The following is a 56,522-nucleotide window of genomic DNA, read 5'->3' on the forward strand; positions in this document are numbered from 1 at the left end:
CAAAGAAAGTACCGGGCTGCGGAATACGGTCATTGCTAATGCCCAAGCTACCATTAAAACCGGCAAAATGTATCTAATTACTGATTCTGGTGAAGTAAAAGTTACAAGACATGGGATTGCAATCAATAAACTTGAAGAAAGAAGCACTCCCGCAGTAATAAAAGGAAACTTGCTACCAAACCAGCGCTGCATATTATCAGAAAGTGAACCCATCAAAGGTTCCATAACCACCGCCAAAGCATTTTCGAGAATTAGTAAACTAATTGCTAAAGACTTAGGAAAGCCAAACTCAACTAATAACTTAGGTAAATACAAATTGTAAATCACCCAAGTAATACTAATCGCCCCCTGTACCATACCTAAACAACAAACTTGTAGCCACAAAATATTTGTGTAATTATTATTTATTTGATTTTGACTTTGTGTCATTTTTATGGCACCGTCTAACTTTCATACGGGTACTTTAGGTTATGAAAACATAGTATATTCAGCGAATAAATTTATATCTTGCTGTCACAAAAATTTAATCAAGAAAAATTGAAGTTAGAGAATTTGAAGTTAGAGAATTTGAAGTTAGAGAATTTGAAGTTAGAAAAATCAAACTTAGAAAAATTAAATACGAATTAACGAAAACCCTCCTTGTTGTGGAGGGTCGGGGAGAATAGAAAAATTTGTAGTGTAATCTGTAGAGCTTCAGGTAGATTTTGCTTCGCAGCTAGGACTGGGAACTCAATGTTTAGATTTCAGGTTGAGTAAATCAAATCTTCCAAGGATAAAGTTACAAAACTGCTAAAAGACAAAGTATCAAATAATAAACCGAACCAGCAAATACAATACTATAGCGACCAACTGTAACAACATCACTGGAATACCATAATGGAGGAAGTTTTTAAACGAAATTCGACTTCCTTGTCTTTCAGAATAGTTCACCGCAATAACATTACTAATTCCACCAACTGCGGTACCATTACCTCCCAAAGTCACACCGAATAGCATTGCATAAAATAACAATAAAGCCTCAACAGATAATTGTCCTTGAAAATTAGATAAAAGAAAACTTGAATTTGCGAGCCCCACACTCACAATATATTCTTTGAGTAATGGTAACATTGCCACAACCAAAGGAAGGCTAGGAATTACAGTTGATATAATGCCACAACAAAATAATAAAATTAGTAAGCCAAATATAATATTTGTGCCAAAAATAGCGGCTATTATTCTAGATAAACCATTGACTACACCAGCTTTTTCTAATCCACCAACTACGACAAAAATACTCACAAAAAATATTAAAATACTCCAGTCAATATCTTGAAATATACTATTGACTAAATTCATCCGATTTTGGTGGGATGAAAGTACAACTAAAGCCGCTGTAAATAAAACATAAATTGTTGGTGAGACATCATAATTGAGTAATTGGGTAAAAATAAAAAATATTCCTATTCCCAAAATAATTAATCCACTGGAATTTAAAAAATTACGAGCATGGATTTGGGGTAATCTTTGCCGGTCAAAATCTTCAATTTTAGTTTTCCAAATCTTTTTCCATAAAAATGGCAACATTACTGTAATTGTTCCAACAGCAAATAAGCCTCCTAAACCAACTTGCCATAAATAATCTGTAAAATTGAGATTTATCCCATCAGCAACAATAAAAGTTGCCCGATCGCCAAAAATAGTTAATAATCCAGCACTGTTTGCAACTAGTACCAGCAAAACTAGTAATGGTGCTAAATTAACCATTAATTGACGGGCTAATTCTGGCATCAAAGGAGCTAAAATAATTACTGCGATCGCATTAGGCAAAAAAGCTGAAGTAAGAGAAGTAATCCCAACAATAGTTAGTAATAAACGTTTACCTTCTCCCTTGGCAAATAAAAATATTTTTGTAGCGAAATATTCAAATATTCCAGTTTGTTCCCAGGCTCTGACTAAGACCATAAACCCAAACAATAAAGCAAGGGTATCATCACTTCTGGCTATATAATCTATAGCTTCTCGAAGTGATATGACATTAGTAAAAATTAAAAATAGGGCTCCTAAAAAAGTAGCAATTGTAATATCAAACCATTCTGTTGTGAATACCACAACTATCGCTACAAGGGTAAGCACACTCACAACGGCTTGCCAATTTTCCACAAGCAACTCCTAGAGTTTATTAATATTGAATCGACGATTCTTCGCATGCTAGCGAAAAAAAATCGAGACAATACATTGTTATTATTTAAAATTATTAAATTACTTCTAATAATATCAAAATAATTATTCTTTATATGCTTGTATAGTAAGGGTTTAAGATATTTGATAGACTTAAATTAATTATAATCAGAAGTTGATTAAAGAGAGCAAAACCATATCTCAATTAAGATTATTAATCTGTTAATTAATACACAAAAAATTTATTTTATTTATTAGACTGGGTATTAGAAGGTTACTTTATAACTACATCACAATTTGGGAAAATTATAGATTATCCCTTAGAAATATTTTTGTTTCTTAAGTACCTGTCCTGCCAAACTATTAGTTAAACATCATAGATTGACTTTAAAATAAAGGTCTAAAAACCCAAGCTATGTAGAAGATAAAATGTTAGTAAATAAGGTCAGCTTTCCTTGTAAAGTGTGCTTTTTGGGCTTTTAAATTGAGTTTTTTTTTTCAGTATACTAAGTACCAAAGAGCCATCTTTTTAATTAATTTGTTTGGGAAATATTTACGACAGTAGCAATGATTATTCGACGATGAAAATATTAGAAGTTAAAAGATGAGTGTTCCTGTAATCGATAATTATCAATTATTTTTCGTACTTTTTCAGGATTAGGTATTCCATCTACTTGAATTTCAATTTCTGACTGACCAGCACTAGAAATTCCGATATTTCCAATATTAAATACTCTTTGAAAAGGAGTTTGCCAAACTTGGACATTCCTCACATCGGAATGAAATATCTCATTCGTATATCTAGAAAGTATTCCCTTACTAAAGATTGTTCGTTTGTCTGTGACTGTTAAAGTCGTTTGAGCAACATCTAACCACCAGAAAAGTAGAATTAGCAGACCTAAGCCAAATGCAGCAATCAGAATTATGGCGAGCAAAAAACCAAGAGGGTTATTTCGGAACATTGCTGGATGAGACTTGTATAGTTGTTTTTCCATGACCAGTAACACCAGAGACGTGCGATATGAAGCTGTATAGCGCTACGCGCAAGTAAAAAGTCATTAGCGGAGCGTGTCCGTAGGACATAAGTCAAAAGTCATTAGCATCTAGCGCAGCGTACCGGATCCGCAGGTAGCACAGCTATAGGTATTGCGTGTCCGTAGGACATAAGCCAAAAGTCAAAAGTCAAAACAGACCGCGCCAAAGGCGAGCAAAAGTCAAAAGCCTAATACGTATTGCTTTTAAGGTAAATATATGTCCTAACGTAACTTCGTAGTGCTATATGTTAAATATTTGGCGTTAAACTAGGGGTAACTCTTCAGCTTAGTTTAAATGTACCCCCATATATACTATTTGCTCAACCCCACATTCCCAATTACCCATCCCCAATTACCAATTCCCCGATTCCGTATCACCTAACCATTCAGAAACTCCCCAAAACCTGATACCGTCTAACAAAGGAAATCTTTAGTGTGGATGTGACGGCTTGAAAACTCGTTCTAATTACTGGCTATTAATACCCTATATCCGCCCCCAATGGCTAAATATTGTTAAGGGGTTTATTGGCATTATCGGTTATGTTATGGCGACTTTAACCTTAATGACTCTAGCGAAAAGATTAGCTACTTTGTTTGATTCGGGTAATGTGGTGGCGATCGCACAATTATTGGGTGTTGTAACTGCTGTATTTCTGGTACGAGGCGTTTTTCAAGCAGTACAAGATATCTACATGGCGAAAGCTGCTTTAAGGGTCGCTTTTAATCTGCGCAAGCAAGTTTACGCACATTTACAAAAGCTAAATCTAAGTTACTTTGAAACAGCAAAGGCTGGCGATTTATCTTACCGTCTCACTGAAGATGTCGATCGCGTTGGGGAAGTAATACATAAAGTTTTTCACGATCTAATCCCCAGTTCTTTGCAGTTGGTTACAATTCCAATTTACATGATTTGGTTGAATTGGCAACTGACTCTAGCAATTCTAATAGTTGCACCAGTGATGGGAGCTTTAATTGGTTGGTTTGGCGAACGTCTGCAAAAGTTATCCCGTCGCAGTCAAAACCGGATTTCAGATTTATCAGCTATTCTCACAGAAGTGTTTAGTGGTATTCGGCTAATCCAAGCATTTGCAGCGGAAAACTATGAAATTAATAGATTTAGCCGGGAAGCGGAACGCAGTTTTCAAGCTAAATATTCCACCGAACGTCTCAAAGCGATCCAAATTCCCATCGCTGGATTTCTCGAAGCTGTAAGTGTCTTGTTAATAGTATTTATCGGCGCGTGGTTAATTGCGAGTAATAATTTGACGGTACCGGATTTTATTAGTTATTTGACAGGTGGTGCATTGTTGATTGACCCCATCGGTCACGTGACCAATAATTTCAATGAGTTTAAGCAGGGAGAAGCTTCTGTAGATCGGGTTTTTGAGTTACTAGAAATTGAACCAACAGTAGTAGATAAACCAAATGCTGTACCCCTTCCCCCAGTTGATGGCAAAGTAGAATATCGTCACGTATCCTTTGCTTATAAACCAGGCGAACCAGTCATCAATAATATTACTTTACTGGCAAAATCAGGGGAAGCGATCGCATTGGTGGGTTCTTCTGGTGCGGGTAAAACCACCTTTGTTAACTTACTACCAAGGTTTTACGATCCCCAACAAGGTCAAATCTTAGTTGATGGGGTTGATATTCGCGATGTGTTATTACATAGTTTGCGGCGACAGATTGGAATAGTTCCCCAAGAAACCATTATGTTTTCTGGAACAATCGCTGAAAATATCGCCTTTGGACAAACTGAATTTGATATGAAAGCTGTGGAATCAGCAGCAAAAATCGCCAACGCTCATCGATTTATCAGTCAATTACCCGATGGTTATTATACAGTGGTTGGCGAACGTGGGGTTAATTTATCTGGCGGACAGAGACAAAGAATTGCGATCGCCCGTGCAGTTTTGCTTAACCCGAGAATTTTGATCTTGGATGAAGCGACATCTGCATTAGACTCAGAGTCGGAAGCGTTAGTACAAGAAGCACTAGAAAGACTAATGGAAGGAAGAACAGTCTTTATTATTGCTCACCGCTTGAGTACCGTCAGAAGATGCGATCGTATTTTGGTTTTCGAGAAAGGAAAGATTGTCGAATCCGGAACTCACGAAGAGTTATTAGCTTTGGAATGTCGTTACGCTAAATTTTATGCTCAACAATTTAAGAATTGATTTTGGGGATGGGTAATGAATGGGTAATGGGTAATTGGTAAGGGGTAATTGGTCACTCCTGACTTCTTACTCCTTACTTCTTCAATTGCTCCTAAAGCTTTAAGATTATTTATTTGTGCTTCCGTCAAACCTTTGGTATGAACAACATCCCTATAATGTCGCTTTTCTGATATGAAAAGATACAATTCTTGCTAGACAGTAGTTTTAGTCTGAAGCAATGAATCGTATCCATAGTGTTAATTAATATTCCAATCTTAGTTTAATGTTTGAGCATGACCTTCAATTTCTTGTTTTCGGAAATTGAAAATATAGATTAAACAAACATACACCGGTGTACTGCTTAGTGTTTCCTCGCTAAGCTTTCTTCGTTTTACGTTGAGAAACCACCATACCTGCAACAGTTACTAAACCTAACATGACAGAGGGTTCTGGTACTGAGGTGGGAGGTACACCAGCGAGTGTAACTTCGTAATTACCATTGTGGGATCTACCATCAAATTTTTCGGTTAACCCAGACTTACTAGCATTAAAACTGTAGAGATAATCAGTTACACCTCTATAACTTACTTTTACAATTTCACTTGCTTGTATTGGTGCATTAGTGCTGCGAAATCTATTTACCATATTCCGTTCATCTTCACCCAAACCAGCCAGTAAAAAATCGGTGGCATCAAAGTGACCTGCTAATCCAATGCGAATTAAACCAGTACTGTCATCTTGGTTAACATAGGAAATATTTGGATCGCTGAAGCGTTGGAATCCTCCTTGATCGGCAAACATGTTTAAGGCTTGCGAGTATTGGTCTCGAAACATGCTATCAAGTAAAATTCCAAACCCGTTTGCTTGCAAGGCATCATTAAACCAACGTTGAGCAAATATCATACCACTAGCATCTCTACTTACCCAATCATCAATTGTTATGCTGCTTAATTTAATATCTTGACCGCCAATTTTACCTTCTAAAGTAGTATTCTTTCTCCACTCATTCACATTAAATTCAGCTTTTTCGCTACTAGCTCTTAGCTCTACATTACCTGTAGGATCTGTTGCATTACCACCTAAAACTTTTTGAAGGTTTTCTGGAGTTTTGTCGGTAGTAAATGTATTGGTAGCATCAGAATCATATACATAATAATCATTCGCTGCGGAGCCACCGATAGTAGCGTTAGTTAAACTACCTGCAAGTGCTGGAGCAGTAAACATTCCACCCATACCAGCAGCAATTGATGTAGCGAGTAACATTTTTTTAACAGCACTTTTCATCTTCCGGTCTCCTCAGAATTTTGATTGTTCGATTTAAAATTTTCTAAACTTGAAATTTTTTCCACTTAAATTTTTCTAAGATTTGTTCTGAAAAAAAACTTTGATTCTTATGAATACAATTTTTTTTTTGGTCTTATCTGATGTTTGTTATCCAAACACAAGTTTAGAAAATAAGGAGACTATATTGGGTGAAGGATTAATGGTTAGTTAATAAATAAAAGTTAAAAAAATAACTAAAACATTCCTTAACAATTACGTTTTTTTACTTATACATAGAATAAGTAGAGATAAATGTTACTTACCATTATGTCAGCAAAGATATCCCACTTTGCAAAGCAGATTCAAATTCCATAGAATTACGTACGATATTAATATTTTTTGGTTTTTCTGGATTGCTAACTAGTGGTTGCAATGAAAGTTCGTACCATGCAACATCACGCCAAGCACCATTTTTGTACCCAACTCTGTGATAAGTTCCAATTGGTTTAAATCCCATTTTTTCATGGAGTCGAGCACTACCTGGATTGGGGAGAGTCATGCCAGCATAGGCGTTAAAATAACCCTGAAGGACTAAAATTTTAAATAACGAAGTATACAAAGCTTGTCCAATACCAGAACGACGTTCTGTATCGCGAATATAAACGCTGACCTCAACAGACCACTGATAAGCTGCTCGTTGTCTATGAAGTCCTGCATAAACGTAACCTAATACTTGACCGTTTTGTTCGCAAACTAGCCATGGTAACTGTTGTAAAACAGAGTTAATGCGAGATATCATTTCATCTTGGCTAGGTGGTTCAACTTCAAAAGATACCACTGATGATGAATCGTTACAGAAAGGGGCGTAAATATCTAAAATTTGCACAGCATCACTTCCTGTAGCAAGCCTAATAATTGAAGACACCGCAAAATAATCCTTTATCTGGTAGCCAATCTCATTAGTTCGGTTAGTTCTGATAAGTTACGGAGACGGGACATGTCGCGTCTCTACAAGTTATTCATAGTTAATTGTTCAGCAACTTAACTTCCATTACCCCATTTTTCCACTGCTTTTCGCAATACCCCATCAGGTAAGTTTTCCAAATTAAAAGATTCACCTTTATTGAATCGCTCCAAAGCTGCAAAAAATGCTTTGACCCCGGATGCAGGACCATCGGGATGATCCATAATTCCAGTACCTGCATTCAAGATGACATCTTGACCATAATCGCTTATGGCTTTGGGGACAATACCTGGATGAATACCTGCTGAAGGAACGGGAAAAACATTGCGATCGCACAAAATATCTCTAATTTTGGCTTCTTCTAACTTATCAAAAGGTAAACTACCGTAATGTGCAGGATACAAGACAGCATCAGCACCACCATAAGCCATCAGAGTTCCAAGTACTACTGAATATGCCATACCATAATTAGGGGCTGCACACATCGCTCCTGCAAAGGCTGGATGTGTAAAAATAGGAACATTTATCTCTGCATCAGCAGCTAAGGCTTGTAACACTGAAAAGCCATAGGAAAGAACATTAACTAAAAGTGCATTTGCACCTTCACGAACTAATAAACGTGCTTTATCTAGTAACTTGTCAGCACTACCGGTGACATTAACTGCATATAGCACAGTACGTTCGGTTTCCTGCTTCATAGCATCAATAATTGGGCGACAAGCCTTCAAGCGTTCTAATGTTGGTGCGACATCCAAATCGCCGAGAATTTCATCATCTTTGATAATATCTAACCCTGCAAAAGCAACTTCCTTGAAAATCGCTCCATGGTCTTGAGCAGAAAGTCCCAATGCAGGTTTAAAAATCGCCATAATTAGGGGACGGTCAAACACGCCAAGTTTTTCTCGAATACCAGTAATCCCAAATTGTGGTCTTAAACCATATTCTTGTGGAAGACGCACTGCAATAACTTTTGCTGCTCCAGCCATGGAATACTTACCAAAAATCATCGTCACTAGGCTGGAAATATCATTTTCTACATTTTTTTCCGGAAAGCGAATCGTAGCGATACTTTGACCTGTTACTTCATCAGTTTTAACAGAGATAACCTCTCCCAAATGGGATTTTAAAGTTGCTTCGCGATCGCTAAAACGGGCATTCCAAGTACCTGCAGTTTGCCCGACGGCGATAATCTTAGCTTGTTTTTGGGCACCTACACCCGCAGGGAAACGATAATCAACTTCTATTGTCATTGCTAATGGGAATTGGTAATTGGTAATTGGTAGTCGTGATTAGTTATAAGTTTATAAGTTACTAATCCCCAGTCGCCAATCCCCAATCCCCAATCCCCAGTCGCCAATCCCAAATCGCCGACCTAAAGACTTTCTAAAAAATTTAAAAGGTCAGCCATTTCCTGAGGATTAGGCTGAAACTTTGGCATCGGAGGGGTTTCACCACTAACGACTTGTTGAATTAACCCAAAACGAGACTTACGTCTTGATACCCCTTGTAAGCTAGGACCAACGCTTCCATTTGCCTCTAAGCCATGACAACCAGCACAATTAATTTGAAAGATAGCGTGTCCTTGAACTGGATCGCCATCCAATGACAAAACTGTTTTGATATACGGATCGGAAGCCCGAGCCAAATTAACTGCAAAAACGACCAATAGGACTGCTAGCACAAGGGCTAGAGCCGTCAAAAAAATGCGCTGTATTAGAGCTTCGGGTTTAGCGATCTGATTATTCAACGGATTTGTTGCTATGGTCGAGGTTTGCCAGAAAATATTAATTTCATACACATAGCTTAAAAGTTCTTGATTTTGTCTGCAAGCGCGTGGAGGAATTTTATAGGTTTCTTTAAGAGCTGAAAATCTATCAATGAAGCCCTTATAACCCAATTTGGTAGAATCAGAATCGTGAATTAATTTGTTTACTAATCGCAACAAAGGAGTTGTCTGGTGGTTGAACCTTTACTCTGTGGAATTGTTCTTGGTTTAGTTTTCGTCACCCTTGGCGGACTATTTTACAAAGCATATGATCAATACAAGCGTGGCAACCAACTAGGTTTGTAAGTCATATCAGGACTAACTGGGGCGCAATTGCTTGCGCCCTTAATACTTCAAATAAGTGTTTTCCCTTCATATTTATTAAAAAATTTACTCATTTAGAATCTGGATATGACCTGTTTTGGCAGCTATGATATCTGTCGAGGTGGTAATTGGTAATTGGTAATTGGTAATTGGTAATTGGTAATTGGTAATTGCTAATCCCTAATCCCCATTCCTATAGAAAGTTAATCCCGTACTACCATAGGTTTTTTCACGGCAAATACTCCAGCCAGAGATTACAGGTGATGTCCAACCCTTGGAACTGTGTTCCACTGCAATTTCACCTTCCGATTCTAAAATTTGGTTGAGAGATATTTTTTCCAAGACAGGTTGGTATAAACCACTTGCATAGGGTGGATCAAAATAAATTCTGCTGAACTGCTGTCCTTTAAGTTTTTCTAATTGCGATAGTAGATCGCCCTGTAAAATTTCAAATTTTTGCTCGTCGTTAGCAAATTGCTGCCAGTTTTCTTTTATTACGCTGCAAGCACGGCGAGATTTTTCGATACCTACTACCAAACTCGCCCCTCGACATAAAGCTTCTGCACCCATAGAACCGGTTCCGGTGCACAAGTCCAACCAACTACAATCAGTAATTGTACCCTGCCAAATATTGAAAACTGCTTCTCTTACACGTGCAACCGTCGGTCTTGTTTCTTTACCCGGTAGCGTTTTCAGCTGACGATTACCGTAAATTCTCAGACTCATACTTTATATTTTTCGGACTCGGGACAATTTGCATCACAAACTTTGCCTCACTTCAACCCAATTACAGAAAAGTAAAGTTATCACAGACATAAAACTGTAATTATTTAAAGTGGGCGCAAATATCCCAATATTTTAATCTAAGTTGTCGAAAATAAATGTATTAAACCATAACTTTTTCTCTAACCTGAGATACAAAATTTGACAGAATTTGCAATCCAATATTAGAAGATTTTTCCGGATGGAACTGTACAGCCATTAAATTGTCTTTAGCAATTGCAGCTGTTACAGTTTGATTTCCGTGAGTAATATTAGCTGCAGAAATTTTTGGATCTATGGGGTCAACGTAAAAAGAATGAACAAAATAAACCCATGGTCTGGAAGGTAAATGCTCCCATAAAGTTGATTTTTGTTGGGTTATTTCGAGCTGATTCCAACCCATATGAGGAATTGTAATTCCTGCTTCTGGATGGAAACGTTTTACTTTTCCGGGAATAATTCCTAATCCCCGTTCAACACCTTCTTCACTAGATTCAAAGAGAATTTGCAATCCTAAACAAATACCTAAGAATGGTTTACCTGATGCAATAACTGATTTTATTGGACCTTCTAAACCTCGATTTCGCAAGTTTCGCATTGCGGGGTCAAAAGCTCCAACACCTGGTAAAACAACGGCATCTGCTCTTTCTAAATCCTTAGAATAATCTGTAATTTTTGGAATAGCTCCTGCTTTTTCTAATCCTTTACAGACTGAGTGCAAATTACCCATCTCGTAATCTACGATTGCAATTACAGCCATTTGCCTGCTCCCGATAAATTTATTATGGAGGGTATTTCTATTGTAAATAAAATTTTTTATGAAGAGAAGAATACTATTAACTTCTTTTGATATTTGGCTCCCAGATCAAAAATCAAATTCTGCAAATGATTTGTTGATTGCTCTCGAAAAAATTTACCCAACAGATGATTATTTAACTTTTGTAAAACAGATACCAGTTGATATTTATTTGGCTAGCGATCGGGTAATTAAAAAAATCCGTCAAATCCAGCCAGGTGCAATAATCTGTTGCGGTATGGCAGAAAAAAGAATTCAATTGAGTGTGGAATCAAATGCTAGTAGTACAGCTATATTATCTACAGAAAAGCATCAAAGAGTTCTTTATACAACAGTTGATTTAGAACTTTTAGTCAAGGGTATAGAAAATGTTCAGATTAGCCATGACTGCGGTAAATTTGTCTGTGAAGGACTTTATTATTCAGTCTTAGATTATTTGCAACAAAATCAAATCAAAATTCCTTGCATATTTGTTCACGTTCCGATTTTGACTGAAGAAAATACTTCATCTATCCTTAATCATTTTCTATTAATTATTGATAGACTGGCACTTTCATAAACTTATATGCGTCTTGATGGTGCAAAAAACATCTGGATATATGTTGCCATTCTTACTACATTTTTCAATTGCTTTTCCAATCGCTCAAGTTACTCCTTCTCCAGCACCAGTAGAATTTGTTCGACCGCAGGAAGTTCGATCTTTGTCAGGTAATCTTGATAATGTCCCTGTATTTAATAGCAATAGTCCAGAATTAGTTCTTAAAGAAGGGATTTTGCTTTCTACTTTTCCCCAAAAAAATAAAAAATCGCCAGAAGCACATTTGAATTTTCCCTTCCGGGGTCGATTTGATATATTTGCACATCATGTTGCGAAAGCTCAAACCCCAGAAGATTTACGGACACTACATATAGGTGTAATTCTGCATAATCCCAGCAAAGAACCTGTCAAGGTATATGTATTACATGCAGCCAGTTATCTCAGTCAACCCGATGCGCCATTTGTTGACCTACCAGCCCAAGAGAATAATCTTTTTGGTAAAGTACATGCTGGTCCAGGTAGTCGCGCTACCCATGACGTTCTCCGCAGCAAGCGACAGTCTATCTTACCTCCACAAATAACTATCCCACCTGGTGAAAGTAAAATGTTACTAAATTCACCAATTCCGGTAAAAGAATTCGACCCACCCATCAACGGTAGATCGACTTTAATGCGATTACGGAGCAATGGAACGGTATATGCAGCTAGTTTGGCAATGTTTGCACCGAATGATGCAAATGGTCAAGAACGCGCTCCAACCCTAACAGAATGGAAAAATTTACTTAACAATGGCGAGTTAGCTGGACCGCGAGATAAAAAACCCACTCCTCCAGACCAAACTAATAAATCGATAATTTATGGTCGCGTTGCAGGAGTTGCTCGGGGTTCTTCATGGAGAACTTTACTGCGAGATAGTCCCAAAGCAACTTATTTAACAATTCCTGATCGCGATCGCGCCATTTCTTACGGTATTAGTACCCTGGATCGCGGTACCCTTGGTACTGAACAGATTCAAAGCGCACCCATGCTAGTCCGCTATCCCGACACAGCATATCGCGCCCACGGTAACTATGGAATCCAATACAGCTTAAGTTTACCGCTTTACAATAATAGAAATAGCCAGAAAACTGTCAGTGTTTCCTTACAAACACCAATTAAAGAAGACAAGTTAAGTAAAAATGGATTGCGTTTTTTTACAGAACCAACCAAAAGAGTATTTTTCCGGGGAACAGTATTAGTCCGTTACACTGACGATAAAGGAATACCGCAGACACGTTACGTGCATTTGGTACAAAACCGAGGCGAACAAGGTAAACCTTTGGTAACCTTGAATATCAAGCCAAATGACACAAGATTGGTGCAGGTAGACTTTCTTTATCCTCCAGATGCAACCCCACCTCAGGTGTTGACTGTAAGAACTTTTTGATTTGAATATGGTGTGTTACAGTGCGGTTTAATGATTGGGAAAAAGAAACATATCTTTGAGCCGTAACGCACCACCAGATACATCGGGGTAAGGTTTCAATCACTTAGAAAAATGCGGGATAAACAAAAGCAAATGCTGTGGAACTTGGTATTTGCTTTCCATCTAGTTCTTCCACAATGACTGTTTCAAATTCCTTATCCCAACGAGCGCGGATTTGACGATCGTTAAAATCAACTAATTTGGTACCAACTTTTGCCATTTCTTGGTGATTAAACTGCAAACTTGCACCAGAAAATCGGTTATTAGGCTTTTTATTATCTGCTTCCCAAACATAGGTGACAATTGCTTTGGGAAGAAGCTTGCGAGAACCTTGATTGCGGACGGGGAATATAATTTGATTATCTGTGTAATAGGTACCGTAGGGATATCTTTGGTAATTGCGGTTATGTCCGGTCTTAGTAGAAAGAATTTTACTGTTGGGATATTTTTTTAACCAAGCACCAAGGGTTGTTTTAACAGTAGGAACTTTTGCTAAAGAAACATTAGCTCTAGGACCAAACACACCCAAAGCCCAAGGTTGAGCATAAAGAGTATCATCGGCGCGATCGTACATTATTAAACAACTGTGATAAAGCTTTCCTGAGACCCCAAAAGTTGAACCACCTCGTTGAAAAGCAACTATTGTGTCACATAAAGGACAATAGGAAACCGCTACATTGATACCCCCAACTGTATCATTAACTATTTCATGCCAATTCATAATTCCAAACGGATAAGCTTTGGCTTCTCCATTTACAACAACACCAATAACTGTTTCATCTGATTTGAAAAGTGTAGTTTTAGCTGTATCAAAACTGGGATTGTCAATACTGGGGATACCATCTTTACCTGGTCCCCCATCCAGTAAATCATCTAATTTTATTCGAGCATTTTCTAATGGATTTTTATTTTGTTTGCGCAGGTCATCAAGTTCTTTATTTTGGTCGTTAAAATATTTTGTCAGAAAAAAATAGCGGAGTTTAAAATTATCCCAACCACCAGCATGAGTAACTAATCCGCCAAATGCGATTGCGATCGTTAGCAGAACAGCAATAGCTAACCGGGTTAGTATTTTCATAGCTCGTATCCTCAAACTCCTACTAATTACTAGTAGATTTGATGAAGTTTAATGCAGCTTGAGAATCAGATAATAATTTGATGAGAGGGGATTGGGGATTGGGGATTGGCGATAGCCAGTCCCCAATCCCCATCAAATCTTCCTAATCCCTTGCTCCAAACCCCGACAAACTCCCGTAAGAAAATCTAAATCTAAAGTAGCAATAGTATCGCTGGGTTTATGATAATGGGGATTGCGCATAAGTGATGTATCCGTCACCATCATCGCTGGATAACCCGCATCCCAAAATGGTGCGTGGTCGCTACGTCGCGTATCAGGAACAACTTTACCTTTATTTGGTACTGTTAGCCATTCGCTAGGTGTCCCAGATTGGCGGATGTTACGGCACAGATGAATTAAATCTGGTATAGTTCGCAAATTACCAATTAAAGCAATAAAGTCCCCACGATTGGGATAAAAGCGTTCTAAAGGAGGAGGGTAAGATTGGGAATTAGGTCTAGAATCTCTGTAACCCAGCATTTCCAGAGAAATCATCAAACGTAATTTTTGTTTCTCTTGCTGCAACATTGCTGCATAGTCAGCAGCACCGGAAGTACTAATCAAACCATATTCTTCCATATCAAAAGCTATTAGCCGCAGGGGATATTTAATCGGTTCTTTTGCAAACATTCTGGCTAATTCTAAGAGAACAGCCACCCCCGTAGCATTATCATCAGCCCCTGGAGATCCTGGAACAGCATCATAATGAGCAGCAATTAAAATTGGTGGTAAATCTCTCTTTTTCTTTCTGGGTAAACCAGGTAAATTGAGGATGAGATTTTTGAATGTTTTACTTTTGAATGAAAAGGTGTGGATTTCCACACTTCCCCACTGACTAAATGAAGCGCGAATGTATTCCTGGACAAAAAAATGACCAGCCGACGCCATATATGGATCGCGCTCCCGTACTATTTCAGAGAGGTGAGTTGTTAGTTGCTCTTTTAAATTCACAAATTAATTGATAAAGAATACTCAATGACAGTGTATTTCTCAAGTGCAAGATACAATAAATCAAGCATTGGATCTAAAGAAATAAAATTTATAAGTAACATTAGGAGAAAAGTAACGCATGGGCAAAGTAGTCGGCATTGATTTGGGTACAACCAACTCAGTAGTTGCCGTCATGGAGGGAGGCAAGCCGGTGGTTATTGCCAATGCTGAAGGAATGCGAACCACACCCTCGGTGGTAGGCTTTAGTAAAGATGGCGAAAGAGTTGTGGGACAAATGGCGCGGCGACAAACCATCCTCAATCCCCAAAATACTTTTTTCGCAATTAAACGCTTTATGGGACGTAAGTATGGCGAACTTAGTCCGGAAACAAAGCGCGTACCTTATACCATCCGCAAAGATGAGTTTGGCAGTATAAAAATCAAATGTCCGCGTTTAAGTAAGGACTTTGCCCCGGAAGAAGTTTCCGCAATGATATTAAAGAAATTGGCGGAAGATGCTAGTACTTATTTGGGAGAAACTGTAACCGGCGCGGTGATTACAGTTCCAGCATACTTTAATGATTCTCAACGCCAAGCTACCCGAGATGCAGGTAGAATTGCTGGCTTAGAAGTGTTACGAATTCTTAACGAACCAACTTCCGCATCTTTAGCCTACGGTTTGGATAAGGCTGAAAATGAAACTATCTTGGTATTTGACTTAGGTGGCGGTACTTTTGATGTTTCTATTTTGGATGTAGGCGATGGTGTATTTGAAGTCAAAGCAACTAGCGGTGATACCCAGTTGGGGGGTAATGACTTTGATACGCGGATTGTAAATTGGTTAGCAGAACAATTTTTAGAAACTGAAGGTGTAGATTTAAGACGCGATCGCCAAGCTTTACAGCGTTTAATGGAAGCGGCAGAAAAAGCCAAAATTGAACTTTCGGCGGTTGGGGTCACTGATATCAATTTACCGTTTATTACCGCTACAGAAGATGGTCCAAAGCATTTAGAAACTCGGTTGACTCGGGCTCAATTTGAAGGAATGTGCGATGATTTGTTGGGAAGATTGCGCAACCCAGTGAAACGGGCATTACGAGACGCGGGATTGTCGCCACGAAGTATTGATGAAGTAGTATTGGTAGGTGGTTCTACCCGGATGCCGATGGTTAGACAATTGGTTCGAGCGATGATCGGCTTGGAACCCAACCAAAATGTCAATCCTGACGAAGTTGTAGCGGTAGGTGCAGCGGTGCAAGCAGGCATTCTCGCCGGAGAACTCAAAGATATATTATTACTGGACGTTACACCTCTATCCCTAGGATTAGAAACCATTGGCGGGGTGGCGAAAAAATTAATTCCTCGTAACACTACTATCCCAGTTCGCCGTTCCGATGTTTTCTCTACTTCAGAAAATAACCAAAATACCGTCGAAATTCATATTGTCCAAGGCGAACGGGAAATGGCTGCGGATAATAAATCCCTGGGAAGATTTAAGTTATACGGTATTCCACCAGCACCCAGAGGCATACCACAAATACAAGTATCTTTTGACATAGATGCAAATGGAATTTTACAGGTAACAGCTTTAGATCGGACTACCGGAAGAGAACAAAGTATTACAATTCAAGGCGCTTCCAACCTTAGTGAAGCTGAAATCCGCCAGATAATTCAAGAAGCTGAAAAATTTGCGGAAGTAGACAGACAGCGTAAAGAAAAAGTAGAAAAGCGCAATCGTGCTGAAGCATTAATATTGCAAGCCGAAAGACAATTACGGGAAGTCGCATTAGATTTAGGTATTAATTTTGCTCGCAATCGCCGCCAGCGCATAGATAATATTTGTCGAGAACTGCGGGAAAGTTTAGAAGCCCAAGATGAGCGGGGAATAGATCAGACATACGCTGATTTGCAAGATGCTTTATATGAATTAAGTCGAGAAGTTCGGGAATTCTTCCAAGAAGATGAAGAAGATGACCTGTTTGGTACAATTCGCGACATCTTTATTGGTGAGAAAGATGATGACGATCGCGATTTTTACAACGACAGAAGCTACAATCGAGATTACGACCGGGGTGGTTACAACCGGGGTGGTGGCTATGATATTGGTGGTGGCTATGACCGTGGTGGTTATGAACGTAGAGGTTATGAACGTGGTGGAGCTTACGAACGTGGTGCTAGCTACGACAGGGGTGGTGGCTATGACCGAGAACCCAACCCAAATTATAACCAAGGTTATAACCAAGGTTATGAGAAAGATTACAATCGGGGTCGTAACAACAACCAAGATTGGGAACAAGATGATAGGCGAGGATATGATAGCGATCGCGATCTAGGAACCTATAACCGAGAAAAAAGCAAAGACTATAACCAAGGATATAGTCGAAGTTATGATAAAGATCGAGATCTAGAAAGGGATAGCAGAGACAGCCGTTCTTATAAAGGAAAGCGAAGTTCTTCTCGTAACCCCCGCCCCAGCTACAGAGATAATTGGGATGACGATGATGATGACTGGTTCTAAGTTATACCGGTAACTATCTGTATGTAGGATTTTCAGCTTTATCTGTAGGAAATATCTGCAAATTCTTGAAATGTATGGATAGTTACTAAACGCTGAGCTTAGTAGGTATCATGTGCGGATTTTACCAACAGGAATTTGTAGTCATTCCTTAGTTACAAATCTCCTATCCACAAGAATAGAGAATAACAGGAATTAAAAATATTAATAAACAAAGGAATATTTATTGTCCAATAAAAAAAATTAGAATCTAAAATCTAACATCTGAAATCTAAAATCTAGAATCTCAACTTAAACAACTGGCTATGCAGAATTTGCAGAATTTCCGCGATTATTACGAAATTTTGGGAGTATCTAAAAATGCCTCTATTGAGGAGATTAAAAAGGTTTATCGTCGTTTGGCGAGACAGTACCACCCCGATTTAAATCCAGGTGATAAATCTGCTGAGGAAAAGTTTAAAGCTATCGGTGAAGCCTACGGAGTACTTTCTGACCCCGCAAAAAGATCTCAGTACGATGAATTTAGTCGCTTCTGGAAGCAAAAGAATTTTGGTAAGCAAGGTAAACGAGGTGACAGTCGCTCCGCTTCTAGCAACGGAAGTGGAGGTTTCGATCCCGGTCAACATCAAACATTCGAAAGTTTCATTAATCAAGTTATTGGTAGAAATAAAAATTCGAGTACAACAACAGGGAACTCAAGCAAAACCAAGACTACCGATCCATTTCGTTCTCCCCCCAGAACCAAATATGAGTACACTGTTAACCCTCGTACCAATCGTCGAGATATCGAAGCGAAGCTGACCATACCTTTAGAAAAAGCATACAAGGGTGGTTTGGAAAGAATTCGCTTAGAAGATGGACGTTCTCTAGAAGTAAAAATGCCTCCTGCAATGGTTACAGGTCAAACTATTCGCCTGCGCAATCAAGGAATTGGTGGTGGCGACCTGTATCTAAAAATCACCGTAGAGCCCCATCGAATGTTTAAAATGGAAGGTTTTAATATTTTTTGTCAGGTACCAGTTACTCCTTCTGAAGCGGTACTTGGGGGACAAGTCGAAGCACCAACTCTTGATGGATTAGTAAAAATGACTATCCCCCCTGGTGTTAGATCGGGTCAAAGATTGCGCCTTGCTAACAAAGGTTATCCTTATGAAAATGGTAAGCGTGGTGACCAATTAGTAGAAATTCAAATAGTTACTCCCAAACAAATTAGTGCTCGAGAACGAGAATTTTATGAGAAAATACGGCAAATTGAAACTTTCAAGCCCCGTAATGAACTGGGCTAAAATACTTCAGTTCCACAACAGAAAATTTACTTTCAAAAAATTTACTTTCAAATAAGTCCCAAACATATCTCAAAAGAAATTTTTGTATGGTAGGGGATATTATTCCAAGGTAACAAGGCAAATTGTTCAAAATAAATCATTCAAAAATTTCTCACTCAAAAAGTTGTTTAAAGTCTATTGAATTAGTAATTTTGTCAGCTTAAAAAAATTATTAGTTTAGAAATTTATCTATTTGTAAATTCATAAACTTAAAAACTTACATATATACTTAGATTGTTAACTTATGAGTACCCATACCAACGGGAAAATATAGTTTTACAATATTAAGAGCAGAGAAATCTACACAATAAGTGGAACCAGCTGTGAATCAAAACGGGATATCACAACAGAGCAAACCCAACTATTATTCTCTACTGGGATTGCATCCTGGAGCTTCAGTGATTCAAATCCGTCGTGCTTATCGGGAATTAAGCAAACGCTATCACCCCGACACAACTGATTTACCCACTGCTGTTGCAACCAAAAAATTTCAACAGATCAACGAAGCTTATGCAATTCTTAGCAATCCAGACCGACGATTTTCTTACGATTTAACTATAGGTTATTCCCGTTTTGGAGTAATTCAACCCCCCTCTGATTTAAATACCCCTGTTTCCCAATCATATGATTGGTCTAAATCTGCTTATTTAGATGCTTCAGATCGTCCCTTATCTCCCGGGGAACTTTTTGCATTATTTGTATTAGGAGTAACTTTCTTAGCCTGTTTGTTGCTAGCGATCGCAATTGGTTTAACTCGCGGCGATACTGCTTTAGAAACCCAAATTGGTCAAAAAATTATTCACCCAGAACAAATAATGGCTTCTAATTTCCTTAGTTATCAATGGGAAACAGTTAAACCTTTCACCTTTGAAACAGAATTAGGAGTAAGGAAATCAGGATCTGAAAGTAAAACTACATAGGAATTTTCTTGGTTTTTGAATTTCCCCTCCCTGCCAAAATTAGTGAAATAGCATGATAGTAAAAGTCAAGTAAGAAATAAAAAACATTAATATAAATTAAAAACTGAAAATTTGATGTTTTGAAAATATGATATTTTGATTTTCTTTTTATTCAAGTTAGGACTTACGCACCCGGCACATTTTTCTTATAGGGTGCGTGACACAAGCGAGTTAACCTGAACGTATTAATAAGGTTTTGAGTGTCACGCACCACCGGTGTATTGTGACAATTGCGTAAATTCTGCAAGTAAATATAGCGGTTTTCATTTGAATCAACGGCTATTAGATGTATCTTAAGTCGGCACAAAATAATATTCTTAACGTTGACACGTGAATTATTTAGACTTACTTATGGATCTTCCCGTTCCAGAAACTCCTTTGTATAACCATACCTTGCCCCAAATAGAACAGTGGTTAAAACAGCAAGGCTGTGAGCAAGATAAAACAGAGCTAGAGCATTGGCAATTAAAAAGACCAGCCTGGGAAGCAGAGCTTTGGCTGGATATAGAACAAATTATAGTGAAGTATATTCAAGCCGGAGAAAAGGGACAAGATATACAACGTTCATTTAAATATTCCCTATCTCGGCGAGATATAGAAGAAGCAGTGTTTTCTGGGCCGTAATCTGGGTATTAGCGATTGGGGATTGGCGACTGGGGACTAGAAAATAATATTTGAATTTTCATCCCAATCCCTAATCCCCACCATCAAATTTTCCCAAACCGTCTTTCTCGCTGTTGGTAAGCGGATAACGCACGGTGAAATTCATTACGGTCAAAATCTGGCCATAAAGTTTCAGTAATATATATTTCTGAATAAGCAATTTGCCAGAGAAGGAAGTTACTTATTCGCATTTCCCCACTAGTACGAATTAATAAATCTGGGTCACAACTACCAGCAGTGTAAAGATGACGTTCAAAAATTGCCTCATCAATTTCATTTGGTTGTAGTAAACCTTTTTGAACTCGATCTGCAATGCTACGACAGGCTTGGAGAATTTCTAACCTACCCCCATAATTAGTGGCAACATTAAACTGGATCGTTCGATTATTCCTAGTTGTTTCCATTGCGTGGGTTATTTCTTTTTGTAACCCCACTGGAAGTTCTTCTAAGTCCCCAACAAAACGAATTTGAACATCCTCCGCTAGCATTTCTTCTAGTTCTTGGCGTAAGACTCGTCCAAATAAGGTCATCAAAAATTCGACTTCTTCTTCGGGTCTTTTCCAATTTTCAGTAGAAAAAGCATAAGCTGTCAAAGCTTTTATTCCCCAATCTTTACAGGTACGGAGTAAATTTTTGAGTGCATCCACTCCCCTTTTGTGACCCATAATTCGGGGTAGCCCCCTTTTTTTTGCCCATCGACCATTACCATCGCAAATAACTGCAACGTGTCTGGGTAGTAATTCTCGTTTTAAGTCGACTGGCAAATATTGCTGTTCTGTTTGTTGTGTTGTCATTTTTTATCTCGAGAAGCAGTCGATGATAATCCGGGTAAGTGCGAAATCATTTTTAGTGCTTTGTTACGAATCCGACGCCCCAAACTGAACAAATCGGAAGCAACTGCTTCCCGATCCACGCTGGGGGATAATCGAGTCTCTAATGACTCTTTCAGCTTTGTGATCGTAAGTGGTCTATTAAGGGTTCCCCTTTCCGCTAAGGAAATAGAACCTGTCTCTTCTGATACAACAACACAAATGCAATTTTCGACTCGCTCAGTAATACCCATCGCTGCGCGATGGCGCGTTCCCAACTGGCGCGAGGCTGTGCGTCCCGAAAGCGGTAAAATTATACCCGAAGCCACTATCCGAGAACCACGTAGCAATGTCGCACCATCGTGTAAAAGAGTTTTTGGCTGAAATATGGTCTGGATCAGTTCTTTAGATACATTTGCATTTAATTTTACTCCAGGTACAGAAAAGTCCCGTTCGTCAATTTGTCCGGTGGTTTCGATAATCAACAAAGCACCAATACGATTTTTCGAGAGTTCTCTAACTGCATCGACAATTTCATCAATGACACTATCCGCTTTTGGGACTGCCAAATTAGAAGGTTGAAATAACTGGCGAAATTCGCCGCGTCCTAGTTGTTCCAAAAATCGGCGAAACTCTGATTGCAGAGCAACCGCCATTGCGACAGCACAGCCAATGACTAGCTTTTCTAGTACAAACTTTAACCTTGTGAACTCCGAATTATCAATCAGGGCTGAGACCAACATCAAGATGATAAATCCCCGCACCATCCAGAGTGTGCGACGCTCACTGATCAGAACTAATATCATGTAGGTGAGCGCCAGCACCAACAAAATATCCAGAGTGTCAAGCGGCAAAGACTTTGACCATTCTATATTTTTGAGCCATTGCGCCCACCAATCTCCCATGAAATCTGGATTTTACCTTCGGTCTTTTATCGTATAAGTAAATAGACACTAATCAATAGTCAAAATTCAAAATTCAAAGCACTTTTACTTTTAAATGTAAACTCTGCTTTGTTGCTCTATCTTAGTATGAATCTCGAAAATCCCAGATGTAGTAATAAAAAAGTCTGGGACAAGATTTCTCATTTGTGCAACAGAAAATGATCGTGCGACTAGAAAAAATGATTTAGTACAGGGTAGCATCCCAATATTTCCCTTGCCGGAACAATACTTATCTAATTGGTAATATTCCGTATGGGGAACATTCGGGATATGCTTTTGCCCTTTTCCGGAAAATTTAAGGTAAGACTTTGGAAATGTATTTAATTTAAGTAATACTATTGAGGGTTAGAAACACCCTGCACTCAAAGCCTAGAAATTTTGACTAAACACTGTTTAGTAACTAAGAAAGCTTTTCCGGTAAGCAATCTTGTCGAATTAAGTCTTGATAGGTTTCACGACGCAAAATTAAATTTGCTTCGCCCGATTCTACCAAAACTGCAGCCGAGCGAGGCAGACGGTTGTAGTTGGATGCCATGCTGTAGTTGTAAGCACCAGTACCCATAACTACGAGAATATCTCCTGGTTCTGTTTTTGGCAGTGTAGCATCTTTGATTAAAATATCCCCCGATTCGCAGTGTTTACCAGCAATTGTTACTGTTTCTGTAATTGGAGCAGACATTTTATTCGCAATTACAGCCCGATATACGGACTGGTAAGTAATCGGACGGGGATTATCCGACATTCCACCATCTACTGCAATATAGGTCCTAATTCCGGGAATTTTTTTTGAGGAGCCAACTGTATACGCTGTTACACACGTTGTACCAATAAGCGAACGTCCGGGTTCGCATAGTAATTTTGGTAAAGGTTGATTTTGAGTATTACAGACTTCTTCAATTGATTCACAGATTGGTTTTACCCATTCTTCAATGCTAGGTGGATCATCTGATTCTACATATGTTATTCCTAAACCTCCACCTAAGTTTAACTCAGTGATATTTAAACCTTTGGAATTGGCGTTTTGTAACCACTTAACCATTAATTGGGCTAAATCTCGGTGGGGTTGGCGTTCAAAAATTTGGGAACCAATGTGGGCGTGCAAGCCAACACAATTGAGAATAGATTTATGTTTGTTAATTTCCTCGAATAATTCGTCCAAGTGATTTGGGTCAAAACCAAATTTACTATCCAGTTGCCCAGTACGGATGTATTCATGGGTATGACAATCAATTCCAGGGGTCAGACGCAACATAATTCGAATTGGTACTGATGACTCAGAACTATTATTTTTCCCAAGTTCTACCAAAATGCTTAATTCATACCAGTTGTCTACCACAATGGTGCAACCAGATTCACTAGCATAAATTAGTTCTTCCCTGGACTTATTATTACTATGGAAATAAATTTTGTCGGGAGTAACCCCAGCAGTCAAAGCCGTGTATAGTTCGCCACCAGATGCAACATCTATCCCTAATCCTTCACTGGCTGCGATCGCACAAACTGCCAAACAATTCCAAGCTTTGGAAGCATACAATACTTGAGATTCACCCTTGTAATAATTCTGGAAACTATCACGATACTGGCGACAAGCAGTTCGCAAACTTTCTTCATCCAAAATATATAGTGGGGAACCAAACTGCTGTACTAGTGTAACTACATCACAACCGCCAATTTCTAAATGTCCTAAACTATTAGTTTTGGCAGTTAACGGCAATAATTGTTGATTTGGAGCAAGATTTTTGTTCTCAGTGTTTTTTGCAGGTAAATACTTGTTACCAGAATCTTGAACCCCCGTAGGGTGAGTCGATACCATAATTGTCAGGATTATCCTTGTTTAAAATGTGGACGCCGCTCGTCCATTTCCCGATTCTCAGTTTACCTTTAATGTTGAAAGGAGACACTCCTGTTGAGTTGCTCTTGAAAAGCAGATTCTCAGCGCGTCTCATTAATTCTCAAGTACGTTTCAAGTTTTGCCAACAGTGTGAAATCATTCAAGTTAGAAATTAAAATTCTTTCTAAAGAGCATTTAGATGCACTAGTAGAATTAGATCGTGTTTGTTTTAACGGTCTTTGGAGTCGAGAAGCTTATCTTAGAGAATTAGAAAGTTCGACTAGTAATCTACTAGGTTTATTTTCTCCTGTTTATCCCTTACAACTTTTGGGAGCGGGTTGTTTTTGGTCAATTTTAGAAGAAGCACACATAACAATCTTGGCTGTGCATCCCCAACATCACCATCAAGGTCTAGGACAAATCTTACTTTGTTCTCTACTTCAGAAAGCTTACAAGCAGGGTTTAGAGAGAGCCACATTGGAAGTACGAGCTTCCAACCAAGCAGCAATTTCTCTATATCAAAAATTTGGTTTTAAAACTGCAGGACGACGACGACGATATTACATCGATAACGGAGAAGATGCTTTAATCCTTTGGTTGGGGAATTTGAAACATACCCAATTCCAAAAAACTTTGGATGCTTGGCAAAAACTTTTTAGCGAACGCCTCAAAAAGTCTAACTGGGAAATCCTCCTTGATAAGTAGTTTCACCTATAAGTAACACAATTTTGGCTCATAAGTTTTTTGCCTGACACAAACTTTATCAAAACTGTCATCTACCTGCAAAATAAGCTTAAAGTTATTTTTTCTTATTCAGATCGGATATAGTATAAATAATTAAAATTAAGTATTTTTGGTCATAGACTAAATTTTCATAACATGGTATGGAAAATATGGTAAATTTAACATGTTAATTGCAACTAAATCTCAAAATCACTGGTTTATAGCTAGCAGTTAACCAAAAACGTAACGTTCGAGTTGATTTTAGTCACATACTGAGTACAAAATAATCACATAAACATAGTGATTATACAGAGAAGAAAAGTGGATAATAATGTGACGTCTTTATCTTTCTACAGACATTGAAAATATTAGCCTGTGCTAAAATCAGCGTACCGGCACGACGCAGGTAATGGGACAATGTTTGAACGCTTCACAGAAAAAGCCATTAAGGTCATAATGCTCGCCCAAGAGGAAGCAAGACGTTTGGGACACAACTTTGTTGGAACCGAACAAATTCTCCTGGGTCTGATTGGTGAGGGTACGGGAGTGGCTGCAAAAGTACTGAAATCCATGGGGGTCAATCTTAAAGACGCCCGGATTGAGGTAGAAAAAATCATAGGCCGGGGTTCGGGTTTTGTCGCGGTGGAAATACCATTTACACCAAGAGCAAAACGAGTTTTAGAACTATCCTTGGAAGAGGCACGCCAACTGGGGCACAATTACATTGGTACAGAGCATCTGTTGTTAGGCTTAATCCGAGAAGGGGAAGGTGTAGCAGCTAGGGTGCTAGAAAACCTGGGCGTGGATTTATCTAAGGTCCGAACTCAAGTTATCCGAATGTTGGGAGAAACCGCTGAGGTGGCTGCTACTGGTCAATCAGGACGGACGAAGACCCCAACCTTGGATGAATTCGGCTCAAACCTGACTCAAATGGCAGGGGATGGAAAATTAGATCCAGTTGTAGGACGCGCTAAAGAAATCGAGCGTGTCATTCAAATTTTGGGTCGACGTACAAAAAACAACCCTGTCTTAATTGGGGAACCAGGTGTAGGTAAAACTGCAATAGCCGAAGGTTTAGCGCAGCGAATCGCCAATAAAGATGTTCCTGACATCTTAGAAGAAAAACGTGTAGTAACTCTGGATATTGGTTTGCTGGTAGCAGGAACTAAATATCGGGGTGAATTTGAAGAACGCCTGAAGAAGATTATGGACGAAATTCGTCAGGCGGGAAATGTAATTTTAGTAATAGACGAAGTACACACCCTCATTGGTGCGGGTGCGGCTGAGGGCGCAATTGATGCAGCCAATATCCTTAAGCCAGCTTTGGCGCGGGGAGAATTGCAGTGTATTGGTGCAACAACCTTAGACGAATATCGCAAGCACATCGAACGAGATGCTGCTTTGGAACGTCGTTTCCAACCAGTCATGGTGGGTGAACCATCTGTAGAAGAAACCATAGAAATTCTTTATGGTCTGCGCGACCGTTACGAACAACATCATAAGTTAAAGATTTCTGACGATTCTTTGGTTGCGGCGGCAAAATTATCCGACCGTTACATTAGTGATCGCTATTTACCAGATAAAGCTATTGACTTAATTGATGAAGCCGGTTCTCGCGTCCGCTTAATTAATTCTCAGTTACCACCAGCAGCGAAGGAATTAGATAAAGAGCTACGACAAATCTTAAAGGAAAAGGACGATGCTGTCCGTTCCCAAGATTTTGACCGAGCTGGCGAATTGCGCGATCGAGAAATGGAAATTAAATCCGAAATTCGCGCCATTGCTCAGAGTAAATCTAATTCTGGTCGTGCAGAAGGTGAAGAACCTGTAGTCACAGAAGAAGACATTGCTCATATTGTCGCATCTTGGACTGGGGTTCCTGTGAACAAGCTAACGGAATCGGAATCCGAAAAGCTGTTACACATGGAAGACACCTTGCACCAGCGCCTAATCGGTCAAGAAGATGCTGTGAAAGCAGTATCTCGGGCTATTCGTCGCGCTCGCGTAGGTTTGAAAAACCCCAATCGACCCATTGCTAGCTTTATTTTTTCTGGTCCAACTGGTGTTGGTAAAACAGAATTAGCGAAGTCGTTGGCTTCCTACTTCTTTGGTTCTGAAGAAGCAATGATTCGCTTGGATATGTCCGAGTTCATGGAGCGTCATACTGTCAGCAAATTGATTGGTTCGCCTCCTGGTTATGTCGGATACAACGAAGGTGGTCAGCTAACAGAAGCAGTACGTCGCCGTCCTTACACAGTAGTACTATTCGATGAAATCGAAAAAGCACATCCCGATGTGTTTAATATGCTACTGCAAATCTTGGAAGATGGTAGATTAACGGATGCAAAGGGTAGAACAGTAGATTTTAAAAATACTTTACTAATCTTGACATCCAACATCGGTTCCAAGGTCATTGAAAAAGGTGGTGGTGGTATTGGTTTCGAGTTTGCGGATGATGCAAGCGAGTCCCAGTACAACAGAATTAAGTCTCTGGTTAATGAAGAACTTAAGCAATATTTCCGTCCAGAGTTCCTCAACCGACTTGATGAAATTATTGTCTTCCGTCAACTGAGCAAAGACGAGGTCAAAGAAATTGCCGAAATCATGCTCAAAGAGGTATTTGGTCGTTTGGGCGAAAAAGGTATCAACTTAGAAGTTACCGACCGCTTCAAAGATCGTTTGATCGAAGAAGGTTATAGTCCCAGCTACGGTGCAAGACCATTACGTCGGGCTATTATGCGCTTGTTAGAGGATAGTCTTGCGGAAGAAATTCTCTCTGGTCGCATTAAGGACGGCGATACAGCAGTAGTTGACGTTGATGAGGGCGGTAACATTAAAGTTACTGGTCGGGAAAATCAGGACTCTTTACCACAAGCCGTTTCTTAATTGCTTGATGGGAGTATAAGATTTAAAGTTTACTTTTGAATCTCTGGTTCTCGAATTTTTAATTAATAAATAAAAAACGGTAGGGATACTAATATCTCTACCGTTTTTTGTTGCGATTTATAGTATTACCTTTTCTAGTTAGGTTTCTTGTTCCCCCTTCTCTGTTTTAGAGCAAAAAATAAAAGAATTAGAAAAAGCTAATCGTATTCTTCAGAAAAAGCTCCAACGTTCTGAAGCATATCGAATTCATTTAGAAGAAAATAATCGTAAAAAAGAATCCTTACTTAAACAAGTTATTAAAGAGCTTAAAACAACTCAATTACAACTCGTACATAATGAGAAAATGTCTTCTTTAGGTCAACTAGTTGCAGGATTAGCTCATGAAATTAATAATCCTGTGAACTTTATCCACGGTAATATTTTTCATGCCCGTGAATATATATTTGACCTACTTCAATTAGTGGAAACTTATGAGCAAACATGTTTGGATGTTCCACCAGAAATTAAAAATTTGAGTGAGGAAATAGATTTAGAATTTATTCACCAAGATTTACCCAAGGTAATAAATTCGATGCAAATAGGAGCTCAAAGAATTCGCGAGATTGTTAATTCTCTGCGTAACTTTTCTCGTTTAGATGAAGCACAGATCAAAGCTGTTGATATTCATCAGGGAATAGACAGCACACTGATGATTTTACAAAATCGTTTAAAAGCTAAAAATGAACAAAGTCAGAATATTGAAGTTAGAAAATATTACGGCGATCTACCAAAAGTCGAATGTCATGCAGGACAACTCAATCAGGTATTTATGAATATCATTGCTAATGCGATCGATGCTTTACAAGAAAGTGAAAGTAAACAAAAAAAGCAGGAAAATAAATTACTGACAATATCTATTAACACGTCAGTGATCACAAATAATCGAGTAGCGATCAAAATTATCGATAATGGATCGGGAATTCCCAAAGAAATTCAAAAAAATATTTTTAATCCTTTTTTCACTACAAAACCTATAGGTCAGGGAACTGGTTTAGGGATGTCAATTAGCCATCAAATTATTACAGAAATGCATGATGGTTCTCTAACCTGTAATTCTGAGGTCGGAAAAGGTACTTGCTTTACCATCGAGATTCCGATTAAACATGGTTCTTATTCGAGTTAAGTCAAGTAAGTGCATTAATTTGACTGGGAAATATGAATATACTTATTTATAAATTATGTTTATAAACTAAATAGCGAATTTTGAGTCGTACACAGCGTTAATAATTTCAGCAGCGTAAAATATTATACTTTTATATATTCGTTCTTCTCAAGTGAACAGGTTGAGACAAAAATTTTTATTCTGTTGGTAATAAGCTGTATTTGTTGAATCGAGTCAGATTATTACTTTTAGTTGGTTATTTAAACAAGTGATGTGATTTAGACGAGTAAGAATCAAATAAGCAAAAACTAACTTGCTTGTATAAATATTGAACAAAATAAAACCCAATACAAACCATTAGTGAAACCGAACATAAGGTTGTTTGTCAATTGACCTTATCAAAAGAAGAATGTAAAACTGAAATTTGCCGAAAAGCTTAGTTTATAATTTCATAGGTTCAGTTAGGCTTAGAGAGAATATAGAAAATATTAAAAATCATCCAAGTATTATTACTCAAAGAAGAGACTAAACGTAAAGTCACCATGGCAAAGAAGCATACCTTTAGCTTCAAAATAATTAAGGTATCCGTTTAATTTTTGAATATGTATTATGAATTCTAAGGAAAATGAATCCAAAAAAGCACCTGTCTCCAATAGTAAATGGCACAGTTTGCGAGAAAACCTGATTGTAATTGGTATAGCTTTATTATTAGCGTTTTTAATCCGTACTTTTATTGCTGAGCCTAGATTGATTCCTACAGGTTCAATGCTTCCAACTTTACATACTGGCGATCGCTTAATCGTAGAAAAAATATCCTATCGTTTTCATCAGCCAAAAATTGGTGACATTATAGTTTTTTTGCCACCAGAAAGATTACAGCGTCAAGGTTTTGAGAAAGACCAAGCCTTCATTAAACGAATAATTGGTCAACCAGGAAAAGAAATCGCTATAAAAGATGGCACAGTGTTTATTAACAACGAACCCTTAGAAGAAAACTACATTGCCGAAACTCCAGAACGCCCTTACCCAGACAGAGAAAATCCACAGTTTTGCCAACAGCAGCTAGTTCCAAACAATGAATTTTTTGTTTTGGGAGACAATCGTAACGATAGTCGCGATTCTCGCTATTGGTGTTTTGTTCCCAAAGAAAATATCATCGGTCGTGCGGTGTTTCGATTTTGGCCCTTCGACCGCATTGGATCAACTTGATGGTTGGGGATTGGCGACTGGCGACTGGCGACTGGGGATTGGGGTGAGCCCGCGCTTTATGGCGATAGCACTGCGTGCCGCCGCTGAGAAGGCGCTGCGCGTTTGGACGCATCCTACGGATGAACGTGAGTGGCTTACGCTACGCCCCTCACGTGGCGCAATACTTACGGTACACTACGTTAGCAGCCGCGCGTTCTTAGCGGCATAGAGCCTGCGGCGTCGGCAGATCCGCAGGTGACGGCTCCGTAGGTAGCGTAGCTATAGTCAGAGCCTTCGGCGTCGGCGTAGCCTCTAGCCTCTGGGGATTGGCGACTAGCGACTGGGGACTAGTAACTTCCTACTCATTACTCATTACTGTGCGCTATCGCCACTTTGTGGCGCTTGCCGTACGCGCCCCGCAATACCTTACGGTACGCTTGCGCTAGGCGCTAACATTACTCATTACTCATTACTCATTACTTGTTACTCATTACCCATTATCCGATCGCTAAAATCTCAAAAAATACATGAGGTGGGAAATTGCATCAGCAGGTAACTTTAAACGCCGTTTAAAATCTGCTAAGCTTCGGTAAGGCCCTGCGGATAAACGATTTTCCACTATAGCTTTTGCCAAATATGGATCGACAAAAGGTATTTTTCCCAAACTCTCTACATCCGCTGTATTGGGATTTATTAACTGAACTGGGGTATCTAAAGATTCTTCATCATAATAAGTAAAACTAAGAATCGGTTTGAGCACCTCTAATCTTTGTATTGGCATACTCAAAGCCGCTGCAATATCTTCTATACAGTAAAATTTCACCCCTCCAGCTGCTAATTCAGCTAAAGAGCGAGCTTGATGAATTGACAAACCGGGTAGTCGCAACCAATCATCTACTGTTGCTTGATTAACATCGATACGGATACCAACTTGAACAGCGATCGCAATTTCTTCAGCAGATTGTAGCCGATAATATGGATCGTTAAGTAATTTAGAACGCAATCTTTGTAGTCTGGGATTTAATGGCAACCAATTATTCACGATGCTCTTTAGATTCAAGATATTTCGTCTAGCAGTTGGCGGCGTTTTTGCTCAAACTCATACTCAGATATTAATCCATCTTGGCGTAGAGAATCTAGTTCTCGCAAAGCTTCAGCGACAGATGATACCTGTTGACCGGTTTGCTTAAAACTTTTAACAGCGGATTTGCCCAAATTGAAATTGCGATCGAAAGCTTCTTCATCTTGAGCTAAATACCAAACTCCTTCTATTGCACTGGCAACTCTGGGAATTGGCGTCCAAGATAGTAACACGTATAAAATACCCCATAGGGGTTGTCCTAAATAAAATTTATGTAATCCTGAAATTTTCCATGTTCCTGAAAAAGCTAGAATTGCAGCAATACTTCGATTTTTGCGCTGATTAAACATTTCCCTTTATAAATTTGTTTTTTGGTGGCGATTGGGGATTGGCGTTAGCGGTAGCGTGACACGATAGTGTCATATAGGTATTGGGGATAAGGATTAGGGATTAGGGATTAGCGTTAGCGTACCGGATTGCACGCGGCTTGCGCCGTTAGCGCAGCATGCCGTAAGGCTTAACCGTAGGTAGGGAAGCTAGAGGCTATAACTACGTTACCTATAGCTGCGCTACGTTCCAAACGGATCTGCCGTCGCCGTAGGCTCTAGGTATTGCGTGGCTTTCGCCATATGGGGATTGGGGATTGGCGAATAAATTTTTACCTCACATGGTTGACGTAGGCGCTAATTCCACATAACACTTGCAGTCTTTTTGCGGAATAACCCTAACCCCACTACCCAGTCGCCAGTCGCCAATCCCCCATAACAACAGTCAAGTGTTGATATCTGGGTAAAAAACAGTACTTAAAAACGAACTTGTTCACCTTTATGAATTGCCTAGACTAGAATAAAACTAATGGGAAAATTAAAAGCTACTGGGTATTATCGCTCAGATTATATAAAGCAAAATGGGATTCTTCGACTCTGATATAGTACAACAAGAAGCAAAACAACTTTTTGAAGACTACCAAGGGCTAATCAAACTTGGTAATGGTTACGGCAAGTTTGATCGAGAAGGCAAAAAGCTTTTCATCGAACAAATGGAAGCAATGATGGAACGCTACCGAGTGTTCATGAAACGTTTTGAGTTGTCCGAAGATTTTATGGCGCAAATGACCATGGAACAACTCAAAACTCAACTAGGTCAGTTTGGGGTTACCCCCCAACAAATGTTCGATCAAATGAACTCAACATTGGAAAGAATGAAAGCTGAGTTAGATCGGCAAAATTAATTCTGGTGGTAAGTATATAATTTATGACATCTTAAAGATTTTGCCTAAAGGGGAACAGGGAAAAGGGAACATAAAATTTCCCAATCTCAGAATAGAAGTTTATCCCTGTAGTTCGTTGACCTCAATTTAACTTACCTAGACTTTGGACGAGGAAATTTTGAAGGTGATTTAAAGTTTTCCACTGGTTTTCCTTTGAGTGCTTGGATCATGAAATCACGCCAGACTGGAGCGACCATCCCACCCCCTGTGGCACCTCGGGATAATGTTCTATTGTCATCTCTACCAACCCAAACTGCAGTAGTTAGTTGAGGTACTGTACCCACAAACCAAATATCTTTTTCAGAAGAAGTTGTTCCTGTTTTCCCTGCTGCAGGACGACCAATTGCTGCATTGGGTGCTGTACCTCCTGGAGCAATAACCGAGCGCATAATATCAATTGTTGAAGCTGCAGCCCAAGGGTCGAGAACTAGCTGAGGTTTAGGCGTATTATCTAGCAATACATTTCCACTACTATCAGTAACACGCAACATAATTGTTGTTGGAGATTGCCAGCCATAGTTTGCTAAAGTCGCGTATGCGCCAGCCATTTCTAATGGGGTTACTCCAATTGCTCCTAACGGTAAGGATGTAACCGGTGACATTGGACTCATAATTCCCAACGTACGACTGGTTTCAACAACTTTATTCATCCCTATAGCTTTGCCGACTTTAATCACAGGAACGTTTCTGGATAAAGCCAAAGCTTTACGAATTGGCATTGGTCCGGCAAAACTATTATCGTAATTTCTGGGATAATACCAACCCCTACCATCTCGATATCTTACTGGCGTATCGTAGACGGTTGTGCTGGGAGTATATTTACCTGTAGCAAAAGCTGTGTAGTAAACAAATGGTTTAAATGAAGAACCTGGTTGCCGCAAAGCTTGAGTAGCGCGGTTAAATTCACTGGTTTTATAATTTACTCCGCCAACTAGTGCTTTCACAAAATGAGTTCGCGGATCTACTGCAGCAAGAGCAATTTGATTTTTATATAATCCGCGCCGCAGAAGTCGAGAATGCCATTTGCTGACGGTTTTCTCCGCCATTTTTTGAAAATTAATATCTACAGTAGTTTGTACTCGCATGCCTCCTTTAAGCAAAGCATCCCGCCCAAACTTTTTCGCTAATTCCTGAGATACAGCATTCGTTACGTAAGGCAAATTACTTCTGCGAAAAGATTGTATTTTGCCAAGTTTAATTTCTTGTTTGACAGCTTCTTCATATTCTTCTGGGGTGATCCAATTTAATTTCAGCATTCGCCCCAAAACAATTTCTTGTTGTTCTTTTGCCCCTTTCATATTTCCAAAGGGACTGTATCTTTCTGGTGCTTGAATTAAGCTTGCCATCATCGCCGCTTCAGCAAGCGTAAGTTTATCTGCAGTTTTATTAAAGTAACTACGTGCAGCAGTTTGAGCCCCATAATTATTGTGTCCCCAATACACTTGATTGAGGTACATTTCTAAAATTTGATTTTTTTTAAATATTTGTTCTAAGCGAATAGCTAATACGGCTTCTGCAATTTTTCGCTCAAACTGTCGTCTGCGATTTAAAAACAGGTTCTTCACCAACTGCATAGTGATGGTGGAACCACCCTGAGAAACCTCACCTCCCCTTAAGTTTACGACCAAAGCACGACCTACACCAGCAGGGTTAATACCATGGTGTTGATAGAAGTGGTCGTCTTCCATCGCCAGTACTGCACGTTTAAGATGAGGAGAAATTTTTTCTAAAGGTACAACTTCACGGTTAGCTTCACCATGAATACTAGTTAAAAGCTTGCCTTTTACATCATAAATGTGAGTAGTTTCTGTAGGGACAAAACTACGAAGCTGCCTAACATCCGGTAGGTTACGGAAACTGATTGCTAAACCAACCAAACCTCCGGCTACAATAGAGCTTGTCAGCATTGCGAGTGCAAGGAGAGTACCACCAGTTACCTGACCAACTCCCTTGACAAACTCGAAAACCGATAAATTTTGACGTTCGGGCTGATTGTGTTCAAAAGTCCTAGACGACACGGTGTTTTTACTTCCTCATTTGTATATATAGCGTGTAAATTAAGCAGGTAAAGCAAAGCGGTTTATTTTCTGCAATTATATTAGCTTGGCAGGTAAACTCCCAGGCGAATCAAGAGTGACTTAACAAACTTGTTATTTACTTAAATTATTGAAAAACTGTTAACTGTTCGCTGTTAACTGTTAACATTCAAGCCTTATGGCATGGCGATTAACCGATAACTGACAATGGATTTACTAGTATGGCGCAAGATTTTGCTTGGCTGCATCGCGGCACTGTAGAAATTTTTCCTCAACCTTTACCTCAATCTTCAAATGCTGAAAGTGAGAATGAAAGTCTTGAAAAGCTTCTAGAAACTACAGAACGTCCCTTACGAATTAAATTTGGTATTGACCCTACAGGTACCGATATTCACCTCGGACACAGCATACCAGTACGGAAATTGCGAGCATTTCAAGATGCAGGTCATACCGCAATTCTTCTGATTGGTGATTTTACAGCTCGTGTTGGCGATCCAACAGGTAAATCCCAAACCAGAAGACAACTTACGGAAGAAGAGGTGAAGAAAAATGCCCAAACTTATATAGATCAAGTTCGACCGATTTTAGATTTTGATACACCCGGACGACTAGAAATCCGTTATAACTCAGAATGGCTTGGGAAATTAGATTTAGGCAAGATATTGGAATTACTTTCTACCATGACTGTCGGACAAATGCTGGCAAAAGAAGGATTTGCTGAACGTTACAAAAAAGAAAATCCGATTTACTTGCATGAGTTCCTTTATCCTTTAATGCAGGGCTATGATTCTGTTGCTTTAGAAGCAGACGTAGAATTGGGTGGTACAGACCAAAAGTTTAATCTTGCTGTTGGGAGAGACTTACAGCGCCATTTCGGACAAAAACCGCAGTTTTGCTTGTTATTACCTATTTTAATTGGTACGGATGGCGAGCAAAAAATGTCTAAATCTTTAAATAATTATGTAGCTTTACCCGAACACCCTGCCTCAAAGTATCAAAAACTACAAGGTATTCCAGATAGTTTGTTAAAGCAATACTTTGAATTGTTAACTGATTTACCTTTAGATAAATTACCAGAAAATCCTCGCGAACAGCAATATTTACTAGCTAGAGAAGTTGTCAGACAATATCACGGGGAGAAAGCGGTTAAAGAAGCTGAAGCTGCGGCAAAATCAGGCGGTAAAGAAGGAGAAATTCCAGAATTTTCCCTTGCCCAATTAGAATTTCCGGCAAAATTATTTTATATCCTTAACGTCAGCGGCTTGTGTAAAAGTAGTGGTGAAGGTCGGCGAAAAATTCAAGAAGGTGGTGTCCGTTTGAGTGGCGATCGCATTACTGATATTGATACTACATTTAAGCAAGTTAGTGAATTGCAAGGACAAGTTTTACAAGTTGGTAAGAAGAAATTTATTAAGCTTGTTGGGTAGGTTGGGGATTAGCGACTAGGGATTTATTAGTTACCAATTACCCATCACTCCTTATTCATCACTCATTACTCATTACTGTGCGCAATACTTACAGTACGCTTACGCTAGGTCGCGCCCCGCTTACGCTAACATTACTCATTACTTCTTACTCCTTACTCCTTACTTCTTAACAGTGACAAATAACAAAATTATCGTTCCCTTAGATGTTCCCGATCTACAAAGTGCGATCGCACTAGTGGAAAAATTAGATGAAGTTAGCTTTTGGAAAGTTGGTTTAGAACTTTTTACTGCTTCCGGACCACAAATTTTGGAATATTTAAAGTGTAAAGAGAAGAAAATTTTTCTTGATTTGAAGTTCCACGATATTCCTAACACGGTTGCTGGTGCTTGTCGTAGCGCTGCTCGTTATGGGGTGGATTTATTGACGATTCATGCAACAGCAGGAAAAGATGCTTTAAAAGCAGCGAAGGAAGCAGCAACAGAGGAAGCAAATAAGCTTAGTTTACAACCACCGCGTTTAATTGCTATTAGCTTGCTTACAAGTATTTCTTCACGACAGTTAGCATTTGACTTGAAAATACCTTTAGAATTACCTGAATATGTCTTGCAAATGGCATTAATGTCAAAAGAAGTTGGTTTGGATGGATCTGTATGTTCGCCCCAAGAAGCATCACAATTACGGGAAGTGTGTGGTGATGATTTTCTGTTGGTTTGTCCAGGGGTACGTCCCACTTGGGCGGAAAAAGGTGACCAAAAACGAACTTTTACTCCTGCGCAAGCAATAAAAGCTGGAGCAAATTACTTGGTTATTGGACGTCCGATTACTGCATCTACTGAGCCGATATTAGCTTGGGAAAAAATTTGTGCAGAGTTAATTCCAACTACATGAAAATAATTTATTTTTTACTTTTTTCTAAATTTAAATATCTACAAGTTGCTTCTTTACTAATTGCAAGCTTATTTTTCCAAGTTATAAATTTGGCTTTGATTGATTCAGTTTATGGATCTAGCGATCGCGTATCAAAGTTTTCAGGAAGATTGAATCACTCTCAAAGTTATAGAGAAATTTACCTTTTGAATTGGAGCAAGCAGCAAGATACAATTAATAGTAATGACTTTCAAAAGAAACAAAACATAAATCTTTCTCGGAAATCATCTGTTTGTGTGGAGAAAGATGTAGAAGCATTAATGACTAAGTTATTGCGCGAACTACCGGGTTACGCCAATCGTGTTAGCCAACGCACTCGTCGCTTGAGCAGGACTACACAAACTTACAGTTATGTGTTGATGGCGGGAAAACCCGAATTTTCGCCTTTACCTACCAACATTCTTAGAGATACGGGAAATAGAACGAAAAAATCACATGATAAAAATGTGAAGCAAGTTTTCTTTACTACTTTAGAAAGAAAATATATTCAGAAAAAACCCATTCATTCACAGCAATTTCATCGACTGTTGTTAACCAAAAGTAAAGATGGTTGGCATATGGTTATGATGTTTTCTCAAACAGGTTCTTATCCTAAGAGTAAACCACCGACGCCGCCACGCGATAGTAGTAATAGTGTGGTTGGACAAGCAATTAAAACTTGGTTGCGAGATTGTCGAGTTGCTGAAAGCACAAGCCGGAAAAATAGTGTTAACTGATTGCTATGTAAGCAGTGATTTGCCCTATCCCAGACTAAATAAGGAGCAAATTCCTCTGTTATCTTTAATTCTAATAAGTAAAATTATTATCCGCGATCGCAATATTTAAACTATATATTAGATTTTCGATCCAAGCGAGTTGCTTCTTCTATAGCTGCTTTTTCCTTTGCTCTGCGAGCATAGGGCTCTAATTTGAGCAAATCCCAATTAGTTATAATGCTGATATTTTCCAGACTAACACCTCGCATTAACATCTCAACACACCAAGTTTGTTGAGCTTGTGTGATTTCAGGCTGTTTCCCTTCTGGAGTTAATATTCCTTCAGTCCAAACTCTCCATTGGGATTCAATTTCTGATTCTGATATTGGTAAACCATCATTGTTGAGAAACATCGCACTTTCACTATCTTTACGAATTTTCAACCATTTGGTTAATGGATTCGCACTGTAAGAGCCATAACGTTTACCCATAATCCACTGGTTTACAGATACTTGACGCATCTGTTCGCCTGTTGTTACTTGTAAAATATGTTGGCGAGTATCTGCGATTTGATGCGATCGCTCCAACTTACAAATCTCTGTAGGTGATAATCCAGCCCCAAACAAAACATATCCTAAAGCATAATCTTGTAATCCTACTTTTTTGGCTTGTCGCAAAATTTGATTAACTAAATTCGCCGGTAAATCAGCTACTGTACGAATATTTTTATCGTCTTGAGAAATCAATAATTCAGGTGACGTATCATTTGCAGGTGATATTGCTCCATGCAAAAATAATTCCACCAAGTTGTCTAGAAAATCATCGCGGTCTTCCCAAAGTTCGTGAAACTCACTTGTGAACTCGATCGCTGTATAGCCTAATATAATTCCATTTAATAAGCTAGCTAACTTTTCTGCTGTTAAATGAGTATTTAAATGACCCTGTTGAATTACTGAAGCCAAATATTCTGCTACATGACCGTTAGCTTCAGTTAATACTTTTCCTAAAGCGCGACGATTCTCTGTAGGATACTGGTCAGCCTCACCAACTACAGATCTAACAAATTCTGGATTTTTTTCTAATGCATGCAAGCAATTGCTTGCATAGTCCTTGAGTGCTTGATAAACATTTTCTGGGGGATTTTGCTTCTGGACAAGAGATTCTCCTAAATTTCCAAATACTTCTGATTCTTGAATTACAGCCAATAATAATCCGTTTTTATTACCAAAATGTCGAAATAATGTAACTTCATTAACTTCGGCTAATTCTGCTATTTGGCGAGTGGTAGTGCTACTGACACCTCGAGATATAAATAACTCCAAAGCTGCTTGGATCAGACGTTGTCGAGTTGAATTAGTTCGGGCGCACATAGGTAATAGCTTTCTCCTGGGTTGTTAAGTTAGTTTTTGCTGCCATAGATAGAAATGCTGCACTGTCCATCATGGATGTCTCTCAGATGAACGCTAAATCTGTAACAATTAGCGGTTTAACCACAAGAGTAATTATAAGTAAGCAAGTGCTACTTGCATAAATTTTCAAAGGTTGTTAACATATTTTATGTAAGTGACACTTGCTTTAGTGCTTTCAATAATCTGTTGGCTTGATATTTTGTTGCTTTGAAGTATTTGTTTTGAAGTACAGAGAGAAAACCTCTCTATAGTTAAATTTTAAGTTTTCACCTATTTATTCATAGGATTTTTTATGAACACAAAATTGGCGATCGCCTCTTGTACCAATAATTCTGCTGCAATTAATAGGGTAAACGTAGCATTCTTTGCTACATTTCACCTGTTAGCACTATTGGCTCCTTGGTTTTTTTCTTGGTCTGCATTGGGTCTGACTCTATTTCTGCACTGGCTATTAGGGAGTATTGGTATTTGTTTGGGTTATCACCGTTTGTTAAGTCATCGTAGCTTTCAGGTTCCTAAATGGTTGGAATATATAATTGCAACCTTGGGAGCACTTTCCCTCCAAGGAGGACCAATTTTCTGGGTTGGGGGACATCGTCAACATCATGCTCATACAGAAGATCTAGATAAAGATCCTTACTCTGCAAAAAGAGGATTTTGGTGGAGTCATATGCAATGGATTTTATCCCCTCGTCCAGAGTTTTTTGACTATCAAATCTATAAGAATTATGCTCCCGATCTAGCACGACAAGGATTCTATCGTTGGCTAAATCGCTACTTTTTATTTTTACAAATTCCTTTAGGACTTCTACTATATGTTTTAGGTGGTTGGTCTTTTGTTGTCTATGGAATTTTTGTTCGGTCAGTTTTGCTTTGGCATTCTACCTGGTTAGTTAATTCTGCTACACATATGTGGGGCTATCGCACCTTTAATCATAATGATAACGCTCGTAACTGTTGGTGGGTATCTGTTCTGACCTATGGAGAAGGATGGCATAACAATCACCATACTTTTCCTCACTTAGCTAAATCTGGCTTGCGTTGGTGGGAAATTGATATAACTTGGTGGGCGATCAGTTTATTAAAAACTTTAGGTTTAGCTAAAAAAGTTGCACTACCCGATCCATCAAGAATGCCGAATATTTAAAAAATTGGTAGGTAATGACAAGTTGATATTGTAAGTGTCTCTCTGTTGTGTCACTTTCTAATTATCAGGGCTGTTAAATAATCAAATAAATCTATCAAATTAAATAAACTAACGGATGTAGAGCAATTTCAACTTTTTCAGCCTACATCCAGCATTGATCTAATTACGTTTATTTCGCGTAACTCCTGACCAATTACCAATTACTAAAAAACTGTTGTTATTCCATCAAATCGAAACAATCTTCAAGTGTATTATAAACATTTATTAATAATAAGATTAGACAATAAATACCATCTGTTTTAACTTCAGCTTAAAATTTTAATTGTTTTGAAATAATCGTACCCTCAGTTACAGTTAAATAAATTTGAAATCGGCAAAATTGTGAATACATATCCCAAGGGGGTTAATTCTTATGCAAAATCTTTTGTAACTCAATATAAAAGAGGTTTTGACTTAAGAATAAACTCCTAAAACAGTAAACTAATTTAACGAATAATATCGGGAGCCGCATCATTTCAAATCATAATTTACCTATCAAAAATAGGGATTGCGATTATAACTGTAGGGATTTTACAAATGCATCCGAACGATGTAAATCATGCAGCCGTTTCATGAAACCTAGAATTATTGTCTGTAGTTTAGGACGTACTGGATATAAAGTATTTCGATTGCTTAGACAGCAAGGAGCATTAGTTGTCGGTATCCATCATAAACCGATTGCAGGAGAATGTGCTGGAGATGTGATTATCGGCGATTTACATGCAGCTAGTACTCTAAAAGCCGCAGAAATTGAAAAAGCGAATACTTTAGTAATTGCTGGTGAAGACGATGCGTTGAATTTATGGATTGTGATGCAAGCACGAGTGCTTAATCCCCGCATCCGAATTATTAATCGCTTCTTTAATACTAGTTTGGGTTCGCGTTTGGATCAAACATTACCCAATCATTTGACCATGAGTGTCGCTGGTTTAGCTGCACCTGTATTTACTTTTGCAGCTTTGGGCAATCAATTAATTGGACAATTAAAATTATTTAATCAAACTTGGCCGATTCATGAAGAATATATCCATAGATATCATCCTTGGTTAGGCAAAAAATTAAACGAGCTATGGGAAGACCGTTCCCGCATGCTAATTTATTATCTCCCCGTTCAAGGTGAGATAGATTTGGTTTCAGCGGTTACTTCCGGACAGCAATTAAACGAGGGCGATCGCCTAATTGTTGGTACCCAACCCCGTATTCGTCCAGCCCGCAAATCATTAATTACCAAGTTACTTAAAGTATTGACTAATTTGCGGCAGTTTCAATACCATGCTCAATCGGTAGTTATAGCAGCGATCGTGTTAATGGTTATTATTACCATTGCTACTCTTACTTATGTTTCTGCCGAATTAAATATTTCTATAGTTGATGCTTTATATTTTTCTGTAGGTATGATTACTGGTGCTGGTGGTAGTGAAAAAGTTGTAGAACAAGCTCCCAACAGTATCAAAATATTTACTGTAATAATGATGTTGATTGGAGCAGCAGCCTTTGGTATTTGGTATGCTTTGCTCAATGAATTTATTTTAGGAACTCGCTTCAAACAATTTTGGGATGCAGCCAGAGTACCCCGTCAAAATCATTATATTGTTTGCGGTTTGGGTGGTATCGGGATCAAAATCGTTCAACAATTAAATGCTAGGGGACATGAAGTAGTAGTTATTGAACCAAATATCAATAATCGCTTTGTGAATACAGCCCGCAGGCTTGGTATTCCCATAATTCAGGCTGACGCTAGTTTTCCTGAAACTCTTAAATCGAGTAATATCGAAGATGCAGCTGGATTGCTTGCTGTTACGGGTAATGATGCAACTAATGTTGAAATTGCCCTAAAAGCTAAAGGTCTGTCACCTAAAATACCCGTAATCGTTCATTATGCCGATCCAGACTTTGCTCGGATGGCGCAGGAAGTATTTGACTTTGAAGCGGTTCTTAGTCCAGCAGAACTAGCCGCTCCAGCTTTTGCAGCAGCAGCTCTTGGTGGACGCATTATCGGTAATGGGATTACTGCTGATAGTCTTTGGGTAGCATTTTCTACTTTAATTACACCTTCCCACCCTTTTTGTGGACAGAAAGTCAGAGATGCAGCAATGAGTGCTGATTTTGTCCCTTTATATTTAGAAACAAATCATCAAACAATTCATGGTTGGGATCTATTAGAAACTTCTTTGAGTGGTGGAGATATTTTATATTTAACAATGCCAGCCAACCGACTTTATGAACTATGGCGACGCGCACCATCTCAAGTCATGGTTAATTGAAATATGGTTAATTAAAATATGCTTAGCAGAATAAAGCAGCACAAGATAGAGACTATGGTATCCATAGTCACAAATAAATGTCACTATAATCACTTAATTTGACAAAAACCCCACACCCATACGGGCACTATATAAAACTAATAGCACAAAAATCATACACTAGGATAAAAATCGTCAAATTAGTAACATATCCCTATTGCAGACTTCTACAGGACTTACTCAAGTGTCACAATTGGTGGTTGGTGCGTGACGCTATAAGTCTTATTCTTACGTTCAGATATTTTCACAGCGTCACACACCCTACAGGAAAAATATGCCAGTTGCGTAAGTCCTATTCTATAAAGGTTGATTTATAAAAATAAATATCCCGAACTCAGGTTAATTACCCATTACCTATTACCCATTTACCTATTACCCATTACCTAATTTCCACATCAAACCTGCTCTGAAATAATAAATGATTTCAAAAAACCTCTAGCTTCAGGAAAATATATCTTGCCATATTTCGATACTACAAAAGCTTGATACAAGGTTCTTTTTCTGGGATCGATTAATATCTTAGCCCTATAGGCAAATCCATTATTACCCCGCATAATTATTTCTTTTCCAGGGTACCCATTATCATTAATTCTTTTTTGTCTAATAATTCTAGAATTGGTACTTTTGGCAATAATACCAGTTGCTCTATCTAAGTATCGGTTAACATTAGATCTCGAAGAACTACCAGAATATTTAATACTTGAAGTGAAATATCCCCGACCTGTTGCTCTGTCTTCATAGGTTACTAAGACGTAATCTTGTCCTTTGTTATTAGAGCGACGCTGCTGCTTTGGACGTCGAGGAAATTTAACAGTATAGCTACCATCACCTGAAGTATAGGAATACCAGTTTCTAAGTTGAGAATTTCTAGTTTGAGATCTAGAACGAAAATTTCTCAGCCGAGAACTTCTTAACCGAGAAGTACTAGCTTGGGAATTTCTTGATGAGGTAATTGGGTTTTGGAAGTTTCTAGGAATATTATTTAATGCAGTGAGTCTTACAGGAGAACGATTACCGCCATTGTCGCAAGTAATAATAGTTAAAGAACCATCAAGTTCTGTTCTAATCAAAAAATTATCTGGGAAATAAGTAGCAAAGCGCGACCCAGTTTTTGTGTTAATTGGATTGGAACCAACCAAAATTAATCCGTGTGAAGAAGTATACAATTGCATATTCTGCCGAACAGTATTACTACCTCCTCTACCATCGGGAAATTTAACTAACATGTTTCCCCTACGTCCCTGCATTTGTAGTGTTGCGACATAAAGAGCAGTACCACCAGTCCATTGTAGTCGCCAATTTCCGTCTATATTGTTTCTCCCTGGATCTATTAATAGTTCCTGAGAACCACAGATATTAGCTCTACGACTGCTGGGAGTAAAAACATTATTATTTCTTCTAGTAGAATTACTTCTATTTTGCGTTTCTGAAGAAGTAGTTCGACTTCCCCTTTGAGCATTAACTCTGTTTGCGCTGCGACGAGTAACACCGGAATTTCTAGTAAGACTCTGTTGTGGAATTTGCGATACAACCCTTCCAGCTGCGATCGCACCAACAAGTAACCCAACTAATGGTTTCCAAGGAATACTAAGGTTTTGGTCTTGACCTTTAACAACTAAACACCTTGCAATAATGTCATGGAGCGCCTGTTTCTCTGGAGTAAAAGCCGCCATTAAATAGCCGAAAAAGAAAACTCCTGCTCCAATTAAAAATAATAAGAGTGCTAAATATTGGTAAGGTGATTCTCCTCCACCAATGTTTTGAGCCATCAATGCTACTAAACCAGCAGCAAGCCAAATCAGAATCGAAAAAGATTTACCAAAATATCTGGCTGTAGCCCTACCAAAAGAAATTTTATTACCTTGGGTATCGGTAACAATGATTCCTAAGATTTTTTTACCGAATGTAGCTTGCAAGGAAGAACTTTCCATAATTGCAAAGTACATCCAGCCAACTACAAGTGTAAAAATGTTATAAGCAATTACTTTTGGGTTATCCCAACCATTAGTAGAATTACCCCAGGTAGGTGGGACACCGAAAGCAATAATAAATTGCAATATAACTAGAATAATACCGTCAACTAAAATTGCGACAAATCTTTTCCAAAAGCCAGCATAATTATTTGTAATAGACATTTTACTATTTTCTAATAACTAAAGAATTAGAAATTTGATCGTGCAGGGTTTGTTTTTTATCTGTAACTCCTGCCATAAAAAAACCAAAGCAAGCAGTTAAATATGAAAGAGATTTACTAATATATCTTTTGGCAGCTTGCTCAAATGTAATTCGATTTCCGTTGATATCGGTAACCGCAATCCCCAATAACATTTTCCCTAAAGTTCCTTGGGTTGGAGAACTTTCCATCACCAAAGAATATATAAAGCCCAAAACTATATATTCAGCTAAAAATCTCAGCCAAAACTCCTCATGATTGTCAATTCCACTGGTAATTAAGTCAAATATTAAAGTACTAACAATTAAAATTGTTTTGTCTATAATGTCGGCAACTATTCTTCTCGAAATACCCGCATACTTAATAGAACTAGGTAAATTATTAGATGAATGATTATATGAATTGCTTGACGAATTACTAAATGAACTATTACTAGATGAACTATTACTGGATAAATTTTGTGCCGGTTGCTGTTTTAAAGATGGTGGTGGGCTTGGCGTTGGTTGTGGTGGTGTTGGTTGTGGTGATGGTGCTGATTTTGCTTGTGATGACGAAGTTGGGGGTACAGTAGAATTAATATTAGGAACATTTGCTACCTGGGGTGTTCCTGGATAAACTGTCTTTGTTAATTCTTGAACTGCTTGTAATGCAGCTGATGCTGAATTATATCGCTGATTCGGATGATAGCTAATCATGCGATCCAAAACATCTGCAAGATCGCTTCTTACCTGAACTAAATGACGCCAAACAACTTCTAATGTGTTGGTATCAATATCTAATTCCAAAGGATATGTACCTGTCAGTGCTTCAATACCAATCATTCCTACCGCATAAACATCGCTACATAACATTGGATGTCCCCGTAGTTGCTCGACTGGCATGTATCCTTGAGTACCTACAACTGCTGTTGTAGATGTGATCATCCCTTGAGTATTAAAAACTTTTGTACTTACTTGTTTAACTGCGCCAAAGTCAATGATTACTACTTGATTATTTGGATAAAATAATATGTTTTCTGGCTTTAAATCGCGATGGATAACTCCATGTTGATGTACAAAAGCTAGTATTTCTAATATTTTCTGTAATAAAAAAATAACTTGATTTTCCGACCATTTTTGACCGCGAACTATTTTTTTGCGCAAGTCATCGGCGTCAACAAATTCTTGGACGAGAAAAAATTCTTGTTGTTCTTGAAAATAAGCTAAAAGCTCGGGAATCTGGGAATGTTTTCCTAGTATTTCTAAAGTTTTTGCTTCTTTCTCAAATGCTTGTTGTACCCATTTAAAGGTAGATTGATTCTGGGGTTTTAGTCTTTTAACAACACAAGGTCGGTTGAATCTTGAGGTATCTACAGCTAAATAGGTTTCCCCAAAACCACCTTCACCTAGTTTTTTTGTAACTTGGTAATGTCCTTGAAGTATTTCCCCTACCAGACTTGCTCCTAACATAAATATGCTTACGCAGTTTTCAGGATATTAATATTGTTTATTGTTTTTTTACACTTGTCTCAGGAAATTTGTTAACTAGTTTGTTAATTAAATCTGAGCAATAATAGTACTCCTACTGCCGTGTTTTTATGTAAGTATAAAATTACAGACAAACTCTGTCGAGCTGACGTCACGAAATTCTACAAACAATTCACAACCTCAATAATTTTTTGAACAAAATACTAAGCTGTTAATATATGTTTAATGTTGAGTTTATATGAAATAGGTACTTAATAGATACAACAAATATTTAAAGATTTCTGATAATTGTATCGAAAAATGCTCAGATATAACCCAAGTAAAATTAAATAGATCTATCAATTTTATTTTTTATTTTCTGGACCTTGTTTGTCTATTTGAGTTTTAATTCTTGCGACTAAATCAGTATATAGTTGCAATTTTTACAATTTTTACTGATTTGTATGATGCCCGCTTAATTACTTATGGAAAAATATGTTTGTAGTAGCGCTTTAGCGCCACTACAGTGGTACCTAAATTTTCGGAGTTACTTACCCTCAAGTTTAAAAAGTAAATTGATTAGGATCTTCTAAATTAAGTTGTTCTGGGGAAACTCCTTCTACAATTGCAATTAACTCAGGTGTTGCACCATCATTAAAAAATATTGCTGTCCCGGGTCGTAAATTATCGGGAGACTTACCCAAGGAATAATCACTTGCTTCCCCAACTAGTTGAATTTTGTCTTTATTCTCCCCTTCAAGCTCAAAATCGGCGATCGCTGCATAATCATCAGTTCCAGCAGTATTAGGATCGCCATCATTATAAAAGACAGTCTCAATTGCATTTCGTAATAATTGTCCTAACACAAAGACATCATTACCAGCATCACCAATCAATACATCTATTTCACCAAAACCAGGTTGGGGACTCAAAGTAGTAGTTCCACTCAAAGTATCATCACCAGCACCACTGGAGACAAAATCATTACCCGAACCACCACTAACTCGGTCGTCACCAGAATCACCAAAAACTAAATCATTCCCTGCTGCGCCAAAAACTTGATCGTCATTTGCACCACCACTGACAAAGTCATCACCCATACTACCACTAAGGATATCTTTGCCCTTGTCACCAAAGACTCGATCGTTTCCCGGACCACCATTAACTTTATCGTCCCCTGCTCCACCCCTGAGAACATCATCTCCGATTCCAGTGACGTCATCTACATCACCGAATAATAAATCATTCCCCCTACCTCCATTAACAACATCATTACCATTTTCCCCAATCAGAATATCAGGTTTAGCGCCGCCGTAGAGAGAATCATTACCATCTCCCCCTCTAATAAAATCAGTCCCACCTTCTCCTTCTATGCGATCGTCACCATTTCCACCAAAGACGTTATCCTCTCCACTCCCAGCTTTAACTGTATCGTTACCATCACCAGCACTGACGACGTCGTCATTACCCTCTAATGCATTGATTAAATCATCTTCTGGACTACCAAAAATTAGATCATTATCTTTTGTACCGGAAATATCTGCCATATTTATCTGAAACCCCAATATCCAAAACAGATTGCAGCCAAGCCAACGAAAAAACGATTAAAACTTTTGCTATAGCGATCCTAGACGATTTTGAGTAATCAGATGTCAAAAAGATGTTGGAAGCCGTTAATGATACTTTTTTAACTAAAATATTAAGTTCAAATATTAAGTTCAAACATTAAGTTCAAATTTTTATTACCTAAAATATTTCGAAATAAGATTTTGACCAAAATGTGTGGTACGGGTTTTCACCTGCGATACCTTTAGGTTTTTCGCAAAAAACAAACTTGAACCCCCCCAGGTAACTGCATTTCACCAACAACGCAACCAGAGTACACCGTGTAAATAGTCAAAGGTATTACCAGTACGAAAAAAACAGTCTATATAAATTGAGAAGTATTCTTCATGAAAGTTGTTTTGCGATCTATGATTAATTATGATTTTTAGATGTCTGCTTTAACAAAAGCTTTGAAATTATTATTTATCTCTACTCCTGTTGGACCCCTTGGTACTGGACTTGGTGGTGGTGTTGAATTAAGTTTGTATAACATCGCCAAACAATTAATCCGTCAAGGTCATCAACTACAAATTCTCGCCCCACAAGGTTCTACATGGGACGATCTACCAATTGCGGAAATTCCGGGAAACTTACAAGTAATCGCCCAATCCCAAGAACGTAACACCCCCGTAAATATGCCAGAAAACCCTCTTTTGGGGAATATGTGGGAATATGCACGTCAAGTTCAAAGTGAATATGACTTGATTGTGAATTTAGCTTATGATTGGTTACCGTTCTACCTGACGCCGTTTTTCCAAACACCCATCGCTCATTTTGTCAGTATGGGTTCTCTATCTGATGCACTAGACTTTATTATACAGCAAGTAGCCAAGCAATTTCCCGGTACAATTGGTTTTTATACTCCATCTCAAGCCGCAACTTTTCCCGAATTAACCCCACCCTTGTACCATTTGAGTAGTGGAATTGACTTATCGTTATATGAATTTTGTCCCCAACCCAAAGAACAATTAGTTTGGTTGGGTCGTATTTCTCCAGAAAAAGCTTTAGAAGATGCGATCGCAACTGCCCAAAAAACCAATCTTCCGCTTTATATTTTGGGTAAAATGCAGGATGAAGCATACTGGAAAAAAATTCGTCAAGATTATCCCAATGCAAGAGCAGAATATTTGGGTTTTTTACCAACCACAGAAATGCAAAAGGTCGTTAGAGAATGTAAAGCATTATTAATGACACCCCGGTGGGTAGAAGCCTTTGGTAACGTTGCGATTGAAGCTCTTGCTTGTGGAGTACCAGTTATTTCCTATGCTCGTGGCGGTCCTGCAGAAATTATTCGAGACGGTCAAACGGGATTTTTGGTGGAGCCAGATAGCGTCCAAGGGTTAGTAGATGCTGTTTTGTCTTTAGATAAGATTAACCGTTATACTTGTCGTCAACAAGCAGAAACCGAATTTTCTTTAGAAGCATTAGGTTTACGCTTCGAAGAATGGTTCTTAAAGATTTTGGATACAAGAGGTTAAATTTATTAATTTTTTGTATATTAAGTAGTTTATTTTTACTAGTTTGTACTGATTACCACTGACAAACCAGTAAAAAGGAAATACAAATAGATAATTGGTGTTTTTCTAACACTAGTTTTATATTATCTCTCCTTGCTTTTTATAACCTTCCCCACCGCGCCAACCTAGCAATGTTTACGGAACTGTAGTTTCAAAAACTGTAGTTTCAAGATCTGCAAACGTGACACGTTGATACCTATAAATTTGCAAAGGGGAAGGAACCAGAATTTTTAAATAAAGTTTATACAACTGTTTTTCAAATATCAACTTCAAATATCAACACTTAGTACCAGATTTAGTACAAGTAAATTATCCATGCAAACTCAAATTCTCAAATCAAAATTAGCGACTGTACCATCTCCCCTCAAACCAGGAGACTTACTCCGGGTAATTGCTCCTAGTGGTGCTTTGCGAGAATTTGGGGATTTTCAAAAGGGGGTGGACATTTGGCGATCGCGCGGTTATCGAGTAGAAATAATTTCTGAGATAGATCGTACTTGGGGATATCTCGCAGGTAAAGACGAACATCGTCGCAACCATTTAGCAGCAGCATGGGAAGATTCAGAATGTCGAGGTATTCTCTGTGCTAGAGGTGGTTTTGGTACTACTCGTCTACTGGAAAATTGGACTTGGAGTCTTAGCAACTCAACACAAAAAGATATGACATCTAGGGACGCGTTAGCAGAGCGTTCCCACAGGAAGTCATATCGCGTCTCTACAGCGAAATGGTTAATTGGGTTTTCTGATATTACCGCTTTATTGTGGAGTCTTTACAAAGAAGGTATTTCTGGCGTCCATGGTCCTGTATTAATTACTTTGGGAAAAGAACCCCAATGGTCAATTGATCGATTATTTGACTGGGTGGAAGGTCGTCCCCTCAAACCATTGTCAGGTAATGCTTGGAATGGAGGTATCGCTAAAGGTAATTTGCTTCCAGCCAACCTTACCGTTGCTACACATCTTTTAGGTACCCCAATGCAACCAGATTTAGAAGGGGTAATTTTAGCGTTCGAAGACGTTACCGAACCACCCTATCGTATTGACAGGATGTTAACCCAATGGCGGATGAGTGGTGCTTTAGCAAAGGTAAGTGGTATAGCTGTCGGTCGTTTTAGCCAATGCGAAGCACCAGCAAAGAGTTCCAGTTTTAGTGTGGAAGAAGTATTGCGCGATCGCTTGGGAGATTTAAATATTCCAATTATTTCCGATTTACCATTTGGTCATGATGGTTGCAATGCAGTTTTACCCGTAGGAGTACCGGTTGAGTTGAATGCAGATACAGGGGTTTTGAGTTTTGGGTGATGGGTAATTGGTAATTGGTAATGGGTAATGGGTAATGGGTAATGGGTAATTGGTAATTGGGGTTACTCCTGACTTCTGACTCCTTACTTCTTACTCATTACTCATTACTCATTACTTCTGACTTCCAACTCCTGATTCCGGCTTGACTTTTGGTCTAATTCTAAGAGTACAAAACATGATTCCCGGAACTATCCCCAACATCAATGCAGTTAATATTTGCTCGCTAAAATAGCTGACCACATTCTGCTTCAACAGAGGAATAATTTCCCTTGCTTGAGCTAGGAACAACATAGAAAAACTAATCAGGAAGAATGAAATTGCAGGAACAAACACCCATTTCCAAGCATTAACAGCATACCTGCGTAAAACTAACCATTGGAAAAATCCCAGCCAAAGACCGGAAATAATATATGCAAGGGTAGATAAAAAACCGTATAAAAATATTTCTTGAGAAGATAATACTCTTTCTAAAGATACAGCTTGAAAATAAATATGTTGAACCCAAAGAGCAGAAATATTAGTTGCAACCAACCAACCTAAAGTAGTAGTAATCATCCACCTTCTACCGGATACATATTGGCGTACTACCAGTGCTTGATCCGCTCCAAAAATTAAAGCAAAAAGTAAATTACTAACATATTCCCCCCAAACAGATAAAACCGGGTGGGGAAAATTAATTACAGCAGGTAATAAGTCAACAAAAAATCTTTTTAAAGCAAGGCTAGCTATTCCTCCAACAATCCATCCTAAGACAGTCATTAGAATAAATCGAAAAAAGAAAATTCGTCTTTTTTGGCGAGGAATTAAAAATTTTCGCGTTCGGCGAATGTTAGTACTAGAAGGTACAGGGTCACTACTATATTCAGTATGCATGCTGTAAGTTGTTTATTAATTATTTAAATCTCAATCGATGAAAAACATCAAGGACAAGAAATATGCCATGGTCGCAATCGTACTAATTTAGCAATACTAGATTTAAATATCACTCTCCGGAGAAGTTAGTTGACGGTTTCAAGTTGACAATTTTTGAGTGCTCTTAAAGGAAAATATTAAACTCAAACATCACAATAACTTCCCTCAAGCTGATGAAAAGCATTAATTTTTCTTACGATATCAACTTCATTGAGGGCATTTTTCAAAGTATTTTGCAATGCTTTAAGGGATAAGTGACCATTAGTACCTGTGCTTGAACTATAATTTACAAACACATAATGTGTGACAAATATAGCTGTTTGCAAGACATTGAGTAAATCATCAGTGGAAAATAACGAGCGAGCAATAACAAATCATTAATAAAAATTGGCAAATATCAAATAAAAATTGACAAATAACAAAGTTGATTCCCTGGATGATAAGCTAAAAATTGCAAAAAAAAGAGTCATTTAGGGTGAAGTATTAAATGGTAGTTTCCTCAACTGTTCCTCATCTCCTGCGGGCTACTCGTGGTGAAGCTTTAGAACGTCCTCCCGTATGGATGATGCGACAGGCGGGACGATATATGAAAGCTTATAGACAATTAAGAGAAAAATACCCTTCATTTCGCCAACGTTCGGAAATTCCGGAAGTAGCGATTGAAATTTCTTTGCAACCTTGGAAAGCTTTTCAGCCAGACGGGGTCATTATGTTTTCTGATATCGTCACCCCCTTACCTGGTTTGGGGATTGAAATGGATATTGCTGAAGGTAAAGGTCCAGTCATTACTTCGCCTATTCGTACCCAAGCCCAAGTGGATCAATTGTATCCTTTAGAACCGGAAGAATCATTACCTTTTATCAAAACCATTTTACAAACCTTGCGTCAAGAAGTTGGCGATAAATCCACAGTTTTAGGTTTTGTCGGTGCTCCTTGGACTTTAGCTGCTTATTCTATTGAAGGTAAGGGTTCTAAGACCTATTCCACCATTAAAAGCATGGCGTTTTCTGAGCCTTCCATGCTGCATCAGTTCTTAGGAAAAATTGCCGACTCTATTGCTACTTATATTTGTTATCAAATTGATTGTGGCGCTCAAGTGGTACAGATGTTTGACTCTTGGGCTGGTCAATTGAGTCCTCAAGATTATGAAACTTTTGCTTTACCATATCAGCAACGGGTATTTAAGAAAGTAAAAGAAACCCATCCCGATACACCATTAATTTTGCTAGTGACTGGTAGTGGTGGTTTGCTAGAAAAAATGGCAAAATCAGGTGCCGACATTATTACCGTAGACTGGTCGGTAGATATGGCTGATGCAAGAAGAAGATTGGGTGCAAACTTAGGAGTTCAAGGAAATCTTGACCCCGGCGTGCTTTATGGTTCCAAAGAATTTATTCGCGATCGCATTATCGATACTGTTCGCAAAGCCGGTAAGCAGGGACATATCTTGAATTTGGGACATGGTGTTTTACCGGATACCCCAGAAGAAAATGTTGCTTATTTCTTTGAAACCGCTAAAAGCTTGAGTGGAGTACATTAATCTTTCCTTGAAATTCAGTTGTCACTCATTACTTTTTAAGTGTGACTGGTTCAAAGAAAATGAGATTCTTCTCAAATTGTAGTTGTTAGTTGTTGGAATAACCATACAAAATATTTCACAATAACTAACAACAAAAACAAAACAGTTTTTATGACTCAAAAAAGAATTTTGGTGACCGGTGCGAGTGGTTGTGTTGGTCACTATATTAGCGAAACATTAATTCAAGATACTAATCACGAACTATATCTACTTGTAAGAAATCCCCAAAAACTAAAAGTTGATACCCAAGCACGTCCTGGAGTTACAGTAATTCAAGGCGATATGCAAAAAATTGATGCTTTCGCCGATTTACTTCCAACTATTGATGTTGCGGTCTTGACTGCAACTGCATGGGGTGGAGAAGGTACTTATGATGTTAATGTCACAAAAACGATTGAGTTAATAGAACTCTTAGATCCAGAACGCTGCGAACAGGTAATTTATTTCTCTACAGCTAGCGTACTAGATTCCAAAAACCAACCCCTCAAGGAAGCAGGAGAACTTGGTACAGATTACATTCGTTCTAAATATCAGTGTTTAGAGCAAATGAATCAAGTACCTGTAGCAGATAAAATAACCAAAGTATTTCCGACTTTTGTTTTGGGAGGCGATCGCAACAAACCATACTCCCATCTCACATCCGGGATTCCTGAAGTTACTAAGTATATCGATTTAATTCGTTTTTTACAGGCTGATGGTAGCTTTCACTTCATCCATGGGAAAGATATAGCCACCGTTATCCGACATTTAGTTGAAAATCCTCCGAAAGAAGGGGAACCTCGTTATTTAGTTTTGGGTCAACAGAGGTTAACAGCTAACCAAGCAGTGGAGGAATTATGCAGCTATTTCGATAAAAAGATTTGGTTCCGCATTCCCCTTTCCCTTCCCTTAGCCAATTTATTAATTGCTGTTTTCCGTATTCAAATGGCTGCTTGGGATAGATTTTGTATGAACTATCGACATTTTAGCTATGAGAAAGTTGTGAATCCAACTATTTTTGGCTTACCCAATTATTGCGCCACCATGGAGGATGTTTTAAAAATTAGTGGAGTTAAAAAACCTACTTAAATTTATTTTTTTGTTTTTTAAGTATCTAGAATTAATTTTGTAGATATCAACTTCTTTTCAGAAATATACCTTCAGAAATATACATATATGTAGAGACATAAAATATTTCTCATGATTATGTGTCTCTACGTTATGCTGTATCTATAAGACCAATAAGTGAACTAAAAAATATTCTCTTGCCGCCTGACACACTATTATTTACTAATATAAGGGCGGTGCGTGACGGCACGGTGATAAAGGTGACCTGAAAAAATATTCTCTTGCGCGCCTAACACACTATTATTTACCAATATAAGGGCGGTGCGTGACGGCGCGGTAATGAAGGTGACCTGAAAAAATATTCTCTTGCGCGCCTAACACACCCTACAATAATTTTACTTATGACTCATAACTAATTTCTAAAAATTAGATATATGAATGATAGACAACATTATATTATTTTTATCCAAAAAAAATAGCACCAAAAAATATATTAAGTGCTAACATAAATAAAAATTACTAAGTATTTGTAATATTCATGATTTGTTAAGATTAAATCTGTAAAATTAAAGTTCATAAAATTAAAATTCGTAAAATTAAAATTTATAATACTGAAAATTATGATACTAAATGATTTCGATACTTCAACTATTTATATTTTTTTGAAATAGATAAGTTATATTCACTAAAAATAAATTCCATAGAAGTAAAGAATCTTAGAAGCAAATATTAAAACGTAAAGTGTGGGGAGTTAAAGAATTCTGATGCGAATTTTATTAGTGTATCCTCTATTTCCCAAAACCTTTTGGTCCTATGAAAAGATTCTAGATTTAGTTGACCGCAAAGTTTTATTACCACCTTTGGGTTTGGTAACAGTAGCTGCAATTTTGCCCCAGGAGTGGGAATTTAAGTTAGTAGATCGTAATATTCGTTCGGTAACAGAAGAAGAATGGGCTTGGGCAGATATAGTAATTTTATCTGCAATGATTGTGCAAAAGCAGGATTTACTCGACCAAATCAAAGAAGCCAAAAGCCATGGTAAATTAGTTGCGGTTGGTGGTCCTTATCCAACTTCCGTACCCCAAGAAGCTCAAAAAGTAGGAGCAGATTTTCTCATTCTCGATGAAGGGGAAATCACCCTACCAATGTTTATTCAAGCAGTCCAAGAAGGTAAAACATCGGGGGTTTTCCGTGCTACAGAGAAACCAGATGTGACTACCACACCCATACCCCGGTTTGATTTACTAGAATTTGACGCTTATGACATGATGTCGGTGCAGTTTTCCCGTGGTTGTCCCTTCCAGTGCGAATTCTGCGACATTATTGTCCTATATGGACGCAAACCGCGAACTAAAACCCCCGCACAACTCCTTGCAGAATTGGATCGTCTCTACGAATTAGGTTGGCGACGTGGTGTGTTTATGGTGGATGATAACTTTATTGGTAATAAACGCAACGTTAAGTTATTACTCAAAGAGTTAAAGGTATGGATGGCTGAGCATGAATATCCTTTCCGCTTTGATACAGAAGCATCAGTTGACTTAGCACAAGATCCAGAACTGATGGAATTAATGGTTGAATGTGGCTTTGCTGCTGTATTTTTAGGAATTGAAACACCAGACGAAGATAGTTTACAGTTAACTAAAAAATTTCAAAATACCCGTAGTTCTCTTACCGATGCGGTACAAACCATTATTAAAGCTGGTTTGCGTCCAATGGCTGGATTTATCATTGGGTTTGATAATGAGAAAAGCGGAGCAGGCGATCGCATTGTTCGTTTTGCAGAACAAGCAGCAATTCCCTCCACAACCTTCGCCATGTTACAAGCACTTCCCAATACTGCACTTTGGCATCGTTTGAGCAAAGAGGGAAGACTACGCAGCGAAAAAGATGGTAATATCAACCAGACAACTTTAATGAATTTTATACCTACCCGTCCCCTAGAAGATATTGGTAGGGAATACATTGAAGCATTTTGTAAGCTGTACGATCCAGTAAATTATTTAGATCGTACCTATCGTTGTTTTTTGATGATGGGCAAACCAAGCTGGAAAGCACCAGCCAAGATGCCAGAATGGAAAGTAGTGAAAGCATTTTTGATTATTCTTTGGCGACAAGGTGTCAAGCGTCCAACTCGCTGGAAATTTTGGCATCATTTATTTAGTATTCTGAAGCATAATCCAGGAGTTGCGGAACATTACCTTGCAACCTGCGCTCATAACGAACATTTCTTGGAATATCGTCAAATAGTGCGCGAGCAAATAGAATCTCAACTAACTGAATATTTGGCGCAAGGTGTGGAAAAACCATATGTTGCACCTGCGAAAGCTAAAGCAGTAGTTTAGTTGT

Annotated in this window: 45 protein-coding genes (1 of these 45 only partly in view); 23 read left to right on the top strand and 22 right to left on the bottom strand. The window is 38.4% G+C overall.

Translation table 11 applies throughout. The annotated features are described in order from the left end of the window. The 3 genes from QNJ50_RS02095 to QNJ50_RS02105 form a co-directional block, all read right to left on the bottom strand. Positions 1 to 429, bottom strand: partial view of an MFS transporter gene (locus tag QNJ50_RS02095; protein ID WP_300631499.1) — the 5' end (the start) only. 798 nt of this gene lie to the left of the window's left edge; the window shows 429 of its 1,227 coding nt (coding positions 1-429); its start codon is at positions 427 to 429; its stop codon lies beyond the left edge, outside the window. A gap of 375 nt (positions 430 to 804) precedes the next feature. Beyond that, complete coding sequence (locus QNJ50_RS02100; protein WP_300631501.1) at positions 805 to 2,142, bottom strand: SLC13 family permease; 1,338 nt, start codon at positions 2,140 to 2,142, stop codon at positions 805 to 807. A 608-nt stretch (positions 2,143 to 2,750) separates the two neighbouring features. Then, complete coding sequence (locus QNJ50_RS02105) at positions 2,751 to 3,155, bottom strand: PH domain-containing protein (protein ID WP_300631503.1); 405 nt, start codon at positions 3,153 to 3,155, stop codon at positions 2,751 to 2,753. A 488-nt stretch (positions 3,156 to 3,643) separates the two neighbouring features. Here QNJ50_RS02105 and QNJ50_RS02110 point away from each other — a divergent pair, with 488 nt between their 5' ends. Continuing rightward, positions 3,644 to 5,371, top strand: coding sequence for an ABC transporter ATP-binding protein (locus QNJ50_RS02110; RefSeq protein ID WP_300631505.1), 1,728 nt, complete (start codon positions 3,644 to 3,646; stop codon positions 5,369 to 5,371). 354 nt (positions 5,372 to 5,725) lie between these two features. On the opposite strand, the gene QNJ50_RS02115 is transcribed toward QNJ50_RS02110, so the two are convergent. The 4 genes from QNJ50_RS02115 to QNJ50_RS02130 all read right to left on the bottom strand — a co-directional run bounded on the left by QNJ50_RS02115 (position 5,726) and on the right by QNJ50_RS02130 (position 9,324). Further along, on the bottom strand, positions 5,726 to 6,634 hold the full coding sequence (locus tag QNJ50_RS02115; RefSeq protein ID WP_300631507.1) for an NF038130 family PEP-CTERM protein: 909 nt from the start codon (positions 6,632 to 6,634) through the stop codon (positions 5,726 to 5,728). A 304-nt stretch (positions 6,635 to 6,938) separates the two neighbouring features. Beyond that, complete coding sequence (locus QNJ50_RS02120; protein WP_300631509.1) at positions 6,939 to 7,538, bottom strand: GNAT family N-acetyltransferase; 600 nt, start codon at positions 7,536 to 7,538, stop codon at positions 6,939 to 6,941. Between the two features lie 116 nt (positions 7,539 to 7,654). After that, positions 7,655 to 8,827, bottom strand: coding sequence for a RuBisCO large subunit C-terminal-like domain-containing protein (locus QNJ50_RS02125; protein ID WP_300631511.1), 1,173 nt, complete (start codon positions 8,825 to 8,827; stop codon positions 7,655 to 7,657). 122 nt (positions 8,828 to 8,949) lie between these two features. Then, on the bottom strand, positions 8,950 to 9,324 hold the full coding sequence (locus tag QNJ50_RS02130; protein ID WP_300631578.1) for a cytochrome c: 375 nt from the start codon (positions 9,322 to 9,324) through the stop codon (positions 8,950 to 8,952). A 210-nt stretch (positions 9,325 to 9,534) separates the two neighbouring features. Here QNJ50_RS02130 and petG point away from each other — a divergent pair, with 210 nt between their 5' ends. Further along, complete coding sequence (gene petG / locus QNJ50_RS02135) at positions 9,535 to 9,648, top strand: cytochrome b6-f complex subunit V (protein WP_300631513.1); 114 nt, start codon at positions 9,535 to 9,537, stop codon at positions 9,646 to 9,648. A 198-nt stretch (positions 9,649 to 9,846) separates the two neighbouring features. On the opposite strand, the gene rsmD is transcribed toward petG, so the two are convergent. Both rsmD and hisH read right to left on the bottom strand, forming a co-directional pair. Beyond that, entirely contained in the window at positions 9,847 to 10,392 is a 546-nt protein-coding gene (gene rsmD, locus QNJ50_RS02140) for a 16S rRNA (guanine(966)-N(2))-methyltransferase RsmD (protein WP_300631515.1), read from the bottom strand. A gap of 160 nt (positions 10,393 to 10,552) precedes the next feature. After that, positions 10,553 to 11,188 (bottom strand): imidazole glycerol phosphate synthase subunit HisH, encoded by a 636-nt coding sequence (gene hisH, locus QNJ50_RS02145; protein WP_300631517.1) that lies wholly within the window; start codon positions 11,186 to 11,188, stop codon positions 10,553 to 10,555. Between the two features lie 58 nt (positions 11,189 to 11,246). Here hisH and QNJ50_RS02150 point away from each other — a divergent pair, with 58 nt between their 5' ends. Next, positions 11,247 to 11,783 (top strand): peptidase C15, encoded by a 537-nt coding sequence (locus tag QNJ50_RS02150; protein ID WP_300631519.1) that lies wholly within the window; start codon positions 11,247 to 11,249, stop codon positions 11,781 to 11,783. Positions 11,784 to 11,823: 40 nt separating this feature from the next. Then, complete coding sequence (locus tag QNJ50_RS02155; RefSeq protein WP_300631580.1) at positions 11,824 to 13,188, top strand: DUF3370 domain-containing protein; 1,365 nt, start codon at positions 11,824 to 11,826, stop codon at positions 13,186 to 13,188. Positions 13,189 to 13,291: 103 nt separating this feature from the next. Here QNJ50_RS02155 and QNJ50_RS02160 read toward each other — a convergent pair whose 3' ends face one another. Further along, positions 13,292 to 14,305 carry a DUF3179 domain-containing protein gene (locus tag QNJ50_RS02160; RefSeq protein WP_300631521.1) on the bottom strand — a complete coding sequence of 338 codons (1,014 nt, stop codon included), beginning with the start codon at positions 14,303 to 14,305 and terminating at the stop codon, positions 13,292 to 13,294. Positions 14,306 to 14,437: 132 nt separating this feature from the next. Continuing rightward, positions 14,438 to 15,295 carry a M28 family peptidase gene (locus tag QNJ50_RS02165; RefSeq protein ID WP_300631523.1) on the bottom strand — a complete coding sequence of 286 codons (858 nt, stop codon included), beginning with the start codon at positions 15,293 to 15,295 and terminating at the stop codon, positions 14,438 to 14,440. Positions 15,296 to 15,413: 118 nt separating this feature from the next. Here QNJ50_RS02165 and dnaK point away from each other — a divergent pair, with 118 nt between their 5' ends. The 4 genes from dnaK (at position 15,414) to QNJ50_RS02185 (ending at position 20,697) form a co-directional block, all read left to right on the top strand. Continuing rightward, positions 15,414 to 17,792, top strand: a complete 2,379-nt coding sequence (gene dnaK / locus QNJ50_RS02170; protein ID WP_300631524.1) for a molecular chaperone DnaK — start codon at positions 15,414 to 15,416, stop codon at positions 17,790 to 17,792. A gap of 302 nt (positions 17,793 to 18,094) precedes the next feature. Beyond that, positions 18,095 to 19,075: a J domain-containing protein gene (locus QNJ50_RS02175; RefSeq protein WP_300631526.1), complete on the top strand. Its 981-nt coding sequence runs from the start codon at positions 18,095 to 18,097 to the stop codon at positions 19,073 to 19,075. A 377-nt stretch (positions 19,076 to 19,452) separates the two neighbouring features. Beyond that, on the top strand, positions 19,453 to 20,034 hold the full coding sequence (locus QNJ50_RS02180) for a J domain-containing protein (protein WP_300631582.1): 582 nt from the start codon (positions 19,453 to 19,455) through the stop codon (positions 20,032 to 20,034). A 390-nt stretch (positions 20,035 to 20,424) separates the two neighbouring features. After that, positions 20,425 to 20,697 carry a DUF3143 domain-containing protein gene (locus QNJ50_RS02185; RefSeq protein ID WP_300631528.1) on the top strand — a complete coding sequence of 91 codons (273 nt, stop codon included), beginning with the start codon at positions 20,425 to 20,427 and terminating at the stop codon, positions 20,695 to 20,697. Positions 20,698 to 20,780: 83 nt separating this feature from the next. Here the strand turns inward: QNJ50_RS02185 and QNJ50_RS02190 are convergent, their stop codons facing one another. From QNJ50_RS02190 to lysA, 3 genes are all read right to left on the bottom strand, one after another. Further along, entirely contained in the window at positions 20,781 to 21,530 is a 750-nt protein-coding gene (locus QNJ50_RS02190) for an isoprenyl transferase (RefSeq protein ID WP_300631530.1), read from the bottom strand. Beyond that, positions 21,527 to 22,450, bottom strand: coding sequence for a diadenylate cyclase CdaA (cdaA, locus tag QNJ50_RS02195; protein ID WP_300631532.1), 924 nt, complete (start codon positions 22,448 to 22,450; stop codon positions 21,527 to 21,529). The genes QNJ50_RS02190 and cdaA overlap by 4 nt, the downstream gene beginning before the upstream one ends. A 439-nt stretch (positions 22,451 to 22,889) precedes the next feature. Then, a complete protein-coding gene (lysA, locus tag QNJ50_RS02200; RefSeq protein ID WP_300631534.1) occupies positions 22,890 to 24,302 on the bottom strand; it encodes a diaminopimelate decarboxylase in 1,413 nt (470 codons plus the stop codon). Between the two features lie 168 nt (positions 24,303 to 24,470). Between lysA and rimI the strand changes: the two genes are divergently transcribed. The 4 genes from rimI (at position 24,471) to lepB (ending at position 30,279) form a co-directional block, all read left to right on the top strand. After that, positions 24,471 to 25,025: a ribosomal protein S18-alanine N-acetyltransferase gene (gene rimI, locus QNJ50_RS02205; protein ID WP_300631536.1), complete on the top strand. Its 555-nt coding sequence runs from the start codon at positions 24,471 to 24,473 to the stop codon at positions 25,023 to 25,025. A 435-nt stretch (positions 25,026 to 25,460) separates the two neighbouring features. After that, positions 25,461 to 27,929, top strand: a complete 2,469-nt coding sequence (locus QNJ50_RS02210) for an ATP-dependent Clp protease ATP-binding subunit (protein WP_027842712.1) — start codon at positions 25,461 to 25,463, stop codon at positions 27,927 to 27,929. A 343-nt stretch (positions 27,930 to 28,272) separates the two neighbouring features. Beyond that, the gene (locus tag QNJ50_RS02215) at positions 28,273 to 29,091 is read left to right on the top strand and encodes an ATP-binding protein (protein ID WP_300631538.1); all 819 of its coding nucleotides are present in this window, start codon (positions 28,273 to 28,275) and stop codon (positions 29,089 to 29,091) included. 588 nt (positions 29,092 to 29,679) lie between these two features. Continuing rightward, a complete protein-coding gene (gene lepB / locus QNJ50_RS02220; protein WP_300631540.1) occupies positions 29,680 to 30,279 on the top strand; it encodes a signal peptidase I in 600 nt (199 codons plus the stop codon). Positions 30,280 to 30,766: 487 nt separating this feature from the next. Here lepB and QNJ50_RS02225 read toward each other — a convergent pair whose 3' ends face one another. Both QNJ50_RS02225 and QNJ50_RS02230 read right to left on the bottom strand, forming a co-directional pair. After that, positions 30,767 to 31,300, bottom strand: coding sequence for a ComEA family DNA-binding protein (locus QNJ50_RS02225; protein WP_300631542.1), 534 nt, complete (start codon positions 31,298 to 31,300; stop codon positions 30,767 to 30,769). Between the two features lie 14 nt (positions 31,301 to 31,314). Further along, the gene (locus QNJ50_RS02230) at positions 31,315 to 31,689 is read right to left on the bottom strand and encodes an NINE protein (protein WP_300631544.1); all 375 of its coding nucleotides are present in this window, start codon (positions 31,687 to 31,689) and stop codon (positions 31,315 to 31,317) included. A 557-nt stretch (positions 31,690 to 32,246) separates the two neighbouring features. On the opposite strand from QNJ50_RS02230, the gene QNJ50_RS02235 reads away from it, so the two are divergent. Further along, entirely contained in the window at positions 32,247 to 32,570 is a 324-nt protein-coding gene (locus QNJ50_RS02235; protein ID WP_300631546.1) for a DUF1825 family protein, read from the top strand. Positions 32,571 to 32,701: 131 nt separating this feature from the next. On the opposite strand, the gene QNJ50_RS02240 is transcribed toward QNJ50_RS02235, so the two are convergent. Further along, entirely contained in the window at positions 32,702 to 34,627 is a 1,926-nt protein-coding gene (locus QNJ50_RS02240; RefSeq protein ID WP_300631548.1) for a transglycosylase domain-containing protein, read from the bottom strand. 239 nt (positions 34,628 to 34,866) lie between these two features. On the opposite strand from QNJ50_RS02240, the gene tyrS reads away from it, so the two are divergent. The 3 genes from tyrS to QNJ50_RS02255 all read left to right on the top strand — a co-directional run bounded on the left by tyrS (position 34,867) and on the right by QNJ50_RS02255 (position 37,716). Next, on the top strand, positions 34,867 to 36,072 hold the full coding sequence (gene tyrS / locus QNJ50_RS02245; protein ID WP_300631550.1) for a tyrosine--tRNA ligase: 1,206 nt from the start codon (positions 34,867 to 34,869) through the stop codon (positions 36,070 to 36,072). A gap of 172 nt (positions 36,073 to 36,244) precedes the next feature. Further along, positions 36,245 to 36,961 (top strand): orotidine-5'-phosphate decarboxylase, encoded by a 717-nt coding sequence (gene pyrF / locus QNJ50_RS02250; RefSeq protein WP_300631552.1) that lies wholly within the window; start codon positions 36,245 to 36,247, stop codon positions 36,959 to 36,961. Further along, positions 36,958 to 37,716, top strand: a complete 759-nt coding sequence (locus tag QNJ50_RS02255) for a hypothetical protein (protein ID WP_300631554.1) — start codon at positions 36,958 to 36,960, stop codon at positions 37,714 to 37,716. Before pyrF ends, QNJ50_RS02255 begins: the two co-directional genes overlap by 4 nt. Before the next feature lie 110 nt (positions 37,717 to 37,826). On the opposite strand, the gene QNJ50_RS02260 is transcribed toward QNJ50_RS02255, so the two are convergent. Beyond that, positions 37,827 to 39,065 carry a TetR family transcriptional regulator gene (locus QNJ50_RS02260; protein WP_300631556.1) on the bottom strand — a complete coding sequence of 413 codons (1,239 nt, stop codon included), beginning with the start codon at positions 39,063 to 39,065 and terminating at the stop codon, positions 37,827 to 37,829. Positions 39,066 to 39,396: 331 nt separating this feature from the next. Between QNJ50_RS02260 and QNJ50_RS02265 the strand changes: the two genes are divergently transcribed. After that, positions 39,397 to 40,251 carry a fatty acid desaturase gene (locus tag QNJ50_RS02265; protein ID WP_300631558.1) on the top strand — a complete coding sequence of 285 codons (855 nt, stop codon included), beginning with the start codon at positions 39,397 to 39,399 and terminating at the stop codon, positions 40,249 to 40,251. Positions 40,252 to 40,862: 611 nt separating this feature from the next. After that, complete coding sequence (locus QNJ50_RS02270; RefSeq protein WP_300631560.1) at positions 40,863 to 42,554, top strand: NAD-binding protein; 1,692 nt, start codon at positions 40,863 to 40,865, stop codon at positions 42,552 to 42,554. A gap of 434 nt (positions 42,555 to 42,988) precedes the next feature. Here QNJ50_RS02270 and QNJ50_RS02275 read toward each other — a convergent pair whose 3' ends face one another. From QNJ50_RS02275 to QNJ50_RS02285, 3 genes are all read right to left on the bottom strand, one after another. Continuing rightward, positions 42,989 to 44,728, bottom strand: coding sequence for an RDD family protein (locus QNJ50_RS02275; protein WP_300631562.1), 1,740 nt, complete (start codon positions 44,726 to 44,728; stop codon positions 42,989 to 42,991). 4 nt (positions 44,729 to 44,732) lie between these two features. Beyond that, entirely contained in the window at positions 44,733 to 46,214 is a 1,482-nt protein-coding gene (locus QNJ50_RS02280; protein WP_300631564.1) for a protein kinase, read from the bottom strand. Between the two features lie 560 nt (positions 46,215 to 46,774). Continuing rightward, the gene (locus QNJ50_RS02285) at positions 46,775 to 47,758 is read right to left on the bottom strand and encodes a calcium-binding protein (RefSeq protein WP_300631566.1); all 984 of its coding nucleotides are present in this window, start codon (positions 47,756 to 47,758) and stop codon (positions 46,775 to 46,777) included. Positions 47,759 to 48,205: 447 nt separating this feature from the next. Between QNJ50_RS02285 and QNJ50_RS02290 the strand changes: the two genes are divergently transcribed. Continuing rightward, entirely contained in the window at positions 48,206 to 49,294 is a 1,089-nt protein-coding gene (locus QNJ50_RS02290; protein ID WP_300631568.1) for a glycosyltransferase family 4 protein, read from the top strand. 354 nt (positions 49,295 to 49,648) lie between these two features. Continuing rightward, positions 49,649 to 50,635 carry an LD-carboxypeptidase gene (locus QNJ50_RS02295; RefSeq protein ID WP_300631569.1) on the top strand — a complete coding sequence of 329 codons (987 nt, stop codon included), beginning with the start codon at positions 49,649 to 49,651 and terminating at the stop codon, positions 50,633 to 50,635. A 111-nt stretch (positions 50,636 to 50,746) separates the two neighbouring features. Here the strand turns inward: QNJ50_RS02295 and QNJ50_RS02300 are convergent, their stop codons facing one another. After that, positions 50,747 to 51,508: a hypothetical protein gene (locus tag QNJ50_RS02300; RefSeq protein ID WP_300631570.1), complete on the bottom strand. Its 762-nt coding sequence runs from the start codon at positions 51,506 to 51,508 to the stop codon at positions 50,747 to 50,749. Between the two features lie 526 nt (positions 51,509 to 52,034). Between QNJ50_RS02300 and hemE the strand changes: the two genes are divergently transcribed. The 3 genes from hemE to QNJ50_RS02315 all read left to right on the top strand — a co-directional run bounded on the left by hemE (position 52,035) and on the right by QNJ50_RS02315 (position 56,518). Next, entirely contained in the window at positions 52,035 to 53,087 is a 1,053-nt protein-coding gene (gene hemE, locus QNJ50_RS02305; protein WP_300631571.1) for a uroporphyrinogen decarboxylase, read from the top strand. Between the two features lie 150 nt (positions 53,088 to 53,237). Beyond that, positions 53,238 to 54,194, top strand: coding sequence for an NAD(P)-dependent oxidoreductase (locus QNJ50_RS02310; protein WP_300631572.1), 957 nt, complete (start codon positions 53,238 to 53,240; stop codon positions 54,192 to 54,194). A gap of 743 nt (positions 54,195 to 54,937) precedes the next feature. After that, positions 54,938 to 56,518, top strand: coding sequence for a B12-binding domain-containing radical SAM protein (locus QNJ50_RS02315; protein ID WP_300631574.1), 1,581 nt, complete (start codon positions 54,938 to 54,940; stop codon positions 56,516 to 56,518). Positions 56,519 to 56,522: the final 4 nt, after the last annotated feature.

It is taken from the genome of Mastigocoleus sp. MO_188.B34 (assembly GCF_030065675.1).
GTDB lineage: Bacteria > Cyanobacteriota > Cyanobacteriia > Cyanobacteriales > Nostocaceae > Mastigocoleus.

Excerpts from the sequence above, each read along its gene's own strand:
- QNJ50_RS02105 (WP_300631503.1), bottom strand. The coding sequence starts at position 3,155 with ATGGAAAAACAACTATACAAGTCTCATCCAGCAATGTTCCGAAATAAC.
- QNJ50_RS02265 (WP_300631558.1), top strand. The coding sequence starts at position 39,397 with ATGAACACAAAATTGGCGATCGCCTCTTGTACCAATAATTCTGCTGCA.
- QNJ50_RS02260 (WP_300631556.1), bottom strand. The coding sequence starts at position 39,065 with ATGTGCGCCCGAACTAATTCAACTCGACAACGTCTGATCCAAGCAGCT.
- QNJ50_RS02285 (WP_300631566.1), bottom strand. The coding sequence starts at position 47,758 with ATGGCAGATATTTCCGGTACAAAAGATAATGATCTAATTTTTGGTAGT.
- QNJ50_RS02215 (WP_300631538.1), top strand. The coding sequence starts at position 28,273 with ATGTCTTCTTTAGGTCAACTAGTTGCAGGATTAGCTCATGAAATTAAT.
- QNJ50_RS02255 (WP_300631554.1), top strand. The coding sequence starts at position 36,958 with ATGAAAATAATTTATTTTTTACTTTTTTCTAAATTTAAATATCTACAA.
- rsmD (WP_300631515.1), bottom strand. The coding sequence starts at position 10,392 with ATGAGTCTGAGAATTTACGGTAATCGTCAGCTGAAAACGCTACCGGGT.
- QNJ50_RS02210 (WP_027842712.1), top strand. The coding sequence starts at position 25,461 with ATGTTTGAACGCTTCACAGAAAAAGCCATTAAGGTCATAATGCTCGCC.
- QNJ50_RS02290 (WP_300631568.1), top strand. The coding sequence starts at position 48,206 with ATGTCTGCTTTAACAAAAGCTTTGAAATTATTATTTATCTCTACTCCT.
- QNJ50_RS02280 (WP_300631564.1), bottom strand. The coding sequence starts at position 46,214 with ATGTTAGGAGCAAGTCTGGTAGGGGAAATACTTCAAGGACATTACCAA.
- tyrS (WP_300631550.1), top strand. The coding sequence starts at position 34,867 with ATGGCGCAAGATTTTGCTTGGCTGCATCGCGGCACTGTAGAAATTTTT.
- QNJ50_RS02275 (WP_300631562.1), bottom strand. The coding sequence starts at position 44,728 with ATGTCTATTACAAATAATTATGCTGGCTTTTGGAAAAGATTTGTCGCA.
- QNJ50_RS02190 (WP_300631530.1), bottom strand. The coding sequence starts at position 21,530 with ATGACAACACAACAAACAGAACAGCAATATTTGCCAGTCGACTTAAAA.
- hisH (WP_300631517.1), bottom strand. The coding sequence starts at position 11,188 with ATGGCTGTAATTGCAATCGTAGATTACGAGATGGGTAATTTGCACTCA.
- hemE (WP_300631571.1), top strand. The coding sequence starts at position 52,035 with ATGGTAGTTTCCTCAACTGTTCCTCATCTCCTGCGGGCTACTCGTGGT.
- QNJ50_RS02235 (WP_300631546.1), top strand. The coding sequence starts at position 32,247 with ATGGGATTCTTCGACTCTGATATAGTACAACAAGAAGCAAAACAACTT.
- QNJ50_RS02230 (WP_300631544.1), bottom strand. The coding sequence starts at position 31,689 with ATGTTTAATCAGCGCAAAAATCGAAGTATTGCTGCAATTCTAGCTTTT.
- QNJ50_RS02125 (WP_300631511.1), bottom strand. The coding sequence starts at position 8,827 with ATGACAATAGAAGTTGATTATCGTTTCCCTGCGGGTGTAGGTGCCCAA.
- QNJ50_RS02295 (WP_300631569.1), top strand. The coding sequence starts at position 49,649 with ATGCAAACTCAAATTCTCAAATCAAAATTAGCGACTGTACCATCTCCC.
- lysA (WP_300631534.1), bottom strand. The coding sequence starts at position 24,302 with ATGGTATCGACTCACCCTACGGGGGTTCAAGATTCTGGTAACAAGTAT.
- dnaK (WP_300631524.1), top strand. The coding sequence starts at position 15,414 with ATGGGCAAAGTAGTCGGCATTGATTTGGGTACAACCAACTCAGTAGTT.
- QNJ50_RS02115 (WP_300631507.1), bottom strand. The coding sequence starts at position 6,634 with ATGAAAAGTGCTGTTAAAAAAATGTTACTCGCTACATCAATTGCTGCT.
- QNJ50_RS02300 (WP_300631570.1), bottom strand. The coding sequence starts at position 51,508 with ATGCATACTGAATATAGTAGTGACCCTGTACCTTCTAGTACTAACATT.
- cdaA (WP_300631532.1), bottom strand. The coding sequence starts at position 22,450 with ATGGGAGATTGGTGGGCGCAATGGCTCAAAAATATAGAATGGTCAAAG.
- QNJ50_RS02150 (WP_300631519.1), top strand. The coding sequence starts at position 11,247 with ATGAAGAGAAGAATACTATTAACTTCTTTTGATATTTGGCTCCCAGAT.
- QNJ50_RS02315 (WP_300631574.1), top strand. The coding sequence starts at position 54,938 with ATGCGAATTTTATTAGTGTATCCTCTATTTCCCAAAACCTTTTGGTCC.
- QNJ50_RS02310 (WP_300631572.1), top strand. The coding sequence starts at position 53,238 with ATGACTCAAAAAAGAATTTTGGTGACCGGTGCGAGTGGTTGTGTTGGT.
- QNJ50_RS02160 (WP_300631521.1), bottom strand. The coding sequence starts at position 14,305 with ATGAAAATACTAACCCGGTTAGCTATTGCTGTTCTGCTAACGATCGCA.
- QNJ50_RS02175 (WP_300631526.1), top strand. The coding sequence starts at position 18,095 with ATGCAGAATTTGCAGAATTTCCGCGATTATTACGAAATTTTGGGAGTA.
- QNJ50_RS02270 (WP_300631560.1), top strand. The coding sequence starts at position 40,863 with ATGAAACCTAGAATTATTGTCTGTAGTTTAGGACGTACTGGATATAAA.
- lepB (WP_300631540.1), top strand. The coding sequence starts at position 29,680 with ATGAATTCTAAGGAAAATGAATCCAAAAAAGCACCTGTCTCCAATAGT.
- QNJ50_RS02185 (WP_300631528.1), top strand. The coding sequence starts at position 20,425 with ATGGATCTTCCCGTTCCAGAAACTCCTTTGTATAACCATACCTTGCCC.
- QNJ50_RS02155 (WP_300631580.1), top strand. The coding sequence starts at position 11,824 with ATGTTGCCATTCTTACTACATTTTTCAATTGCTTTTCCAATCGCTCAA.